The following is a 57,671-nucleotide window of genomic DNA, read 5'->3' as shown; positions in this document are numbered from 1 at the left end:
TTCGCTAAAACCTCCTGGAGCATCACCAAACGAAGCCAACATACCTTCAAAAAAACCTGAATCTTCTTGTGTGTATGGTGGTTCACCATCTTCAGAAACACTTGGTGTTGGCACTAATAGCTTATTAAATTCTGCAAATACGCCAACTTTATTATAACTATCTAATATAAAATCAAAACCACCACCAATTCTTAAATTTGTTGGAATAAAGTTTTCATTATCATCATTTGTGTATGACACTTTTGGTCCTATATTTGAAATATTAAAACCAGCTCTCCAAACACCATTAAAATCTCCGTAATTAGCTTCATCAGATTCAAAATATCCTGAAATATCAACAGCAAATGTATTTACCGCAGATAAATCTGTATCTCCAGACTTAATACCTAAATCTGAACGTATGTAACGAAGTGTTACACCCATACTGTAGGTTTCACTTAACTTCATAGAGTATGAACCATCTAATGAAAATTCATTTAAATTTTCAGTTCCTTGATCTCCACCAAAATCATCTGTTAATTGAATTTCTCCTAAATTAAAATATTTAAGGCTTGCTGCCCATGCGCTTCTATCATCTATTCTATTGGCAAAACTTACACCTCCTAAAAATACATCATCGGTTAATTCTCTTAACCAAGGAGTGTACATAACACCAATTGTAAACTGATATGGATGAAATGCATATTTAGCGGCATTGTAATGTTGAGAAAACGAATCTGGCGCTGTTGCCACACCAATATCACCCATTCCACCTGCTCTGGCATCTGGCGCTATTAATAAAAATGGAGCTGCTGTTGTAATTGGGTTTGAGTCGTCTTGTGCTTGAACTTTTACAAAAGAAACTAAAACTACTAAAATTGCTAGAAATATTTTTTTCATCCTTGTTTTTTTAACTTCACAAATATCTTAAATTATTACTGAAGTATTACTAATTTTTCTACTTTTTCTGCTGTTGAATTTGTATTCAACGATTTTACCTTTAACTTATAAATATAGGTTCCTTTCCCTATTTTTGAACCAAAATCATCTAAACCATCCCAAGTAATTGTTCGTGATAAATTTCCTTCTGATTGTACCGTTTGGTTTATTGTTTTAACCAACTTACCTGAAACAGTAAAAATTTGAACTCTAACTTGCAATAATTCATTTGGTTTATTGTGATTAAACCAAAATTCAGTATAGTTTATAAAAGGGTTTGGATAATTTAAAACATTACTTAATTCTAGATTTCCATCACCTACAACAAAAAATGTTAACGTTGCTTCAGATAAATTATTGTATGAATCCCATGCTTTTAATGTAATTGTGTGTAATCCTGGCTCTAAATCGCTTAATTGATAAGATGCTTTACCTTTTGTAAAATCATCTAACTCGGTTTGGTAATAATCATTTAAAATAATTGGATTGGATTGGTCTCCATCAATTATTGCAACAATATCATGATCTACCGCTGTAATGGATGTATTTATTCCACTTTCATCTTCCAATACCGCAATAAATAAAGGAGATTGATTTGTAGTACCACCTTCAACAAAGGTTAAATCATTCATGTATAATTGTACTGTTGGACCTTTTGAATCTTCGGGTGCATTTTCATTTATTCCACCAACAACTATATCTAAATTATAACCCGATCTATCTTCAATTGTATTGTTTGCATACATACTTAATCTACCATTTCCATATTCAATTTTTAAATCTCTTGGTGTAAAAAATTCGAATTCAAACATACCATTTTCTACTGTAGCTCTTCCATTAAATATTTTACTTCCATTTACATCATAATCCATAAAAATCCCATGATTATCATTATCTAATGTAGTTTTTACGAATCCTTTATCAAAAAATGTTGCAGAAATTTCACCGTTAAAATTATTTAAAAGTTGATTGTTTATATCTAAAACCTCTCCTTGCATTTTTACTAGAGACAACCCTTTAATTGTATCTAACTCTTGATTTACGTCAATATCGTTTAATTTTGTAATAGAAATTTTAGGATTTGGCACTGCTAAATGCATTGCTGGGTCTCCAAAATAGTAAATAAAGTAACGTTGAGAATTTGAAAAATTATTTTTCACTTCTAATAAAGATTCAGCAATGGAATAATTTTCGTTATTATATTCTAATAAATACTTTACCAATTCTCTATTTACAGATTGCCCAAAACTAATGTAAACTTCTCTTGCTGTTGTAATTAATGAAGCTGCTCCTCCATTTTCATTCCACAATACGTATTCACCTGCGGTATCTCTTATAGGATTATCGAATTTCGAAAATTCACAAGTAACTGTAATAAATAATGGTAGCTTTTCAAAGTTATTCCAACTTTGAATATCAGAAACTTCAAGAATACGTTCTGTAGCCCAACCATCTTCACCTCCATGTCCAAAATAATTTACCATTAACGTACCTGTTTCAATTTGATTTGTAAGGTCTGTATTTACATCTGGATATCTAGTTCCTCCAACTGATGATTCTTGGGTATAAGAATCCATGTATATTTTTTTAATATTAAAAAGTGGCTTGTTTGCTGTTATATCATCTGCAATAATTTCCATTCCTGTTTGAATAGCTTCATCATTCCCATTAGGTATTACGTTATCTAAATCATCCGCAACTAACGTAAGGTTAGTTCTCCATTGTCCAAATGTAGCTTCACTATAATAATTTAAAATTTTATCAATAATTTTTTCAGCTTCATTAACAGTTGTAATTGGAATTCTACCTATTGAAAAATCTTGTTTCTCAAAGGAAGATAATAAACCTTCGTTTTCATCCATCATTCCATAATAATCATCAGTTACATATGAAGTTGCTAGATTAAAACTATTATATGCTTCAAACACTGGTACAATATTATTGTTGCCAGTTATTCTATCTTTATAATCATAAGATGCATCTCCTAGCAAACACACATACTTAATCTGATTTGTTGTTGAATTTAGGTATAAGTGACGTAAAAAATCTCTTATTGCCGTTATATCTTTAGAGCCTGAAGAAAATTCATTATAAATTTCATTTAAATCTATAACCTTTGAAATTAATCCATTTTCTGCGTGATAATCAGCTAATCTTTGACCTTGAGTCATTAAATAATCTTGAGTTATTACCAAATAGTCTATATTATTTAAACTATGTAAATTTTGATTTTCAATTCTAGTAGATTCTATTTTTTTTGGCGTATAAAAATCATTTTCATTTAAAACAATAAATTCTTTTAAAGAGCCTCCAACACTTTTAAAGTTAAAAGTATTTGAAGTAGAATTATTAGTTTCAACAGTTGGATTTATAAAATCTGTTACATTCCAAACTTCATAAATTTGATCTGAATTTACTATTGAGTATTCAATAATATCTGCACTAGATGTTACCTCTAAATTTCTAAAAGTAAACTGATTCCCTTCAGCAATTAAATTTTTAACACCTAATATTTCTATATAATCCAAATATGCATTGGCAGACGGATTTCCATTGTTATTAAACGAAACTTCAACATTTACATCTGAATTTGTCAAAGCAATTTCTCCACTACCATCTACCGCATAGGCGTCGGTTAAACCGGAATAAGCTGGGTAGTTTATAGTAAATAAATCTTGACCCGAAACTTTAATACTCATTGACGATGATAAACTAGAAGCTACAACACCCCTAACTCTTACCAATACATTTTCCGCTGTATCTAAATTTGAAAATGGAATTGAAAAATTTTGAGTGTTTTCTATAATAAAAGATTCTCCAAACCATTGCTGACCAGTTGTAAACAAATTAACTTCATCTTTTTCATAAAAAACATAATCATGATATTTTGTTATTTCAGAAACAGAAGCGTCTGTTATTTCAGGAGAATTTTCAATTCTTTTTCCTTCTGAATTACCAACAGTTACAAAATAATAAGCCTCGTCTGAAAAAATATTATAATTGTGCTTATAATTAAATAGATTTTCGCCATCTCCATTCCAACTATGTGGACCTTGTGCATAAAACAAAATATAATCTCCACTATCAAAACTCCCATCATCTTCACCAATTACTTTTATTGCGTTTTCTTGCAATCCATCGTACCTAAATTCGTTATTAGCAAAAGGAAGCATAGCTCCACCATTTCCATAAATTTGTATGTTTTTAGGGTTTACATTACTTATGTCAATTCCTAAACTTTGTAAAAAACTTCTATCCAATTTAAAAATTCCAGTAGTATCAATAGCAAATTTAAACCATTCTCCAGAGCTTAAAACCGAGTTTTTAACACTACTTTGCTTTAAATATTTTGAAGCTTTTATACTTGATGAAAGAGTATATGTTAAATTAAAAGAAATAACTCTTTTGTAACTTTCACCTTCCTTAATTATTGGAATACATTCTATATTTCCAAAGCTTTTACCTCTTTGCTTTACAACTCTAAAATCTACACTAAAATTTGATGAAATTGACGAGGATTGTTTTAAATATACATTTATAGGCGTAAAATTTTCATACTTTACATTTGAAACAACAAAATTTCTAACATCTAAATTATCTTCAATTTTCCAAGACTGAATGTATTGAGGAATTAAATCATCATTCAAAAAATTATTTTCAACAACAGAAGTTACTATTGAATTGTTATCTTTAATTGTATAACTAGTATTGTTTTTCCAATTTAACTCAAAATGTTTACTAGTTGATTGTTGAGCAACAACACCAATTGTATGTAACAAAACAATTATAAAAAGGGTAATTTTATTTAATTCCATTGAAACTATAACGTTGTATTTTAATAGTTATTTTTAATATAATACAACATTACATATAATAAAGCATAAAAACAATCGTTAGTAAAAAACATAATTATAAATTTTTCTTGCAAAAAAATTAAATTAATGTAAATTGCGAAACATTAAAACCCTTATAAGCTTATAATGAAAATGAAAAAAATTAACAGCGTTACTAAATTAGGTTTATTAGCTATACTTATGGTATCTCTAGTAAGTTGCCATAATAGATCCTACCGTAACAATTCATCATTAACTGGCTGGAATTCGAAAGATAAATCTGCTGCCGGGTTTTCTTCAAACACAAATTATAAAGGTCAAGAAACACCTCCTGGCATGGTTTTGATTGAAGGTGGTACTTTTACAATGGGCCATGTACAAGATGATGTTTTATTTGATTGGAATACTACTCCAGTAAAACAACAAGTTCGTTCGTTCTATTTAGATGAATCCGAAGTTACTAATTCTGAATACTTATTTTATTTAGAGTACATGGAAAAAGTTTTTCCAACTAGTAACGTAAACTATAAAGATATTTATCAATCCGCTGTGCCTGACACTTTAGTTTGGAGAGATGTTTTAGGATTTAATGAATTATTAACTGAAAACTATCTTCGTCATCCAGCATATGCTGATTATCCAGTTGTTGGTGTTAGTTGGGTTCAAGCCAACCAATATTGTAAATGGAGAACTGAAATGGTAAACTCAAAAATTTTAAGAGATAGAGGTATTTTAAAAGATTTATTTAGTTTAGATTCAGTTGAAGTTATGGGTCAAAATAGATTTGATACAGATGCTTATTTAGCAAATCCAGCAAATTTATTTGAAGGAGATTCTACTATATACGCAAAAGGACTTCCAAGCAATGTTGCTCGTAAAAAAGGAGAAGCTAGACCCGAAAGAGGTGCTTTTACTGGAAGACATGCGAAAGTATCTGATGGACTACTTTCACCTAAATTTAGATTACCTACTGAAGCAGAATGGGAATATGCTGCCAAAGCTAACGTAGAAAATAGAGAATACAATAATATAAGAGGAAGAAAAAAATATGCCTGGGATGGTAAATATACTAGAAACAAATCTAGAAGAACTAAAGGCGATCAATTAGCTAACTTTAAGCAAGGTAAAGGTGATTATAGCGGTATTGCTGGATGGAGTAATGATGGAGCAGATATTACTATTGCTGTAAAACAATACGATCCAAATGCTTTTGGTTTGTATGATATGTCAGGAAATGTTGCTGAATGGGTTGCAGATGTTTATAGACCAATTATAGATAATGATGCTAATGACTTTAACTACTTTAGAGGAAATATTTTTACTAAAAAAATGATAGATGCTGAAGGAAAAGTTGTTATTGTTGATGATTTTTCAGTTGAATATGACACTCTAGATAACGGTAAATTAATACCTAAAGCATTACCTGGAAGTATTAAATACATTCCAATTACAAAACGTGATGCTTACATGCGTAATAATTATGAAAAAGCATATAATGTTGATTCAAATGATGGTGATTTAGCTTCTACTAAACTATTTGACAAAGAAGAAGATGAATTAGAAACAAAACCTAGAATGTATAATTCACCTGTGAGACCAAGAACAATTGGTGAAAGTGGTTTATTAATGCAAGAATATGATTCTGAACACAGAACTACACTTGTAAGCGATAAAACTAGAGTTTACAAAGGTGGATCATGGAAAGATAGAGAATATTGGTTAGATCCTGCACAACGTAGATATTTACCTGAATATATGGCTACAAACTATATTGGTTTCCGTTGCGCAACTACAAAATTAGGACCTATGACTTATAAACGTAGAAAACCAACTACTACAAAAGTTAGATACTAAAAAAATAATTTTATTATATATTGAAACCTCACTTTTTAGTGAGGTTTTTTTTTATATTTAAACTATGAATATTGAACAAATATATAAGCTTTATTCTCAAAGCTATTTAGTTGATACAGACACCAGGAACATTAGAAAAGGAAGTTTGTTTTTTGCTTTAAAAGGTGAAAACTTTAATGGAAATAAATTTGCTAAAGACGCTTTAAAAAATGGAGCATCGTACGCTATTATTGATGAAGAACAATTTCAAACTTCAAACAAGTTTATTTTAGTATCCAATGTACTTGAAACACTACAAAAATTAGCAAACTTTCATAGAAATCAATTAAAAATTCCTATTATTTCTTTAACAGGTAGTAACGGTAAAACAACTACAAAAGAATTGATTAACGCTGTTCTTTCAAAAAAATATAAAACTGTTGCCACAAAAGGAAATTTAAATAATCATATTGGAGTTCCATTAACATTGCTATCTATGAATTTATCTACTGAAATTGGAATAGTTGAAATGGGTGCAAATCATTTAAAAGAAATTGAATTATTAAGCTCTATTGCAGAACCAAATTTTGGATATATTACTAATTTTGGAAAAGCACATTTAGAAGGTTTTGGAGGTGTTGAAGGTGTAATTAAAGGGAAGTCTGAAATGTATAATTTTCTTCGAAAAACAAACGGAAAAGCATTTATAAATAGTGATGATGAATTACAACTAAAACAAAGTGAAGGAATTGAATCTATCAAATTTAATTCAGAAGATATTGAGTTTTTAGAAGTTAATCCCTTTGTAAAAATTCAGTATAAAAACCAAACAATTCAGAGTCAATTAATAGGTAGTTATAATTTTAATAACATTGCTGCGGCAATTACAATTGGAAACTACTTTAATGTTTCATTGGAAGCTATTAAAAAAGCTATTGAAAACTATATTCCTACTAATAATCGTTCTCAAATAATAGAAAAAAATTCAAACCAAATTCTTTTAGATGCTTACAATGCAAATCCAAGTAGCATGAAGGTTGCCCTAGAAAACTTTAATCAATTAAATAGCGGCTCTAAAATTGTGTTTTTAGGCGATATGTTTGAATTAGGAGAAACTAGCATACATGAACATCTAAAAATAGCTGAATTAGCAAGTTCATTTAATTTTAATAAAGTGTATTTAATAGGAAAAGCATTTTCTACAACTAATGTAAAAAATGCCTTTATCTATAATTCTTTTGAATCTTTTAAAAATTCAACAGATTGTAAGACTATTTCTAATTCCACAATTCTAATTAAAGGTTCTAGAGGAATGGCATTAGAACGAATTTTAGAGTTATTCTAAATTCATTAACTCTCTATGATGCTCAATTAATCCATCTATTGGACGGCGAACTATATTTCCAAGGTCTACCAAATAATATTTGGCAACATCTTCAATAATATCACGAGCAAAATAGGCTATAGAACCTACAAAATGTACTGGAACAGTTTTTGACTCCTTATAAGGTAAAATTCTATTTTTAAAGAAATCTTTCATACCTTTATGTAACACTTTATTAAAATATAGTGTTCTTTCGTTTTTCAACATAAATTCAGCAAAACTTGCCAAATAAGTATTTGGGTTTTCTTCTTTATAAATATGCCTTTTAATAGTATCAGCGTCCACATTAAATTGTTCTTCGAACATTTTTGCTATTTTTTTTGGCATTTTTTTGTAGTAATAATCTCTTATTAATTTTTTACCAAAATAATTACCACTTGCTTCATCCATTAAAATATAACCTAATGAAGGAATACGGACATCTACATTTTCACCATCAAAATAGCAAGAATTAGATCCTGTACCTAATATGCAAACCATTCCTGGTTTGTTTGTTACAGCATAGGCTGCCGCAAAAGTATCTTCTTTTACAACAACTTTAGCATTCATAAAAAAAGATTCGAATATTGATTTTAACAATGCTGTTGGTTTTGGAGTTCCACAACCAGCTCCATAGAAATAAACTTCAGTAACCTTATCCTTTATTTTTTGAAAGTCTTCATTTTCATAAACTCTTTCATTTAATAAATCTACTGGAAAAACTGCTGGATTTAAACCTCCAGTTCTGGTTTTTAGAACTACTTCACCTTTTAAGTCTAGTAAAATCCAATCGGCTTTTGTTGAGCCACCGTCTGCTATTAAAATCATTTTTTAGATATGTTTTTATACTAATTTAACCTTGAATATACTTAAAAAAAGTACAAATTCAAGGTTAAATTTATAACAAATTATTTAATAATAAATTATTTTACTTCACTAATGTAAGTAGCTAAATCAACTAATTTAGTTGAGTAACCAAATTCATTATCATACCAAGAAATAATTTTAAAGAAGTTATCACTTAAAGCAATACTTGCTTCAGCATCAAATACTGAAGTTCTTGGTTCAGATACAAAATCTTGAGAAACTACAGCTTCTTCTGTATAACCTAATACACCAGCCATTTCATTTTCAGAAGCTTCTTTAATTGCAGCTTTTACATCATCAAAAGATGCACCTGTTTTAGTTCTAACAGTTAAATCAACTACAGATACATCTGGAGTTGGTACTCTAAATGCCATACCTGTTAATTTTCCGTTTAATTCAGGAATAACTTTTCCTACTGCTTTTGCAGCTCCAGTTGATGAAGGAATAATGTTAGCAATAGCACTTCTACCACCTCTCCAGTCTTTTCTTGAAGGACCATCAACAGTTAATTGAGTTGCAGTTGTTGCGTGAACAGTTGTCATTAACCCTTCTAAAATTCCAAATTTATCGTTAATAACTTTAGCTATAGGAGCTAAACAGTTAGTAGTACAAGATGCATTAGATACAATAGTATCGTTAGCTGTAATATTTTTATGGTTTACACCCATTACAAACATTGGCGCATCAGCTGAAGGTGCAGATATTGCAACTTTTTTAGCTCCTGCTTTAATGTGTTTTCCAGCTCCTTCTAAATTAGTAAAGATACCTGTACAATCTAAAACTATTTCAGCACCAACAGCATCCCATTTTAAATCTTCTGGATTACGTTCTGCAGTAATTCTAATTTCTTTTCCGTTTACTACTAAATTTCCATTTGCTACTTCTACAGTACCATCAAATTTTCCGTGAACTGAATCGTATTTTAATAAATAAGCTAAATGCTCTACATCTAATAGATCGTTAATTCCTACTACTTCTACATTTGGTCTTGCAGCTGCTACTCTAAAAGCAATTCTACCAATTCTACCAAATCCGTTAATTCCAATTTTAATTGTTGACATTTTAATCGTTTTAATTAATTATAAATAATATTTACACTGAAGTAATTTCAGCTACTTTTAGTAATTCTTTGTTAATATCGTGGTTCATTTTAATGGCTTTATTTAAACCAACTGTTGACACCTGATTATTTGTTATTCCAACCATAACACCTGTTGATCTATCAAGTAGAGCTTCAACTGCAGCTACTCCTAATCTACTTGCTAATACTCTGTCAGAACAACTTGGTGAACCTCCACGTTGCATATGCCCTAAAACTGATACTCTAATATCATAAAAAGGATATTTTTCTTTAATATGATCAGCTAATTCAAATACATTTTTACCTATTTTGTCTCCTTCAGAAACAACAACTATACTTGAAGATTTTCCTTTTTCTCTACTTATGGTTAAAGATTCTTCTAATCTATCTAAACCTAAATCTTTTTCAGGAATTAAAATTTCCTCAGCACCTGCTCCAATTCCTGTATTTAAAGCTATAAAACCAGCATCTCTTCCCATAACTTCTATAAAAAATAGTCTGTTATGTGAACTCGCAGTGTCTCTAATTTTATCAATTACTTCAACTACTGTATTTAATGCGGTATCATATCCAATAGTTCTATCAGTACCATAAATATCATTATCAATTGTTCCTGGTATTCCAACAACTGGAAAATTAAACTCTTGAATAAATTTTAAAGCACCTGTAAAAGTTCCATCACCTCCAATAACCACTAAAGCTCCAATACCTTCTTTTACTAATTGATTATAGGCTTTTTCTCTACCTTCTTCGGTTTTGAACTCCTCTGAACGAGCGGATTTTAATATAGTTCCTCCTTTGTTAATTATATTACTAACCTCTCTAGCCGCTAAAGGTTTAAAATCTCCTTCTATCATTCCTTGGTATCCTCTATATATACCAATACAATCCATCCTGTAGTATGTACATGCTCTAACTACTGCACGTATTGCTGCATTCATTCCTGGAGCATCTCCTCCAGATGTTAATACAGCTATCTTTTTAATTGGTTCATTCATTGTTAAAAATTAGATTTCAAAGGTACTTTTAATGCGGTTTTTTTCCTACACATGAGACTTTTATTCACTAAAACGATTTCGATAAGAACCATCAAATTTAGTTAAAAAAAAGCTTACTTAAAAAACTAGTTTTCAATATTTTAAAATAAAAGCTAGAAAATTGAATAATTGGTGAATTATGCAAAAAAACTTAACAAAATGTTAATATAAATTCAACACATTTAAAATTGCTTAATCTTGTTTTAAAACACAAAAAAACTCCATTACGAAAATGGAGTTTTTTTTAATTATAATTAATCAAAAAAATTATTGAAGTTTAAATATAAACGATGTCAACGTATCTAATTTTATATTTACTTCTCCAATTCCATTTTTAACATTTAAAGTCACTTTTTGCTTCTGATACAATTGATCTAACATTGTATATCTTCCATCTTTTAAATTCCATTTTTCAATTATTTTTGAAGGAATTTTTAAATCTAAATCATAATTTACTAAATCATCAAAATTAGAAATTATTAACAATTTTTCTTTATCACTCCAACGTACAAACGAAAATATTTTACGCGTATAGTTGTCTAATTTTCGCCTGTTATAGTGATGAATTTCAGCATATTCACCCATTAATGCTTCACTTTTTATTGTAAAGTTTAATAAACGCTTATAAAAATCGCGTAAATCTTTTTCTTCTGAAGTAGATTTTCCACCATCAAATTTACCTTCATTCATCCAACGTTGATGAGTTGGCACACCAATGTAATCGAAAATTGAAGTACGTGTTGGAGAACCAAATCCAGCATTCTCTGCTCCAGGCTCACCAACTTCTTGCCCAAAATAAATCATAGTAGGCGAAGTACTAATTGTTGCTGAAACTACCATGGCTGGCTTCCCTTTTTCTGCTAAACCCGCAAAATCTGGACTTGCAATACGTTGCTCATCGTGGTTTTCAAGAAAATGCAACATATTATGCTCAATATCTGCTTTATAGTCTTGGATTCCAGTTATATGATCTGTCCAACCGTGACCTTGCATAATATTTTTAATAGTATCATATAAAGCTACTTTATCGTATAAATAGTCCATTTTACCATTGTGGATATAACTTCTATACATATCTGGATTGTACACTTCTGCCAATAAAAAAGCATCAGGATTTACCATTTTTATAGCTGAATTCATATAACTCCAAAACTCTACAGGAACCATTTCTGCCATATCATAACGGAAACCATCAACACCTTTTGCTGTCCAATACAGCGCAATATCTTTAAATTTCACCCAAGAACTTGGTACAGTTTTATCTTTCCAAAATTCAAAATGAGCTTTGTAATTCTCTTTGTCAAATCCTTCAGGTAATTCATTAAAATCTTTTCTTCCATCAGGGCTAACACCGTAGTTTATTTTTACAGTTTCGTACCAATCGTTTACATCTGGACGTGATGCACGAGATCCATTCCCTGTCCATTTTGCAGGATTTTCATTAAATTTCCCATTTGCTAAAGGATGATTTTCTCCTCCTAAAGGCAAATAACCATCTCTCCATTCTGGTACCTGAAAAGCTTCTCCAGGATTGTAATAAAAGTTATTATTAACGTCGTATTGTTTTGTTTTATCATCACTTTTTCCAAAAGGTTCAGCGCCTTTTGGAGTTGATTTCCCTTCATAATTACGCGCTACATGATTTGGAACAATATCTATAATCACCTTCATTCCTGTTTTATGAGTACGTTCAATCAACGCTTCAAACTCTTCTAATCTATTTTCAACATTTACTGCCAAATCAGGATTCACATTGTAATAATCTTTAACGGCATACGGCGAACCTGCTCTACCTTTTACAATATCTGGATCATCATTTGAAATTCCAAACTTGGTATAATCTCTTATTACATCGTGATGTGGAACTCCTGTATACCAAACATATGTTACGCCTAAATCCTTTATTTCTTGAAGTGCTTTTTCTGTAAAATCGTTGAATTTTCCAACACCGTTTTCTTCAATAGTTCCCCACGGCTTATTTGTAGTATTTGTATTTCCAAACAGACGTGTAAACACTTGATAAACGACTTCCTTATGAGCTTTTTTATCTTTCATCTTCTTTTTATCTTCTTTATTCTCCTTATTGCAAGCTGCTAAAATAACAATTAACGTAACAATTACACTTAAATATTTTATTTTCATAATGTTAAATTTTAATCAAACTAATTGCAAAACCTCCACCTGCTGCCAAATGAAATTTTTCTTTTGACTTATTTGTGATTTCAATAGTTCTAATAGTTAAATCGGTTGGATTATTATTCCAATGTGCGTTTTTTCCATCTTCATAAATAGTTGCTTTATATAAAACTTCTTCATCTAAAAAGCTGAAATCAATTTCTAAATCTCTTGCATTTTCATCCGTAATTCCTCCAACAAACCAATTTTCTGAAGTTCTTTCTTTACGAGCAATAGTTACAAAATCTCCTATTTCACCATTTAAAACTTCTGTTTGTTGCCAATCTACACCAACATCTTTAATAAACTGAAGTGCTGGATTTCCTTCGTAATGCTCTACCAAATCTGCTGCCATTTGAACAGGACTATAAATCACCACATACAAAGCTAATTGCTGTGTTATGGTTGTATTTACCTGATTATCTTTTTTATACTTATTGAATTTAATATTGAAAATTCCCGGCGTATAATCTATTGGACCAGCCAACATTCTAGTAAATGCAATAATTGGTAAATGCTCTGGCGGATTTCCACCATCGCTAGACCACGCATTAAATTCTTGCCCTCTTAATCCTTCGCGTGAAATGGTGTTAGGATATGTTCTTCGTAATCCTGTTGCTTTAATTGGTTCGTGTGCATTAATAGCGACTTGATATTTAGCAGCTTTAATAACTGCATTGTTGTATTGATTCACCATATACTGACCGTGATGAAATTCTCCCTTCGGAATAATTTTACCAACATAACCCGTTTTTACAGCGTGAATTCCTAGACTTTGCATTAATGCATATGCAGTATCTTGCTGTTTTTCATAAGTTTGCGTGGCCGCAGAAGTCTCGTGATGCATAATAATATCAACACCTTTTTCTTTTCCGTAACGTACAACTTCTTGCAAATTATAATCTGGATATGGAGTTACAAAATCAAACACACCTTCTCTATCTTCAAAACCAATCCAATGTTCCCAACCAGTATTCCAACCTTCAACCAAAACACCTCTAATATTATTTTTTGCTGAAAAATCTATAAATCGTTTAGCGTTTTCAGTTGTTGCTCCGTGTTTTCCGTGAGCCTTTCCTGTATCTTTCCATTCACCATCAATTTCTTCCATTCCATAATCCCAAGAAGATTTACCTAAATGCATTTCCCACCAAATACCAGTATATTTTGTTGGTTTAAACCACGAAACATCACCTAATTTATTTGGCTCGTTTAAATTTAAAATCAATTTTGAAGCGATTAAATCTTTGGCTTCTTCTGCAATTTGAATGGTTCGCCAAGGCGTATTAAAAGGAACGTTTTGCTTTACTTTATACGAATGATTTTTTGAACCAACCAATGTGCTTTTCATTTTAAAAGTTGTAAGTTCAACCTCTAATGTCATTCCTGAATAATCAACTAAACTAGCTTCGTGAAAACTTAAATGCAAACCATTTTCTGTTTTCATTGTTACAGGCGTATTTACAGCATTGTTAGGGATTGAAGTTTGCGCTAAATTCTCGTGCCCAGATAATTTTAAAGCATCTATTTCACTAAACTTTGTGGTATTGTATAAATGCTCGTAAATATCCCAATCACCTGGAATCCACCATACTTTATGATCTCCAGTTAAATTGAATTCGGTATTTTCTTCAGTAATTAATACTTCTTTTAAGTTATCTTGTTCTGGAAATTCATATCTAAATCCAACTCCATCATTAAAAACTCTAAAAACAATGTTTAATTTTCTTTTTAATGCAGATGTTTCTTGAAGTTCAACTTTTAACTCATTGTAATTGTTAACAACATCAATTTGTTCTCCCCAAGACATTTTCCAAGTTTCATTAAAACTAGAACTTGTTGCTTTTATTAGTTGAAAATCACCAGATAATGCTGCTGTATTTTCTAGATCAAAGCCTAATTTTGAAGTTTTTATTACTTGGTTATTTTTATGAGTGATTTTATACGTTGGCTCACCTTTTTCATTCAACTCAAAATTGATTTGAATGTTTTCGTCAGGAGAAACAACTTCTGTTTTATTTTCGGATGCCGAATTACAAGCAACCAAAAAACTTATTAAAACAACTAAAAAACTTTTTAATATTTTCATTTTTTGAAATCTAATTTTTTATCGTCAACCTGAACTTGATTTAGGTTCTCATAATGTTTGACTCTAGTAAAATGAGATTCTGAATCAAGTTCAGAATGACGAAATTCTTTTTATTAAATTACTTTTCTTCTAGTAATACAATTGAAAATGGTGAATCAATTACAACTTTTCCACTTTTAACTATCCCTGTTTTTCCTGAATAAGCATCTTTTAAAGCAGTTCCTTCAGGAAATAGTTCTCCTACATTTATTTCTTTTTCTCCTTCAATTAAATCTAAACCAACTATAACCGCATCTTTAAAATTCTCTTTGATATAGGTTCTTTGAAAAACATAAGGAGCTTCAGAAATCATTTTATGAACTCCTGCTCCAACACTTGGATGATTACTTCTAAACTGTCCTAATTTTTGCCAATGCGTTAAAATTTCTTGAGTTTTTGGATTGTTTTCAATGTCATTCCAATTCATTAATGAACGAAGATTTGCATCTCCATTTGCATCTTCAACAATTAAAGGTCTGGCAGATTCATCTCCGTAATAAATTTGTGAAGCTCCAGGGCACAATAATAATTTAGTTGCTGACTCAAAAGGTTTTGTACGCTCTTTATCAAAAGGTTGGCCATCATCGTGTGAACTCACATAATTTAATACTCCAAATCCTTTTAATTCATTATTTAATATTGAAGAATATCTTGAGAACAATTCTTCATAGCTACTTTGAGCAGCATTCCATTTAAATTCAAAATTAATTTGACTTGAAAATTTACCATCAAAATAATTCACTTTTTTATCTCCAAAATCAAAATATTTCCCTCCTGAAATTCCATAGTTATATATTTCTCCTACTAGAAAAAAGTTGTTATCATCAATTACCTTATCTGGATTGTTCTTTTTAAATTCAGCAAAGGCAGCATCGCAAACCGATTTAAAATCTCCCCAAACATTTGCTTCTGTATGTTTAACGGTATCAGCTCTGTAACCATCAATTCCAAATTCAGTAATATAATCTGAAAGCCATTTCATTATATAATATTTTGGAGCTTTTGGATAACCCGTTTTAGCAAAAAATGCATCTAACTCCTTTAACTCTTGCTCATAACGCCCTTCAGCTTTCCATTTTTCAACTAGCTGTTTTGGTAATTCTACGTTTTCTTCACTTTCTGTTTTTATATCTGGCAAATTCTTAACCAAGGTGCAAGTTACTGTAGATTCAAAATCTTGATAATTACATTGTGGACCTGTTCTAACCCAATTTTTTGGATAAACTGAATCTTTATCTGTTACTGGTCCAGTATGATTTATAACCGCATCTAACACAATTCTAATACCATTTTTATGCGCCACCGCAACCAATTTTTTTAAATCTTCTTTGGTTCCAAAATTTAGATCTAAAGATGTCCAATCTTTGGTCCAATATCCGTGAAAACCATACGAAAGTCCTGTTCCTTCATCAACCGCTCCGTGAATTTGCTCCACAATTGGTGTCATCCAAATTGCATTAACACCTAAATTGGTAAAATAACCTTCTTCAATTTTTTTAATAACACCTTTTAAATCTCCACCTTTAAAACCTCTCAATTTTGCAGCGTTGTCTTTTCTATCAAAACTTAAATCGTTTAAAGTATCGCCATTATTAAAACGGTCGGTTAACATAAAATAAATGTTTGCATTTTCCCAAATAAATGGCACATCGGGTTTTACTGGCTCCATAGCTTTTACTTGTTTTTCTTTACAACTTGTTAGCGCTATTAAAATTATTAAAAGTAAACTGAATTTTTGCATTGATTAAATTTTTATTTTTAGTTCTATTTCTTTTGAAGTATCCCAAATTACAGGAATATTCAATGTTTTATTTTCTGAATTATAGTTGAAGTTCTTCAAACAATTTTTCTCCAACTTCACTTTTTTGGGAAGTCTTTTTATATTATGAATTATTAAATTAATTTGCTTTGTTGATGTTTGAAATTTCGCTCCAACTTCAGCTTCAAAATCAATTTCAAGCCAACGTTTTTCTTTTTCGGCTTCAAATTTTAAAATTTCATACATTCCTTTTTCAAAAGCCATTCTTGTTACACCATCATCATTGTATAACTTGTAATTAGTTTCTGAAACAGTTTCATCAAAATAAAAGTGTAAATCGAACTTTTTTAAATTATATGTTGAAGTATTTTGTATTGGTTGAATCATTGGAATAAACGAACCTCCACGAACATAGGTTGGAATATTTTCTTCTCTTAACTGAATAGTATTTGTTTGTCCACCTTCAATTTTTTCATTTGTATAAAAATCAAACCAATTTGAACCTTTAGGAAACACAACTTCTTGCTCTTTTATTCCTGCAGAAACAACAGGACTTACCAAAAATGAATTTCCCCATAAATAGGTTTTATCTACTTCAATTAAACTTTTATCTTCAAAAAATAATGGGCGCATTAATAAACTTCCATTCTGGCTATTTTTAAAAGCTAAATTATAATTATAAGGCAATAGACTGTAACGTAATTCAATAGATTTTTTAGCTAAAACTTTTGTTTTTTGTTCTCTAAAAATTGGTTCCGAAGGAACTTCTTCTTGTGCGTGTGGACGATAAATTGGCTGAAAAACACCGTATTGCAACCAACGTGTATACAACTCGTTATCTAAATTTGCTCCAGCAAATCCACCCAAATCGGAATGCATATATGCCAAGCCTTGCATTCCCATTTGTAATGAGATTTCCATTTGAGGCTTAAGTCCGCCCCAAGTTCTATTTACATCACCCGACCAAGGAATCATTCCATAACGTTGCGCTCCAGAATAACCTGCACGCATTAAAATAAACGGACGCTCATTTGGAAATTCTTTTTCGTAACCTTTGGCAATTAATTTTGCCCATTCGCTACCGTAAATATTGTGTACTTCATCGGCAGTTCCTGTTGCGTGTATTAAATCTGATGGATGCACTTCTGGCTCGCCTAAATCTCCCCACCAACCTTCTACTCCATAACTTTTTAAGTCTTTATAAATATTCCAAAACCATTTATTTCCTTCAGGTTTAAAAATGTCTATAATCCCAGTATTTCCAAAGTAAAAATCGTACGTATAAGGTTTTCCATCTTTTGTTTTTCCAAGAATATCTTCTTTCACAGCTTCGTCCCAACGGTTTGATGTTGTTAATACAAACGGCTCGGTAATTAAAATGGTTTTTACGCCTTTTTCTTTTAAATCAGCAACCATTTTTTTAGGGTTTGGAAACGAATCTCTATCAAATTTTAGATTTCCCATAGTTCCTTTAATATCTTTTCCAAACCAATATAAATCTAAAATAATAGCATCAACCGGAATTTTTTCTTCCTGAAATTTATCAATAGTTTTAATAGTTTCTTTTTGAGAATGATACCCAAATCTACTTGAAAAATTACCCAAAGCCCAACGTGGAATTAATGGCTGAAAACCTGTTAAACTCACATAATTTTCAACAACTTCTTTCCAATCGTCTCCAGCAATAATTTGATACGTTTTTCGACCTGAAATAATTTCGTAAGTAAGTGAATTATCTCCTTTACTATCCAAATCTAAATAGCCAACTGGAGCATTATCAAAATGAATAGCGTACATTTTTGAAGAATAAACCACCGGAATGGTAAAGTTCATTAATTCAGAATGCGTTTCGTAACCATAATGCGCTCTGTTGTATAAAGGTAATCGGTTTCCTCTTCGGTTCATTCCTAAAGCTCTTGCGCCACCACCATACAATACTTCATCTTGCGTTAAATTAAACTCTATACGTTCGGTTTCTTCAGTAACAATATTGCCTTTTACCAAATCCATTGGTTCGTGTTCAGCTTTATAATATCCTTTTTTTTCAGAAATTAAAAAATTGTCTTCGTAGTAATATGAAATTTGAAATGGAGAATGGTTGATTTTTACTGAAATATCTTTCATTTTTATTTCAGTCATTCCAGAAGTTTTAACAATTTCCATTTCTACAGCCTCTGTATTTAAAACAACTGCGTAAGAATTTGGATTGAATGTTGCACCATTTGGAATAAACGAAGTTTCTATAATTTCGTTTCCATAAGGTTGAAAACGATACAAACCATCGCTTGTTTTTACTTCAACGTACGATTCAAATTTTGTTACCTTTTCAAACTTTCTATTTGCATTTTGTGCATAGAAAATTGTGGTGGAAAGAAAAAAAAGGAATATAAAAAATTTTATAGATTTCATTTAGACTTGTTTTATACGTCAACCTGAACTCGTTTCAGGTTCTCATCATAAGATTCTGAAACAAGTTCAGAATGACGAGTTTATAAATTATTTTTTCAATAAAAACTCTACTGGAATTTGAAAACGTTGATTCCAAGAATTTTCTGAATGATCGTGACCTTCAAATTTTAAATTTCTTGAATTTTTTTCATCATATCCTTTAGATTTCAATATTTCATCAACTCTATGTTGGTATGGCAAGTAGAACTTATCTAAAGTTCTTGTACCATAGTCAAAATAGATTTTGTGTGTTTTTGGCGATGGTAAATTTTGTTCTAAATAACTAAAAAATGTTTCAGGAATTGGGTTGTTTTCAAAAGGAACAAAACCAATCCAATGTGTTGACAAACAAGCAGCTCCACCAAATACTTCAGGGTACTCGCAAATAGCATACATAGAAATTAATCCGCCCATACTTGAACCCGAAACAAACGTGTTTTCTACATCTGTTTTTACTGAAAAATTAGCATCAATTACAGGTTTTACTTCTTCAACAATAAATTTTAAATAGTTATCTGAATCCATTTTGTTACTCGCCAAATACTTATTTTGAGTTTTTGCATAACTAGCTACAGAATCTTTAATTTTTTGCGGAATTGCTTCAAATGGTTTTTGTGGATAATAATCTGAATGACGAATATCTGCGTGATTCCAAATTGCAACAACAATGGTGTTTTTTATTTTTCCTTCAGCAATTAAACCTCCAACTATTTCATCTACTTTCCATTCTTGTTTGTTCCAAGTAGTTTCAGCATCAAACAACATTTGACCATCGTGCATATACAAAACTGCATATTTTTCATTTTCTGAATAATCTTCTGGTAACCAAACATCAACGGTTCTTGGGCGCACATATTTTGACGGAAAAGTATCTATTCTTTTAATTGTTCCTGAAGTTAATTTTCCTTTATAGTCTGTAAACTTTATTTTAACTACTTCTTTTTGAAGTTCTTTTTTTGTTGCTTCCGCACAAGAAAATGTTATGACTAATAAGAGAAGAATTGCTATATTTCTCATTGTTAATTGTTTACGAATTCCTAACAGCGTAGGAATAACGATTACCTGAACTTATTTTGAGTCCTAATAATATTTAGGTACCAGTAAGGTGTGATTCTGAAACAAGTTCAGAATGTCGTCTCATCACACTATAATTTTGTAGTTAAAATTGTAATTCCTTTTTCTTTTAAACTTAAAGTGTTTTCCCAATTAAATATTGAATCTGAAATAATATTTTTCACATCTTTTCCTTGTAATCCGACCTCTTTAAATCTAGATAAATCTAAAACTACTTCACCTTCATTTTTATTTAAAATTATGGTAACAATTTCATTGTTTTTAATTCTGAATAAAACATAAACACCATTTTGAGGTCCAAAATGAACAGTTTCTCCATTATGAATTGCTTCGCTATTTTTTCTATAATTTAATATTTTTTTTAAGAAAGATTGCATCTCTTTTTGGTCTGCACTTAATTCTTCTCCTGTAAAAGCATTTACTGTATCTTCATTCCAACCTCCAGGAAAATCGGTTCTAATTAAACCATGATCTCCCGGTTTTGCTGAATCATTCATTAAAATTTCAGTTCCATAATAAATTTGAACTACACGTGGTAATGCCAACATATAACCTAAAGCCATTTTAGTATTTACTACATTTTCATTTAGCTGTGTATAAATACGGCTCATATCATGATTATCTGGGAAAATTAAAATATCGTTTGGGTTTGGATAATAAAAATCGTTAGCCAAACCTTGATACATTTTAACTAAACCAGTATCCCAAGACTCTTCTTCATTTAAAGCATCTACAATATTTCGTTGCATTGGAAAATCCATAGTAGACGTTAAATTAGATTCGTATCCATCTTTATTTTTTGCTCCTGTTTGCCAATAACCAACTAATAATGGGTTTAAGCTCCACTCCTCGCCTACAATACTAAAATTAGGGTATTCTTGCATAATGGCTTTTGCCCATTTGCTCATAAAATGTTTATCGGAATATGGGTACGTATCTTGACGAATTCCACCTAAATCTAATGTTTCTACCCACCAAATACTATTTTGAATTAAATAAGTTGCTAACAAGCTATTATTTTGATTTAAATCGGGCATTGATTTTACAAACCAACCTTCATTCATTATTTTTGAATCAGCTTTTGAAGCGTATAAATCTTGATTAACTGTTCGTCTGTGATTGGTTGTTATAACGTTACCATTTTTAAAATCTTCTTGATAATTTATCCAATTATTTGCAGGTAAATCATTCATCCACCAATGTTCACTTCCAATATGGTTCACCACCTGATCCATAATTAATTTGATACCTTTTTCTTTTGCTTTTGAAGAAAGGTTTATATAATCTTCTAAAGTTCCAAAACGTGGATCTACTTCATAAAAATCAGTCATTGCGTAACCATGATATGAGCTTTCATCCATATCGTTAATTAACAAAGGTGATGGCCAAATTGCCGTAAACCCCATTTCTTCAATATAATTTAAATGATTTGTAATCCCTTGGATATCTCCACCATGACGTGCATAATCATTATTTCTATCAATTCCTTGCTCGTTTAATCCAATTTCTTCATCGTTTGAAGTTGTTCCATTTGCAAAACGATCGGGTGTAATTAAATACATTACATCACTACTATTAAATCCTTCTCTATTTTCTGATGAAGGAATTCGCTGTTTTAAATCATATTCAATAGAAAAATTAGTCTTATTATTATTTGAGAAACTAATATTAAACTGCCCAACAACTGCTTTTTCAAGGTTTAAGCTTAAAAAAAGGTAATTGCTATTTTCTGTTTTTTTTATTTCAAGTAACTCAACTGACGAATTATTAATTGAAGGTGTGTATTGAGCTATATTTTCTCCATAAATCATCAATTCTAATTGATTATTATTCATACCAACCCACCAATACGGAGGTTCTATTTTATGTATATTTTGACCGCTCATATTTACAATTATGAATAAAAATACTATATAGAAACTAATTTTTTTCATTGGAACTATATTTTAAAAATAATTCCTGTAAAAAAATAAAAATACTATTTTTTTACAGGAATAGCTTTGTTAAAGTATTATTAATTGATTTGCCGGAATTAAAACCTCTTTTTTATCAACAAACATTTTTATTTCTTTATCAGATTCATTTATAAATTTACATTCGTTTTGACTTTTGTAAACTTTTATAATACTGCCTCTAAAATTAATTGTAAATGAATACGATTTCCATTCTTTTGGTATTTGAGGATTGAATGATAATAGACCGTTTTCCCAAACACGCATTCCTCCAAAACCTTGAACAACTGACATCCAAGTTCCTGCCATACTTGTAATGTGACAACCTTCGTGAACCTCGTGATTGTAATCATCTAAATCTAAACGAGCTGTACGTAAATATTGCTCGTAGGCTTTTGGCATTCTGTCTATAGATGCTGCCAAAATAGAATGTACACATGGTGATAAAGATGATTCGTGAACAGTTAAAGGTTCGTAAAAATCGAAATGACGTTCTACTTCTTCTTTTGAAAATCTGTCTTCAAATAAATACATACCTTGTAAAACATCCGCTTGTTTAATATAACAAGAACGTAAAATTCGATCCCATGACCATTTTTGATTGATAGGACGTTGAGATTTATCTAGCTTTTCAACTGGAATAATTTCTTTGTCTAAAAAACCGTCTTGTTGTAAAAATACTTGTTTTTCTTTATTAAAAGGAAAATACATATTATCTGCAACCTTCAACCAATTGTATGTTTCTTCAATAGTTAAATTTGTTTTATCTAAAATTCTATCAAAATCTTCTGTAAAATTATGTTGAACTTTATTTAAACAATCTACCGTATACTCAATACACCACTTTGCTAAATAGTTAGTGTAAAAGTTATTGTTTATATTGTTTTCATATTCATTTGGACCAGTAACTCCTAATATTACAAATTGCTTTTTAGCATCTGACCAATTGGCGCGTTGATGCCAAAAACGAGCAATAGCAATCATTACTTCTAAACCATTTGTTACTACATAATCAAAATCTTGTGTAAAATTTACATAGTTATAAATTCCATAAACCATGGCTCCATTTCTATGAATTTCTTCAAAGGTAATCTCCCATTCGTTATGGCATTCTTCACCATTCATTGTAACCATTGGGTATAGTGCTGCTCCGTTTTTAAAACCTAATTTTTCAGCATTTTCAATAGCTTTGTTTAATTGATTGTAACGGTATAATAGCAGGTTTTTAGCTACGCTGGCATCTTTAGTTGCCATATAAAATGGTATACAATATGCCTCGGTATCCCAATACGTACTTCCGCCATATTTCTCTCCAGTAAACCCTTTTGGACCAATGTTTAAACGAGCATCGGTTCCCATATACGTTTGGTTTAATTGAAAAATATTAAAACGTATTCCTTGTTGTGCTTCTATATCTCCTTCAATTACAATATCAGCAGTTTTCCAAATTTTTTGCCAAGATTTAATTTGAAAATCTAATAATTTTTCAAACCCTAATTCTTTAGCATTTTGAACATTTGATAGTGAAGCACTATTTAATTCTTCTATTTTATAATTTAATGAAGTTGTATAACTACCAAATTTAAAAATAGTAGTAACATCGCCTTCTTTAACATCAACAGCATACGAGTAGGTTAATTTTTTATCTTCTACAATTGTTTGTTGAACTGGAAAAATTTCTTCATTATTTAAGGTTAATGCAATTTGCATTGCAGTACTTACATGAAACTCTGTTTTTAGTGTTTTTGAAAGAATACATCCACTATTTTCACCTTCTACTACTTCTAGTATTTCCCAAAAGAATTCATCGTAATTGGTGTCTTCATTCATAATACCAGCATCCACATATGGTGAAAAAGTAATTTCACCTGAAAAATTGATTGCTTTTATTTTATACTCTATGGCTCCAACTTCATTAAACTCAATACTTATAAAGCGTTTTGCAAAAACTTCAATTTTATTTCCATTAGGTAGTTCGGCATTAAAAGAACGACTTAACCAGCCTTCTTTCATATTTAATTCACGCTTAAAATCTGAAATTTTACACGTATTTAAATCAAATATTACTTCATTAATTTTAATATGAATACCAATCCAGTTTGGAGCATTTAGCACTTTTGCAAAATACTCTGGATACCCATTTTTCCACCATCCAACTCTTGTTTTATCTGGGTAATAAATACCTCCAATATAACTTCCTTGGAAAGTTTTTCCTGAATAATCTTCTTCAAAATTGGCGCGTTGCCCTAAAGCTCCATTACCAATACTAAACAAACTTTCTGACGCTTCAACATTTTCGGCATCAAAGTCGTTTTCTATAATAGACCACTCATTTGGTACTATATAATTCTTGTTCATTCTCTAGTTTATTAGTTGGTTTAAAAAATCAGGCGTAAATCCTGTCATATCATTAAAAACAAAATCAGCTTGACCTAATACTTCTTGTTCACCAATTCCAACACAAGTCATATTTGCTGCTTTTGCTGCTTCAACACCTGCAATAGCATCTTCTACTACTACACAATTTTCGGCGTTCATTTCTAGTTTTTTAGCTCCAATTAAAAATACTTCTGGGTCTGGTTTAGCTTTTGAAACATCGTTACCATCAACTATTGCTGTAAAACGATTGTATAAACCAACTTTTTCTAAAATTAAAGGTGCATTTTTACTTGCTGAACCTAAAGCATATGTAATTTTATTTTCATCTAAAAAATCTAACAGACCTTTAACACCTGGAAGAATTTCTTCATCAGTCATTTTATTTACATACCCTAGATATTCTTCATTTTTTTTAATTAAGTATTTTTGTTTTTCTTCTTCTGAAATTTCAACTTTACCAATATTCAATAAAATTTCTAAAGATTTTACACGACTAACTCCTTTTAAAAGTTCGTTATGTTCTTCGGTAAATTCAAATCCTAACTGGTTTGCTAAATTTCTCCAAGCTAAAAAATGGTATTTTGCTGTATCCACAATTACACCATCTAAATCAAATATAAATGCTATTTTTTTCATCTGTTTAAGATTTTTTAAATTTCTGAATTTTCAAAAAAATTAAATACATTCAGAAATTAATATAAATTTTCATCATTCGATTGAATTAATTTAGAATGATGAAAATTTATTATTAGTTCATTTTTAATTATTTGTAATTACTTTATCATCAACATCTTTTACTCTTACAACTAATAGTGCTGCAATTATTAATGAAGCTCCACTAACTACCAGTGCATAAATTGGATTTCCACCATAAAGGTATTTAACCATTGGCCCACCAATTAAAGCGTTTAATATTTGAGGAAGTACTATAAAAAAGTTAAAAATCCCCATATAAACACCCATTTTTCTTGCTGGTATTGAACCTGCTAAAATTGCGTATGGCATGGCTAAAATACTTGCCCATGCAATTCCAATTCCAAACATTGATAAAAACAACCAATTTTCATTTGGCACAAAATAAATTGAAATTAAACCCAAACCTCCACAAATTAATGAAAAAGCATGTGTTTTTTTTCTTCCTATTTTTTTTGCAATTGCAGGTAAAAAAAAGGCATAAATAGCTGAAATACCATTATACACCCCAAATAAAATTCCAACCCAGTCACCTGCATTTTGGTATTCGGCGCCATGATCTTCTAAACCAAGTCCATAAATATGATGTGCAATTGCTGGTGTGGTAAATACCCACATACCAAATAATCCAAACCAAGAGAAAAATTGAACAGAACTTAATTGTTTCATTGTTAAAGGCATTTTCTTAAAATCAGAAAATATATTTAACAAACTAGACTCTTCTTCTTCAGGTTCTTCATGAGCATTTATTAATGCCATTTCTTCTGGAGTATACTCTTTAGTAGTAACTACTGTAACAACAATACTTATAACTAAAACAGCAGCGCCAATAATAAATGATAGTAATAAACTTAATGGCACTTCACCTTCTGAAACATTGTTTGAAACTCCAAACCAATTAGTTATTACATAAGGCAACCATGAACCAATTACTGCTCCAATACCAATTAAAATAGTTTGAACACTAAAACCTAATGTGCGTTGATCAGAAGGTAAAATATCTGCTACTAAAGCTCTAAAAGGCTCCATTGCAACATTAAACGATGCATCCATAATCATTAACATTCCAGCACCAACCCATAAAGCAGGCAAAAATGCAGTAAACATATCAGCATTAGGCATTAATATTAAACCTACCGATGCTAATAGTGCACCTGTTAAAAAATAGGGTCTTCTTCTTCCAAGCCTTGTCCATGTTTTATCACTATAATAGCCTATAATTGGTTGAACAATTAAACCTGTTAAAGGAGCAACAATCCAAAACCATGATAATTCATGTACATCAGCACCAAAAATTTGTAGTATTCTACTAGCATTTGCATTTTGCAGCGCAAAACCCATTTGAATTCCTAAGAACCCGAAACTCATGTTCCAAATTTCCCAGAAACCTAGTTTCCGTTTTTCCATTCCGTAAATATTAAATAATATAAAAACATTAAAGGTTAAATTACCTTTAATTAAATTGTGAAGTGTGAAGTAAATATAGTACTGTAAAATTGCTTTTACTCAACAAATATATAAATTATTTTCTAAATAATTCAAGCTTTTAAAATGTTCAATAGTTGAATTTTCTACAAAATTCAGTACTCTAACCTTTGAGTATATTGAAAATAAAATTTAAATTTTTAACTAATTATGTTTATTTTGAGTTTTTTTCTATTCTAAAATTGTAGATTCTCTAATTTTTAATGTTGGAGAAATAACCTCCTTAATATATTTTGAAGGTGCTTTGTGCTCAATTCTATTTATTAATAATTCAGCTGCTTGCTGTCCCATTAAAAATCCATGTTGCTCTACAGATGTTAATGAAGGAGTTGTAAATTCTGAAATTAAACCACTTGTAAAACCAATTACGGCAATATCATCTGGCAATACATAACCATGTTCTTGAGCTATTTTCATAGCAATTGCTGCGTAAATTTCATTAACTGCTAGTATTGCGTCTGGTTTTTCATCTTGTTGAAAAATCTGCTCTATTTGCTCGTATAAATCCTTACTATCATTTATTTTAAAAACTAAATCTTCGTTAACATCAATTCCACAATCTTGCATCGCTTTTCTAAATCCAATTTTTCTTAATGCCCCAACTGATATAAAATCTTCAGTAGTTAACAATGCTATTTTTCGCCTTCCAATTTCAATTAAATGTTTTGCGGCTTTATACGCTCCTGCAATATCATCAATAATAACTTGATCACATTCTAATGAGTCAGTTCCCCTATCAAACAGTACTAAAGGAAAACCATCTTTAGTTAAAGCTTTAAAGTGATTATAATCTCCTTTTTTTTGAGTTTCTCTAGCAACAGAAACTATTAATCCATCTACGCTTCCATTAGTTAGTAAACTTAAATTTGTCACTTCCTTTTCATATGATTCATTTGATAAACAAACCATTACATTATATCCTTTTTCATTTGCTCTCACTTCAATACCATCAATAACCGTAGAGAAAAAATGATGAACAATTTCTGGGATTACAACTCCAATAACCGATGTTTTTTGATTTCGTAATTGTAAAGCTAAACTATTGGGTTTATAATTATAATAATCTGCAAATGCCTTAATTTTTTCACGCAACTCTTCACCTATTTCATTACTGTTTTTAAGAGCTTTAGAAACAGTTGATATTGATACTTCAAATTCTTTTGCAATTGTTTTTAACGTGATTTTTGGCCTCATATAAATTACTAAACTATTTAATATTATCTATTCTATACAAATATAAGTTTTCCTAAAACATATGCATGTGATATTCTTAAAAAGATTCATTTTTTTAAATGTATTAATTACGTTTAAACAAAAAAAACATTAAAATATTTAAAATTATGTAAAAAAAACAAAAACTTCACTACAACGTTAGAGTGAAAAAGTTATAAACACGAAAACGTTATAGTAACCTAAAAAAGAACTCATATTATTGTTAAATTATTGTTAAGTCCTTACATTTATACTGTGAAATGTAAAGTTTTTTAGTACAAAACTTAAAATTAAACCTTAATTATTAATTAACTTAAAATAGATGAAAAATTTTAGAATTTTTTTGTTTAGTGTCTTATTTCTGTTTCCTTTAGCAATTTTTGCACAACAAACTGTAAAAGGTAAAGTAACAGAAGCAACCAGTAGCGATGGCTTACCTGGTGTAGACATTTTAATTAAAGGGACTACTAGAGGTGCCTCCACTGACTTTGACGGGAATTATGTTCTTGAAAACGTTAAAACAGGAGATATTTTAGTAGTGTCTTACTTGGGATTTAAAACTCAAGAAATAACTGTGAACTCAACTACTATTAACATTATGTTAGTAGAAGATACTGAATCTCTTGACGAGGTTATAGTAATTGGTTATGGTACCACAACTATTAAAGATGCAACTGGTGCTGTTTCTGCAATTACTGAAGATGATTTTAACCAAGGTAATATAGTCTCACCTGCTAGTTTAATTACTGGACGAGTTGCTGGTGTAAATGTAACTACTGATGGTACTCCAGGAGGTGGATCTGCTATTAGAATTAGAGGTGGAGCTTCTTTAGGAGCTTCAAATGACCCTTTAATTGTAATTGACGGATTACCAATTTCTAACTCTACTGCTGGTGGATCTAGATCAATTCTAGCTTCTTTAAATCCAAATGATATTGAATCTTTTTCAGTTTTAAAAGATGCATCTTCAACTGCTATTTATGGTTCTAGAGCATCAAATGGTGTAATTATAATCACTACAAAAAAAGGAAAACAAAGTTTTCAGGCTGAATACAATGTAAAAGTTGGTTACCAAACATTAGCTAATAAAATAGATGTTTTTTCTGCTGATGAATTTAGAGACATTATAACTTCAAGAATTGATGGTGGCCAAACTGGAATTAGCGTTGATCAATTAGGTACTGCTAATACAGATTGGCAAGATGAAATTTATCAAGAGAATATTACAATTGACCAAAATGTATCTGTAAATGGAATGCTTTATAATAAAGTTCCTACAAGGTTATCTATTGGGCATACAAAACAACCTGGTTTGCGTAAAACTTCAAAATTTGAAAGAGTTTCTTCTTCTTTAGCAATGAATCCAAAATTTTTCGATGACCATTTAAAAGTAAACTTAAATGCAAATTTAAATTTTGAATATAACAGATTTGCTGATGGTGTTGAAGGTGCTGCTTTAACTATGGACCCAACGCAACCAATATATGACTCTTCTTCTCCATTTGGTGGATTTTTTGAGTATTGGTATACAGATAGCGCAGGTTACGCTCAAACAATGAATGCTCCAAGAAACCCAGTTGCCAGTTTATTACAACGTGAAAACAAAAGTAATGTTAAACGTTTTTATGGTAATGTAGAACTTGATTATAAATTTCATTTTTTACCTGAATTAAGAGCTGTTGTTAACCTTGGTTATGATGAAATTGATGGTGGAGGTTACAATAAACTAGATGTAAATAGTGCTAACGGTCAACAACCTGAAGGTACCGATTTTTTAGGTGATTATTCAGAATATACAAGCTACAAAAAAAATAGTTTAGTAGACGCTTATCTAGTTTACAATAAAGAATTAGAAAACATTAACGTTGAAGTTACAGGTGGTTATTCATATCAAAAATTTGAAGCCGAAGATTATACTACTAATAGTTTAATAGATCCAGATGATGCTGAAGCTGATTACACTACTTATGCAGATGTTGTTTTAATAGGTTTCTTTGGAAGAACAAACTTATCGTTCTTTGACAAGTATTTATTAACTTTATCATATAGACGTGATGGAACTTCTAGATTTAGTAAAGATAACCGCTGGGGTAATTTCCCTGCAGCTGCTTTTGCTTGGCAAATTGGTGATGAAGATTTCTTAAAAGACTCTGAAACTATTTCAAAACTTAAATTACGTTTAGGTTGGGGTGTTACAGGTCAACAAGATATAGATGCAGCTTATGCTTATTTAGGAAGATATGTTACTGGAACATCAGTTTCTCAATACATTTTTGGAAACTCAACTTACCCTATTGCAAATCCTCAATCTATTTTTGAAGATATAAAATGGGAAGAAACTACAACCTATAATGTAGGTTTAGATTATGGTTTATTTGATAATCGAATTTATGGTTCATTAGAATTTTACCTTAAAGAATCTAAAGATTTATTATCTGAAGTATCTGTTGCCGATGGTTCTAACTTTAGTAATGTTGGTTGGCAAAATATTGGTAACTTCACTTCAAAAGGTATTGAATTTGCTATTGGATCAGATATTATAAAAAAAGAAGACCTTAATGTAAACGTAAATTACAATGTTACTTTTAATCAAACCGAAATTGATGAACTAGCAGCTGGTCAAGATATTGATACTGGTGGTATTGATGGTGGTACAGGTTCAAGCGTACAAGTTCACAGAGAAGGATTTGCTCCTTATTCATTTTTAGTTTATAAACAATTATACACTACTGCAGGAGATCCAATTGAAGGTGCTTATGTTGATCTTAATCAAGATGGAGTTATAAATACAGATGATAGATATATCTACAAAAAGCCAACAGCTGATATTACAATGGGATTCCAAACCAATGTAAATTACAAAGCTTTTGATTTAGCTTTTAACTTAAGAGCAAGTATCGGAAACTATATGTATAACAACGTAAACTCATCTAGAGCTCAATACAATTTATTACAAGCAACTGAAGCTTTAGGAAATATGCCAACATCAGTATTAGAAAGTAACTTTAATGAAACAAGTGAAGTTTTATTATCTGATTATTATGTAGAAAATGCTTCATTCTTAAAAATGGATAATGTAACACTTGGTTACACATTTAAACAAGCTAATGAAGATTCTGCTAAAATTCGTGTATGGACTGGTGTACAAAATGTATTTACAATTACAAACTACTCTGGGTTAGATCCAGAAGTTTTTGGAGGAATTGATAATACTATTTACCCAAGACCTAGAACATTTTTATTAGGTGCTAACTTTAATTTTTAATTAATAACAGATGAAAACAATTAATTTATATAAATTATTTTTAATTTTAGGTGTTATCGTATTCACTGTAAGTTGTACAGATGATTTAGATGTAATACCTCAAGATGACGATGAATTTTTATCAGAAGAATTTTATGCTCAACCTACTGCTTACAAACAAGCATTAGCTGGTATCTATGGTAACCTTTCATTAACAGGAACTGACGGTTCTGGATCATCAAACCTTGAAGGAATTGATGCTGGAACAAGTCAATACGCTAGAACACTTTGGTATTTACAAGATTTAGCTGCTGATGAGCCAATTTGGTCTTATGAAAATGACGAAGGTGGAGCTGTAAAAGCTATTCAACGTAATACATGGTCTTCAACTAACTCAATTTTATTAGGATTCTTTAGTAGAGCAATGTTCTCTGTTGCTTTAACAAACGAATATTTACGCCAAACTACACCTGAAATGTTAGAAGCTCGTGGTCACACAGCTGCTGTTGGAGGTGATATTGATGCTTATAGAGCAGAAGCAAGATTGTTAAGAGCAATGGCTTATTATCACTTAATGGACTTATTTGGAAAAGCTGCTTTTGTAACTGAAAATGATCCTGTTGGGACCTACCAAGGACCAGAATACAACAGAGAACAACTATTTAGTTATATTGAATCAGAATTAATAGCAATTGAAAGTGATTTAGTAGACGCAAGAAGTAATGAATACGGAAGAGCTGATAAAGCTGTAGCTTGGATGATTTTAGCAAAAATGTATCTAAATGCAGAGGTATATATAAATCAAGATAAAAATACTGAATGTATTACATATTGCAATAAAATTTTATCTTCAGGATATTCATTAGCAAGCGATTACGAATTAAACTTTTTAGCTGATAATGATTCAAACGAAGCTGCCCAAAATGAAATTATTTTTGGATTAGTAAATGATGGTGTAGTTACTCAAAATTACGGAGCTACCACAGTAATTATTAATGGTGAAGTTGGTAGTTTAGAAAGTAATGCTGCTGATCTTGGCGCAGAAGGTTGGGGTGGAGCTTTAAGAGTTAGAAAGCAATTTGCTCAAAGATTCTTAAACGGAGATGTTCCAACTACCGATCAAAGAAATACATTACTTACAGAAGGAAGAGAAATTGAAATAACTGATGTAGCAGACAGAGATTCTGGTTATATTATTACAAAATTTAAAAATGTAACTTCAACTGGTTCTGCAGGTTCAGACCCAACCTTTGTAGATACTGATTTTCCTATGTTTAGATTAGCTGATGTTAACCTAATGTATGCTGAAGCTGTTGTTAGAGGTGGATCTGGTGGAACTATAGCTGAAGCTGTAGATTATATCAACGATTTAAGAGATAGAGCAAATTCAACTCAAATTTCTGAAGGAAACTTAACTTTAGACTTCATAATTGATGAAAGATCAAGAGAATTATATTGGGAAGGACACCGTAGACAAGATTTAGTTAGATTCGGTTTATTTTCTGGAGGAAATTACAATTGGGTTTGGAAAGGTGGAAGTGCTAATGGTATTGCAATAGGAAGCCATATGGATATTTATCCTATTCCTGCAAATAACATGACAGCAAACCCTAATTTAACTCAAAATCCAGGGTACTAATATTTAAAAGATTTACAAAATGAAAAAAATATTAAAATATATATTCTTATCATTATTCACAATTACAATAGTAGCTTGCGATAATGAAGATCAAGAACTATTAGTTGTTTCAACCCAAGGAAGTGGACAAATTACGGCTCCTAGTACAGGTACAGCTTATGTACTTAACCCTTTGGAAGAACAAACTAATCCAATTTTTACTTTAACTTGGGATTCAGCAGATTACGGAAACCCAACAGAAATTGATTATAGTATTGAATTTGCGAAAGCAGGAACAGATTTTGCTGATCCTTACGTAGCTGGAGAAACTACAAATAATTTAATAACTTGGAACATTTTAGAATTTAATGGTGCAGTTGTTACAGCTGGTTTATCTCCATTTATTGAAGGTGAATTAGAAATTAGAGTTGTTTCTACAGTAGGTGCAACAGGAGTTGAAACACAAACTTCAGAACCAATTTCGGTATTTGTAACACCTTTTACAACAGATCTTCCAACAATAGCTGTTCCGGGTAACCACCAAGGTTGGGATCCTGCTACTGCTCCTTTACTAGCTTCTTCAGCATTTGGAGAAACTGATTATGAAGGATACGTTTGGTTAGATGGTGAATATAAATTTATCGCTCCTGATCAAACAGGAAGTTTTTTCTGGGGAAATACAGATTGGGGAGATGATGGTACTTTTTCTGGTAAACTTATAGATGAAGATGGTGAAGCTAATGCTAATGCTACTGTTGCAGGTTATTACTTTGTCCAAGCAAACACTACAGATTTAACTTATGCTACAACTGCAGTTAGCTGGGGAATTATTGGTGAAGCAACTCCTACAGGTTGGGATGCAGATACTGATTTAGTTTATGATTCTGAAACAAGAATACTTTCTGTTGATATAGATTTAGCACCTGGAGGTTTCAAATTCAGAGGAAATAACGAATGGGGAGCTTTTGATTTAGGAACCGTGAATGATGATGGAAATTTAGTTAGTGGTGGAGATTTAACTTTCGAAGGTGCTTCAGGAAATTATCATGTTGTGTTAGATTTAAGTAATCCTAGAGAATACACTTATAGTATTACTGCTAATTAATAATTAACTTTTAAAATGATGAAATATTTAAATAAAATAATAATTCTTTTAGCAATCACATTCGGATTTATTTCGTGTGATAAAAATGAGAATTTCGAAATATTGCCAGCTCAAGAAAGTTTTCAAATAGTTGCGCCATCTAGTGGTTCAGTTTTAGTCTTAAACGATGAAAACCCAGCAAACATTGCTTTGTTTTTATCTTGGGAAACTTTAAGTGGAGCTTCAGGACCTTATACTGTAGAAATGGATTTAGAAGATACATTTTCATCCTCTATTACCCTTGGTAGTTCAGATGAAAAATCGTTCTCACTAACAGTCGAAGAATTTAACCAGTTTCTATTAGATGCCGGTATTAAAGTTTTTGCAGAAATGCCTATTTACATTCGTGTTTCTTCAAGTACTGAAACAACAGAATATATTAGTTTAGTAGTTACAACTTTCCCTAGTAGTAACCCTATAATAACTAGTCCAGACAGTACTTTTGAAGTAATACTATCTGATATTACACCAGATGATACAGCAATAACAACTGAATGGACAGATGCTGATTTTGATGAAAGCAGTACTGTTTCTGTAACTTATGAGATTGAAGTTGCTGAAGCAGGAACAAGTTTTGCTTCCACTCAATCATTAGGTACTACTGAAGATTATTCTTTAGAAACTACTCATTCAGCATTAAATGAAGCTGCTTTAGCTTTGGGTATTACTGTTGGTGAAGTTGGAGAATTAGACTTAAGAGTAAAAGCTAGTTTTGAAACAGCTGCAGGAACTTCAGAAAGATTTTCTGAATTAATTACAATTTCTGTTACTCCTTATGAAACTGCACTTCCAGAAACATTATACATTGTTGGAGCTGGTGCTCCTGATGCTGGTTGGGGATGGACTTCACCTGTGGAACTAACACTTTTAGGTACAACGTATTCTGGAAATGTAAACCTACAAAGTACTGCTGATGCTAATAACTTTAGATTCTTTACTGAATTTGAAAACTGGGATTCAGGGCAAAACTACCCTTATTATGAAGTAAGAGGGTATACAATTGATACTAATTTAGTTAATGCTGAAGATGGTGATAATAACTTTGCTTTTATAGGAACAGATGGTGAATATTTTTTAAGCATTGATACTGAAAATAAAGTAATTACTTTAGGACCTCCAATGGTTGGACCAAATTGTGAATTTGATCAATTATGGTTAGTAGGTGCTGGTGTACCTGACGCTGGTTGGGGATGGGATTCTCCTGTTCAACTGCCATGTACTGGTACAGGTATATATGCCGGAAATGTAAACCTACAAAGTACAGCTGACGCAAATAACTTCAGATTTTTCACTGTTGAAAATGATTGGGGTTCTGGTCAAAACTACCCATATTATGTTGCTGAAGGCTATACTATAGATGCTAATTTTGAAGATGCTGCAGATGGTGATAATAATTTTGCTTTTATAGGTACAACAGGTAATTATTATTTATCAGTTGATACTATTAATAAAGTAATTACATTAGGACCTCCACAAACATCATGTGAATTTGATCAACTATATTTAGTTGGTGCAGGTGTACCTGATGCTGGTTGGGGTTGGGATTCTCCTGTTCAATTACCTTGTACTGGAGCAGGTGTATATTCAGGCTCTGTAAATCTTACCAATGATGCATTTAGATTTTTTACTGTTGAAAATGATTGGGGTTCTGGTCAAAACTACCCTTATTATATTGCTGAAGGTTACACTATAGATGCTAGTTTTGAAGATGCTGCAGATGGTGACAATAATTTTAAATTTATTGGTACACCAGGAACATACACATTAACACTTGACACTGTTAATAAAGTTATAACACTAGAATAATTAAAATTATGTAAAATAGGGTAATGCATATGCATTACCCTATTTTTAATTCAAACAATAAATATGAAACAAATTTTACTTTTTTTTTCCTTTTTATTTCCTTTTGCTTTAATTGCACAAACACAAACTGTAGATTTTAATATAAATCCAACTTCATTTGATGAAGATGAAGAAATTACTATTACAGTTTCAAATGTTGATCCTACAGCTTGGGATAATGTTACTGACCCAGATAACCTTTATCTTTGGGCTTGGTATTATGATTCAAACGGAGACCAGGTGAGTACTTACACTGGAAATGGAGATTGGGACAATTCTAATGAATCTCATAAACTTACAAACAATGGAGATGGAACTTATAGTTACACTCTAACTCCTACTACATTTTTTGGAGACACTGGTATTTCCCAATTAGGTATATTAGTTAAAGCTAAAGATGGAACTGGAGATCAAAAATCACAAGACTTTTTATATTATGTTGGAAAAGTTACACTTATTATAACAGCTCCAACTTCAAATCCAACAGTTGTTGCTAGCGGAGGAGATTTAACTATTAGTGCTTATATGCAGTCTGGAGGCTCACAAGTAGTTGGAAGTTTTGAAGTTTTTTTTAACAATGTATCTGTAGCCTCTGGTTCAGGATACCCAACTTACGGTACAACTCTTACAAATATTACTGAAGCTGGAACTGTAAGAATTGAAGGAAGCCCCTTTAGTTCTTCCGATATTGGTGAAAATTCTTTCGAAGTTTCATTAGAACCAACAGTAACTACAGAAGAAATGCCTGCTGGTTTAGAAGATGGTATTAACTACAATGAAAGTGACCCAACAAAAGCAACACTAGTAATAGATGCACCTAATAAAGATTTTATTTATGTGGCTGGAAGTTTCAATAATTGGACTGAAAGCTCATCTTATTTAATGAAAAAAAATACAACTGGAACTAAATTTTGGTTAGAACTTACCGGATTAACTTCTGGAGAAATATATACCTATCAATATTGGGTATATGCTTTAAATCCAGTTGCAGATTCACCTCAATTAGTAAAAACTGCGGATCCATACTCTACTTTAGTTTTATCTCCTTTTGATGATCCTTGGATTTCAGAAAATACTTTTCCAGATTTAACTACAACTTATGCATATCCAGATGGTCAAGAACGTGAAGTAACTGTACTTCAAACAAATCAATCTGACTATAATTGGCAAGTAACCGATTTCACAGGACCTACTGAAGAAGATTTAATAGTATATGAAATATTAATTCGTGATTTTGATGCTGATAGAAACTTCCAAGATTTAATCGATAAAATTGACTATTTCAAAAACTTAAATGTTAATGCTATAGAATTAATGCCAATAATGGAATTTGAAGGAAATGAAAGTTGGGGTTACAATACCTCTTTTCATTTAGCTTTAGATAAATTTTATGGAACACCTGATAAATTTAAAGAACTAGTAGATACTTTTCATCAAAATGATATTGCAGTTATTTTAGATGTTGCTTTAAACCACGCTTTTGGAAGAAATCCAATGGTACGCATGTGGATGGATGATCCTGACGCCGATGGTTGGGGTGATCCAAGTAGTGAAAATCCGTATTTTAATGAAGTTGCAACACATAGTTACAGCGTAGGTTCAGATTTTAACCACCAAAGTGCATATACACAATATTATGTAGAACGTGTTGTAAAACATTGGATCGAAGAGTATAATATTGATGGTTTTAGATGGGATTTAACAAAAGGATTTACACAAGATTGTACTTCTGGAGATGATTCATGTACAAATTCATACCAACAAGATAGAGTCGATATTTTAAAACAATATGCTGATTATTCTTGGTCTATTGATCCAGATCACTACGTTATTTTTGAACATTTGGGTACCAATGCTGAAGAACAAGAATGGGCTAACTATAGATTAGATGAAGGAAAAGGTGTTATGATGTGGGGAAAAATGACAAGTGAATACAATGAACTTTCAATGGGATATACTTCTGACATAAGTGGAATGGGTTATGAAAACAGAGGGTTTACTGGAAAACGATTAATGGGTTATGCTGAAAGCCATGACGAAGAAAGGTTAATGTATAAAAACTTGCAATACGGTAACACTACAAATTCTTCACACAATGTTACAGAATTAAATACAGCATTGTCTAGAATGTCTGCAATTGGAGCTGTTTCATTAACTATCCCAGGTCCAAAAATGATATGGCATTTTGGAGAATTAGGCATGGAAAATTCAATTTATACTTGCTCTGATGGTTCTGTAAATACTGAAGATGATGCAATAGATGGAAATTGTAAGTTAGATACTAAACCTCAACCTCAATGGGACAATGATTGGTTAAGCGATACTAACCGTTCACAAATATATAATGATTGGGCTAGAATTAATGAATTAAAAATTAGTGAAGATGTTTTTGAAGGAAGCTACTCTATAAATTCTGGAAATTTAACACCTAAAATTTATATTTGGGATGATGCTATTGCAAGTACAGAGCTTAAAAATGTAGTTGTTTTAGCAAACTTTGATGTAACCTCACAAGATGTTACTCCTAATTTTCCATATACAGGAACTTGGTATGATTTAATGGATGAAACAGGCGCTACATCAATAAATGTTACTAATACAACTAATCCAATTACTATAGCTGCCGGACAGTTTAAAATTTATGGAAATCAAACTTCAACTTTAAGTGTTGATGATATTATTCTCGATAAAAACTTTATAAAATTATACCCAAATCCAACAGCAAATTCTTTTAGATTAACAAAATCTACTGAACTAGTTGAAGTTTTTGATGTTATGGGTAAACTTATAAAATCATTTAATGGTGATTTCACAGAAAACGATTCATTTAACATTTCAGAATTATCAAAAGCTATATATTTTGTAAAAATTTATACTGCTGAAGGAATTGGTGTTAAACGAATTATTAAAAATTAATTATTTATACAATCCTCTAATTTATAATTTCATTTATTAGAGGATTTTTAACATTTTAAAATCAAAAAATATGAAAACAAAACTACTTTTATTAATTACTTTATTTATTGTTACATCTGCTTTTTCCCAATGGGGACACAGATACACTACTGAACAACCAAACCAAAACATAACTGCAACAACTGCAGATTTATTTACAGTTTCTGTTGAATGGGGAGAAGGAGATTGGACTAGCTCAAGTTTTGGATATGGAACAACTACTGATGGTTCTGATTGGACTTGGACAAATTTAGATTGGTTTGAAGACGGTACAGATAGTAATAAAAGATGTAAAACAGATATTACAATTAATACAATTGGTGATTATTATTACGCATATCGATTTATAAAAGATGGTAATACCACTTACCAGCATGGGTCTGCTGATTGGTCTCCTAACGTTAGTACATTAAGTGCTATAAGTACAATTACTGTTACTCTAGATCCAGCATTAGGTATTGAAAATTACTCAAAAAATTCAGTCTCACTTAATGTTGTAAATAAAACAATAAAACTTAATGGTTTAAACAATGGAGAAAAATTTGAAATTACAGTTTATGACTTTTCTGGGAAAAAAATTAAATCTTTTGATCAAAATTCATCTCTAGATTTAAATAGTATTTCAACAGGGCTTTATATTTTAAATTTCAAATCTGATAATAATAGTATATCTAAAAAAATTATTATAAAATAAACTATATCCAATTATTATAAAAAAGTCAACTATATAGTTGGCTTTTTTTATGTGAAATTTTTGAAAAATAAATGTAGAACTTAACTTTGAAGAGCTTACAAATAGTTTGTATATTGCAATCTAATTATTTGAAATAAACATTAACAATATACCAAATGAAAAATAAATTACTTTTACTAGCTGTTTTAGTAAGCTTATGGTCTTGCGGCGGCGGTGGCGGAGATGATCCAACACCTACTCCAACACCAACAGAAAATAGTGCTCCTTCTCAACCAAGCTTATCCAATCCTACTGATGGAAAGCTTTGTATAGATAATAGTGTTAATTTTAATTGGAGTGCAGCAACTGATGAAGATGGTGATGCTATTACATATTTGTTAGAAGTTGCTACAAACAATACTTTTACTCAAAACAAGCAAACTTTCCCTAGTTTAACTTCTACATCAAAATCAGTTACACTTGATAAAGGAACTGCTTATTATTGGAGAGTTAAAGCAACAGATTCTAATAATTTAAGTGGAAATTATTCTTCTATTTTTGATTTTTATACTGAAGGAGAAGGTGTTGTAAATTATTTACCTTTTTCACCAAGTTTAGTTAGTCCAGAATTAAACAGTTTTGTTCAAACTGCCACAGCAACTTTAGAGTGGGATTCAAGCGATGTAGATAACGACCCTTTAACATATACTATTTATTTTGAAGATGTAAACCCACCAACAGCTATGGTTTCTGAAAATCAAACAGGAAAAACATTTACCACGGCTACATTAACAGGAAGTACAACATATTATTGGAAAGTTGAAGTTAGTGATGGTAATGGAGGTACAACTATAGGTCAAGTTTGGAATTTTATAGCAGATTAAAAACTTTTATATTAAAAAAATATATTAAGCCAACTAAATTTTAGTTGGCTTATTTTTTTGTAAAAACTTTTTAAACTCTATCCAATAAAATTCATTACCATTAGATGATTCCCATAAACTTTTGGATCCATGAATACCTTTAACTTTTGGTTTGTAATGCATAACAAATTTATTATTAATTAAAGATACTAATTGTTCAACTTGTAAGATTTCTTTTTTGGAAGAAGTCACAAATATTGGTTTTGACATATTCTTTATTTCATCTTTCAAATTAACACCTTCTAAATATTCTCTTGGGCTAAATGCCGCTATTGCTTTAATTTTTGAATTAGTATTACCAATTAAAAGCGCTAAAGAAGCCGAATAAGAGCTTCCAACCAAAATTATAGGTTTTCCACCATTTAGTTTATAAACATAATCAATAGCAGCCTCTATATCTATTTTAGCAGACATATAGTTAGTTGCTAATTTACTTTCAGTAGCTTTTTTAGCTGTTTCATTAATAATACCATTTACTTTATTTCCAGATCGTTGATCTATTGCAACACATGAAAATCCTAAATAATTTATTTTTTTTGCAGTTTCAATATACTCACCTCTACTATACCCAGCCTGATGACATAATAAAACTGTAGGTTTTTTATCATTTACTTCGTAAATATCTGCTGTTATTAGTAAACTATCTTTAGAATAAAATATAGTTTTTACAACATAAATATTAGGAATAGAATCTTGTTTCACAACTTTATCTCTAACATTGCTAAACTTCTTTTTATGTGGTTTTGAACAAGAAACTCCAACTATTAAAAAAACTAAAAGTAAATATTTCATATAATAATAATAATAATAATAATAGATTTATAACTGATACTCTAACTTTTATAGACTCTAACATCACGTTGTGGAAACGGAATTGTTATAGCATGCTCTCTAAATAATCTATCTATTTCAAAATGTAAATCACTTTTTGGCTCTATAACTTGAAAACTATCTTTTATTGAAAATACTAATTTAAACTGAAGAGCGCTATCTCCAAATTCATCAAAAAACACTTTAGGTTCAGGTTTTTTTAAAATGCCTTTAGTTGTATTAGCAGCTTTAATTAATAAACTTTTTACTAATTGAACATCACTCCCATAAGCAACTCCTACATAAATAAACTCACGTGTAACATTTCCATTTTGAGTATAATTATATAATGTATTGGTTAAATATAAATGGTTTGGAATTACCAAAACTTTATTTTCAATAGTTACAGCTTTTGTAGTTCTTAAGCTTATTTTAGTAACCTTTCCAACCTTTCCTTCTATTTCTATTATATCATCTACATGTAATGATTGGTCAAACAAAATAAAAATACCACTAATTACATCTTGAAAAAAAGTTTGTAAAGCTAACCCAACACCTAACAATAAAGCTGCAGCACTTGTAATAATTGCAGTTACTTTTACTCCATTATAATTTAATATAACTAGTAATAAAATTAAGTACGTTAAATATTTTAAATAGGTAAATATAGTTGCAAACTTATACTTATCCTCTTCAGGTAATTTTCTTGTAGCAATTTTTTTTACAGTTTTTAAAAAAATATTTGCCAAGAAAAGTATTACTAATGTAAACAATATAGTTTTTACAGAAAATGAAATGCTATCATTTAAATAAAAAGTATAATTTAATGTTTCTTTTAGTGTATTCATTAAAGAGAATTTCTATTGTTACTTAATTATAAGTTATTTCTATCTATGTAAAAATAGTTCATTTTTAATAAAACTTCTTAAACAGACTCGTTATAATAATTAAACAATTTTATTTTTAAATGTTTAATTACTCAAAAAAGATAAATATAATGCAAAAAAAACCACCTCACTTTTGGGGTTGAGGTGGAAAATTGCTATGAAAAAGATGTAGATCGTTAAATCTACAGCACAAATGTAACTAAAGTATCATACTTAAAATATGACAACTATCAGTTAAATAAAAAAAATACTTAATTAGAAGTAGCTAACCGTATTTTTTTCAACAATTCTAAAGAATTTGGATTTATAACTCCTTAAAAAGTTTGCAGAAATGTATTTGTAAATATAAATGGACTAATAGATTAAATTAATGAAGGAGATAAACTAAGCGATATAGATGAAAATTCAAAACGATTGTACACAGTAATAAATTACTTCTAACTTTTTTAAAAGCCTATCGAATTCAATATACTTTTTTTGATGAAATTTAAGCATAAAAAAATCCTACTATTTCTAGTAGGATTTACTTTGGTGGGCAATGAGGGATTCGAACCCCCGACCCCCTCGGTGTAAACGAGGTGCTCTGAACCAACTGAGCTAATTGCCCGAAGCGGATGCAAATATATAACGACTTTTTTATTATACAAAGCTTTTAAAAACTTTATTTAATAAAAAAATCCTACTATTTCTAGTAGGATTTACTTGGTGGGCAATGAGGGATTCGAACCCCCGACCCCCTCGGTGTAAACGAGGTGCTCTGAACCAACTGAGCTAATTGCCCGAAGCGGATGCAAATATATAACGACTTTTTTTATTACACAAAGCTTTTTTAATGAAAAAATGTTTTTTTTATTTATAGAAAAGATAACTTATCAAATATCAACAAACTACAGTATATTTAAATAACTTCGGCTACAACAAAGGTGCTTCCTCCTACAAATATTAAATCGTTTGAAGTAGCAATTTCTTTGGCTGAATTTACTGCTAATTCTACTGAATTGTAACAGTTACCATTTAAATTAAAATGAAGTGCTTTATTTTTTAATATTTCAGCACTTAAGCCTCTCGGTATATTTGGCTTACAGAAATAATAAGTTGCAGCCTTTGGAAACATTGGCAAAATAGTGTCTAAATCTTTATCATTAACAACTCCAAGCACAATATGTAAATTTTCATATTTTTCATTTTTAAGTTGTTTAATAACATAGGTTAAACCTTCCGTATTATGCCCTGTGTCACAAACAACTTTTGGCTTTTTTTGTAGTATTTGCCATCTTCCCAACAGCTTTGTATTTGTAACTACATTTAATAAACCTTTTTCTAGTACATTATTGGAAATTGAATATCCAATTGAATTTAATACTTCTATGGTTTTAACAGCTGTTTTTACATTGTTTAATTGATAATATCCTAATAAATCGGTTTTATATAATGTTTCAACTTCTTTTGAAGCAATGTATAGTTTTGTTTTATTCTTTTCTGAAATTTCTTTAAAAACTGAAAATGTTTCTTCTTGAAATTCGCCAATTACAACTGGAATATTATTTTTTATAATTCCTGCTTTTTCAAATGCTATTTCTGGTAGTGTTTCGCCTAAAAACTGCGTATGATCCAAGCCAATATTAGTTATAACAGAAACTTCTGGTGTAATAATATTTGTTGAATCTAGCCTTCCTCCTAATCCAACTTCAATAATAGCTATATCTACTTTATATTTTTCAAAACAATTGAATGCCAAACCTACAGTCATTTCAAAAAATGATAATTGATGTTGTTCAAAAAAAGATGAATTCTGTTCAATAAAAGTTATAACATCCTTTTCTGAAATAACTTCACCATTAATTTTAATTCGTTCTCTAAAATCTTTTAAATGAGGTGATGTATATAAGCCAACGTTAAAACCTGCTTCTTGTAAAATGGAAGCTAACATGTGACTTGTAGATCCTTTTCCGTTAGTTCCAGCAACATGAATACTTTTAAACTTTTTTTCAGGAAAATTTAAGTGTTTTGAAAGTGCTAAACTATTGGTTAAATCTTTTTTAAATGCTGTTTTACCTTGCCTTTGATACATTGGCAATTGTGTAAACATCCAATCAATGGTTTGTTGGTAGTTCATTAATTATTGAGATAATGAGAAACGATATTTTATAGTTCCTATTTGTTTTGAAGGCGCTTTTGAGTCTGCTTGCCATCTTGTTTTTAAAGCTGCTGCCTTTGCTTGAGACAATAAACATTGTGCTGTATTTGTAGAGCCTTTTGCACCTGGCTTGGCATTAATTACGTTTCCACTTCTATCTACTTCAATTTCAACTACAACAAGACCTTCTTCATTACATTCATAACCTGGTTTTGGTCTACTTAACGGTTTTCTATTACCTAATTGGTAATCTCCTCCGTTTCCACTTCCTCCATTTCCATAATAACCATTTGCATTTGGATCACCTGTAATTTTACCTTTATCGCCCGGAACATTATCATTTCCTTCTCCTCCAGTTGCATTTCCTTCAGAATTACTTACTCCACCTATTAAGGCGTCTAGTTTCTTTTTTTTAGCTTGTTCTTCAGCTTTTTGTTTTGCAATTGCATCTTGTTTTTCTTTTTCAATTCTTTCTTTCTCTAATTGTGCTTTTTTTGCAATTGCATCTGCTTTTCGCTTTGCTTCTTGTTCTTTTTTTATTGCTATTGCTTCTTCAGTATCTTGAGTTACAACATCTTCAGACTTTGAAGTTTCTTCTTCGGTAACTTTAGACTCACTAATTTCCTGAATTTCTTCTTGTTGCTCTTCAATAACTTGTTCTTGGGAAGCTGATTTTAAAGGTTCAGTAGGTTGAATATCTCCCTTACCTACATTTGAAGTTCCAAAATTTACAGCAATACCATATTCTTCTGGTGGATCTAAATATTTTAGTCCCACAAAAAATATCCCAACTATTAACAGACTCATTAATACACCTGTAATTGCCGCAGATTTTCTTTTATTTTTAGTATCTAAAAAATTTGCCATTTAATTTATTTTGGTCTTACAGCTAAAATTACTTTAAACCTATTTCTATTAGCTATATCCATAACTTTTACGGCATTTTCAATTGGAACACCTTCTTCGGCACGTAAAACTATGGTTGGACTTTCCTTATCAGCTAATAAAGCTAACAAATCTTGTTCCAAACTATTTTCATTTACTTTTTTATTGTCTATATAGTATACTAGTTTTTTAGTGATACTTACTGAAACTGATTTTCGGTTTTCGGTTTTTCCACTTGCTTTTGGTAATAATATATCTAAAGCACTTGTGGTAACCAGTGTTGAAGTAATCATAAAAAAGATTAATAGCAAAAAAACAATATCTGTCATAGACGACATATTGAAGTTTGGATTTACTTTATTTCTACCTCGAATATTCATTAAATAGGTTCGTTTAGTAAGTCTAAAAATTCTACTGATTTTGCTTCCATTTCATACACAACTTTATTAGTTCTAACTACTAAATGATTGTATTGAATGTATGAAATAATTCCAACAATTAACCCCGCAACAGTAGTTGTCATTGCAGTATACAACCCATCAGAAAGCATTTTAATATCTATTTGTCCACCAGCATTTGCTATTTCATGAATGGCTAAAATCATTCCTATAACTGTTCCCAAAAAACCAATCATAGGAGCGGCACCAGCAATTGTTGCTAAAACTGGAACATTTTTTTCTAATTTATAAATTTCTAAACGTCCAGCATTTTCAATAGCTGTATTAATATCTTCCAAAGGTTTTCCAATTCTTGAAATTCCTTTTTCAACTAATCTTGCGGCTGGAGAATTTGCTTGTGCACAAAGTACTTTAGCTGAATCAATTTTTCCACTTGAAACATGGTCTTTAATCTGATTCATAAAATTTTTGTCAGTTTTGGATGCAGCTTTTATAGTGAATAACCTTTCAAAATAAATATATAAAGCTACCGCTAATAAAACAACAAGTATAGCTATAATAACCTGACCTCCAATACCTCCATCCATTATTAATTGATAGATAGATAGTGTTTTTTCTTCTGATATTGTTTCCTCTAAAACTTCAGCAGTTTCTTGAAGTGTACTTAACATATATTAAAATTTTATGATTGTTTAACGAAAAAAAGCATTAAAAATTGTTTTCTAGATATAAAAAAACCAAGAGCATAACTCTTGGTTTTTTATAATAGTTTATGTTTATTAAAATATAGCTGTCAATCCTAAAAAAGTTGCGGCTCCAACTACAAACCCTATTGCTGCTAACCATGAAATCTTTTTAAAATACCAGAAAAAATCTATTTTTTCCATACCCATTGCAACAACACCTGCTGCTGAACCAATAATTAACATACTTCCACCTGTTCCTGCAGAGAAAGCTATAAAATGCCATATATGACTATCAATAGGTTCTTGGAACATTCCCATACTTGCAGCTACTAAAGGTACATTATCAACAACAGCTGAACCAACACCTAATAACATAATTACAATATCTGTATTTGGAATAATTGTTTTTAAAGATTCTGCTCCAATAAATAACATTCCTAATGATTCTAATGATGCAACAGCCATTAAAATTCCAAAGAAAAATAATACACTAGGTAATTCTATTTTTGATAAAGATTGGTGAACTGGGCTATGATGACCTTGTTTATCATCACCTTCTTGTTCTACAGCATGTGAAATACTGAATTTTGATCTACTGTAAATTTCAGCAAAAACACAGACAACTGATAACGAAAGCATCATCCCTACGTATGGTGGTAAATGAGTTATAGTTTTAAATATTGGAACAAAAATAATTCCACTTAACCCAAGGTAAAGCATTGTTGGCCCATATTTGTTTTGAGTTGTAGAATCTTCTTCTTCAGTTTTTTCAAGTTCACCTTTAAATGGTTTCATAAACGAAGCTATAAATGTTGGTACAACCATACATAATAATGATGGTATTATTAAGTACTCAATTAATTTAGCTGTTGTAACTTTTTTACCAATCCAAAGCATTGTAGTAGTAACATCACCAATTGGAGACCATGCTCCACCTGCATTTGCAGCAATAATTATTAAACCTGCAAACCATAAACGTGTATTTTTATCTCCAATTATTTTTTGAAGAATTGTAATTAAAACAATTGTTGCAGTTAAATTATCTATAATAGCTGATAAAATAAAAGCTAGAAAAGCAAAAATCCATAGTAACTTCTTTTTACTTTTTGTTTTAATATAATTTTTAAACGTTGCAAAACCATCAAAATAATCTATAATCTCAACAATAGTCATGGCGCCTAATAAGAAAAATAGTATTTCAGCAGTTTTTCCTAAATGATGTAATAATGTTTCTTCTAATAAATGATGTTTTTCACTAATTGAAAAACTCGAAAAACCTTCAACTAATTTGTGTCCTGCAGAATCAAACCAGTTTGGAAAAGTTTCAATACCAAATGCAACTAAAGCCCAAAGCACTGCCATCATGGCTAGAGCAGGGATTAATTTGTCTATTTTTAGATTGTGTTCTAATGTAATTGCTAAATATCCTAAAATGAATATTATAATAATAAGTGTTTCCATAATTAAGTGTAAAAGCTATTGCTAACTATTATTAATTTCTATTATTAATTATTTTTTCTGTTTTTAAATTAAAAACGGAACAAATATAGTAAGTTTAATGTAACTTAATGTAAATTTTTCCTGAAGAATGATCTTTTGTCGCTCCTGTTACACTTTGTAAACAATTCACTTCATTATTTAGCTTTAAAACACCTAAAAAAGCAAAAATTAACGCTTCCTTAAAATCAACCAAACTTTTTTCAGGAATCACTAACACACACATTGTTTTACTTTTAATTAAATCTATTAAGAATAAATTATAAGCTCCACCTCCTGTTACTAACATTTTTTTTGTAGAAGTATTTTCTAATTGTTCTACAATTTTTTGAGCTATATGCTCTACAAATGTTCTTAAAATATCTTTAATTGAAAGTTTGTAACTATCAATTAATGGAATAATTGTGGTCTCAACAAACTCAAAACCCAATGATTTTGGAATAGGCATTTTATAAAAATTTAGATTATTTAAATCGTTTAATAAATCTATATTTATACTACCTGTTTTGGCAATTTCACCCTTATTATCATAATTAAAACCTAATTGTTTTACATAATAATTCAATACAATGTTAACTGGACAAATATCAAAAGCTATTCTTTGTTTTTCTTGTTCAAAAGAGATATTAGAAAATCCACCTAAATTTAAACAATAATCATATTCAGAAAACAACAACTTATCACCAATTGGAACAAGCGGTGCACCTTGCCCTCCTAATTCAACATCTTGAGTTCTAAAATCACAAACAACTTTTAGGTTTGTAGCTTTACTTAACTGTTCACCATCACCAATTTGTAAGGTATACCCTTCATCTGGTTTATGAAAAATAGTATGTCCATGAGAAGCTATAAAATCAATGTTTTTTAACGAATATTTTTTAATAAAGCTATTTATAGTTTCACCTAAATAAACCCCATACTCAACATTTAATTTCGAAATTTCTGCTTTAGATAAATAAAAAGCATTTCGCAATTTATCTTCCCATTCTAATGAATAAGAAATAGTTTCAGAATTTAAAATTTTATATGAATACGTTTTGTTTTCTTTAATAAATGAAGTAAATACTAAATCAATTCCATCTAACGAAGTTCCTGACATTAAACCAATTACATTCCAATTTTGTTTCATATATTTATAAGTGCTACTGTATTACATAATTACTAAAAATTTATCTAAAAAAGCTTACATTTGAGAAAATAAAAACACCTAAAAAAATTATAATTATGGATTTTAACTTAACCGAAGAGCATATAATGATTCGTGATGCTGCTCGAGATTTTGCACGGAATGAATTGCTTCCTGGAGTTATTGATCGTGATGAAAAGCAAGAATTTCCAACCAAACAAATTAAACAAATGGGAGAACTTGGTTTTCTTGGAATGATGGTTGACCCAAAATACGGCGGAAGTGGTTTAGATACAGTTTCTTATGTATTAGCTATGGAAGAAATTTCAAAAATAGATGCTTCTGCATCTGTGGTTATGAGTGTAAACAACTCTTTAGTTTGCTGGGGATTAGAAACCTATGGAACTGAAGAACAAAAACAAAAATATTTAGTTCCTTTAGCTAAAGGAGAAATTATTGGGGCGTTTTGTTTAAGCGAACCCGAAGCTGGTTCTGATGCTACTTCACAAAAAACTACTGCACTTGATAAAGGTGATTATTATTTGTTAAATGGTACCAAAAACTGGATTACAAATGGAAATAATGCGAGTGTTTATTTAGTTATTGCTCAAACCGATATTGAAAAAGGTCATAGAGGAATTAATGCTCTTATTGTAGAAAAAGAAATGGAAGGTTTCCAAGTTGGACCGAAAGAAAATAAATTGGGTATTCGTGGTTCCGATACACACTCTTTAATGTTTACAGATGTTAAAGTTCCAAAAGAAAATAGAATTGGAGAAAACGGATTTGGATTTAAATTTGCAATGAAAACATTAGCTGGAGGTAGAATAGGTATTGCGTCACAAGCATTAGGAATTGCTGCCGGAGCTTATGAATTAGCACTTCAATACTCAAAAGAACGTAAAGCTTTTGGTAAAGAAATAAGTAAACATCAAGCAATTGCATTTAAATTGGCTGATATGGCTACTCAAATTGAAGCCGCACGATTACTATGCATGAAAGCTGCTAAAGATAAAGATGAACATAAAAATTACGATTTAAGTGGTGCAATGGCAAAATTATATGCTGCAGAAATGGCTATGCAAGTTACAGTAGAGGCTGTTCAAATACATGGAGGCTATGGTTTTGTGAAAGAATACCACGTTGAACGTTTAATGCGAGACGCTAAAATTACACAGATTTACGAAGGAACTTCTGAAATTCAAAAAATAGTAATTTCAAGAAGTGTTTTACAAGATTAAACCTTAAATACCTTACATAACCTAAAGCCAGCATAGCATTGTTGGCTTTTTTTATACTTCATATATTCCAATAACCTATTATAGATTAAATTTTTCTTAAAAATTAATTGATTTAATTAATGAATGAATGTTTATTCATATATTTGCTCATTATTTTAAATAAACCTTATGGCTCGTAAAATAGATGAGGAAAAACTGATTAGAATTAAAGCTGCAACAATGAAAACTATTGTTGAAAAAGGTATAGAAGGAGCAACAATTGCTATGATTGCAAAAAATGCAAATGTTAGTGGCGGCTACTTATATAGATTATACAGAGGTAAACAAGCTTTAATTGACGAATTGTATTTTGATAAAGTAAATTCTCTTAATAACGAGCTAGAGTTTTTAATAGAATTAAATCCTACAACTATTGCTCCTATTTTAAAAGCATTTATACAAAATAGAATTGTATACGCGCTTAACGAACCAGTAGCTTCCAAGTTTTTTTACCAATTGCTTCATAACGTTAATTTTAAAATACCTTCCAAGTTAAAAAAGAAAAGTATTTTAGTAATGGAACAATTAAATGCTATTGGTCAAAAATCAGGAGAAATTAGTATGGATATTGAGATATTACAACTTCATTTCCATGTTTTAGTGTACGTTGTAGATTACATTCATTTTAAAAGAACAAACTTTCTAGGAATAGAAAATACTACTAATAATGATGTTAACTATTTAACCAATAACATTTTAAATATTTTAAAAAAAGATAATTAATAATGTCTACTATTTTAAAAATGGTTTTAAAACCAACAGTTCAAATTACCACTTTATTTCTTTTACTGCTTTCAAATATTGTAAATGCGCAAGAATTAACATTAAAAGAAGCATACCAATTAATGCTTTTAAATAATGGTAATTTAAATGCTTCACAGCAAGAAGTTAATGCAAAAAAAGAAGAACAAAAAGCTGTAAAAGGCTTGCGCTATCCATCAGTAAGTGTTTCTGGTACGTATGCACATTTAGAAAAAGATATAAGCTTTGATTTGAATGATGAACGAAACATGGCTAGTGGATTATTAGGCATTTCGGATCCCTCAATATTAGGTGATTGGAATTTTACAGTACTTGAAAAAAATTTAGGTTTAGCTTCTGCCGATATTGATTGGCCAATATTTGCTGGTGGCAAAATTAATGCAGCCAACAAAGCTGCTGGAATAAAGTACCAGTTATCAGAAAATGAACATAAAATTCAAGAAAATACGCTTACCATTAAACTTATAGATTATTACTACAAATTAAAACTAGCTAAACAAGCAGAAAACTTACGCAAAAAAGTTTTTGAAACTATTCAAATACATAGCAATCATGCAACAAAGTTATTTGAAAATGGAATTATTCCTGAAGTTGAAACTTTAAACGCTAAAGTTGCCTTATCAAATGCAAAAAGAGAATTAGAAGCTTCAAAAAAAGATGTTTCATTAGCAACAACAGCTATTAAAAATTTAATTGGTGGTAAAGAGTTTAGTTCTGCTTCTACAGAGTTCCAAATTCCTTCTATTAAAACATCTTTAAAAGAATTTCAAACTGAAATGATTCAGAAAAATGAACAACTTAAATTTTTAGAAAAAAACCAAGAATTGGCAAAAATTGGAGTAAAAGTAGAAACTAGTGAATACTTTCCTAAAATTGCTTTATTTGGTAAACATACCCTATGGAAAGATAACTTATCTACCGTAGATGTAAAATGGTTAGTAGGAGTTGGTGCCTCATGGGAACTATTTAATGGTTTTGAAAGAGAACATAAAATTAAAGCTGCAAAGCACAAAGTTGAACAAGTTAAACAACTAGAAAAACAGGCTGTATTAAACCTAAAAACATATACAGAAAAATTGTATAGCGAATTAGAAAAACAACAAGACCAATACAATAGCTTGGATAACGACGAAATTTTAGCTCAAAAATTAAAGTTTATGCGTACTAGAGCTTTTGAAGAAGGTACGGGAACATCATTAGAAGTTATTGATGCTACTTTAAAACTAACACAAATAAAGTTATATAAAATAAAAGCGCTTTACCAATACAATAAAACCTATGGAGAATTAATGGTAAGCTTAAATAATACAGAAAATTTCTTGAACAAAATTTAATATTAAAATGAAAAATTCAAAAGTTATAAAATCAGCCATAAGTATAATTGTTATTGCAATTTTAGTGTTAACAAGTATTTGGTTTATTAGTAAACCAAAAACAATTATTTTACAAGGTAGAATTGAAGCAAAAGAAATTTATCTATCATCAAAATTACCAACTCGCTTAAAATCTATTGAAGTAAAAGAAGGTGCAAGTGTAAAAAAAGGTCAACTACTGGCAACATTAGAAAGTCCTGAAATTGATGCTAAAGAGTTACAAGCAATTGCAGCAAAAGATGCAGCCAACGCACAAAAAAATAAAGCTAAAAATGGAGCTAGAAAAGAAGAAATTTTAGCCTACAAAAGCATTTATGAAAAAGCAACTGCAGGAGCTAATGTAATGCTAAAATCTTACGAAAGAATTGAAAATTTATTTAAAGATGGTGTTGTTTCAGCTCAAAAAAGAGATGAAGTTTTTGCAAAAAAAGAAGCGGCCTTAAACGATCAAAAAGCAGCTTACAATACATATCAAATTGCTTTAAAAGGCGCTAGAACTGAAGATATTGATGCAGCTAGTGCTTTAGTTAGAAGAGCTGAAGGTGCATTAACAGAATTAGAAAGTTATAAAAACGAACGTTATATTAAAAGTCCTATAGATGCAGAAGTATTAAACTTTTTACCTGAAGAAGGTGAATTAATTGGTACTGGTTATCCTGTAGCTCATTTAGTAGACCTATCAAACTCCTACGCTATTGTTAATGTTAAAGAAACAAACCTATTTAATTTTAAAAAAGGTTCAGAATTTAAAGCAACAATACCTGCATTAGAAAATAAAGAAATTACTTTTAAAATTTATTATGTAGCTGCACTTGGTGATTATGCTACTTGGAACGCTACTAAATCTACTGGAGATTTTGATGTTAGAACTTTTGAAATAAAAGCATCTCCTATTGAAAAAGAAACAGAATTAAGACCTGGAATGAGTATCCTAATTGATTATTCTCAATTCAACAACTAAAAATGAAATCGTTTCTACATATTGCAAAAAGAGAATTTGGTTTGTTATTTCATAACAAATCCATGTTTATTTTTGCAGTAATATTACCTTTTGTCTCTATGCTTTTTTTTCACACCTTACTAAATAATGGTGTAGCAAGAGATTTACCAATTGCTGTAATAGATTTAGATAATTCATCTATTTCAAGAAATATTATCAGTCAATTAGATGCAACTCCAGAAATAATGGTTAGCTATAAGCCAACTTCTCAATTAGAAGGTGAGGCATTAATAAAAGAATTAAAAGTGTACGGATTGGTAACCATCCCAAAAAAATTAGGAGAAAATTTAAACCAAGGAAAACAAGTGTCCATTATTAATCAATTTAATGGAAACCTATTATTACCATCAGGATTAGAAAATAAAGCCTTTAAAAAAGCAATAGGTACTGTATCTGCAGGAATTAATATACAAAAACAATTAAAACAAGGAGTTAACTTAAATCAAGCAAAGGCAAATTATCAGCCAATAAATTCAAATAATCATGTATTATCAAATCCATATACTAATTATTCGTATTATTTAAATTCAGGTTTTTTAACCTTGTTTTTTCAAATATTTGTCATTCTTACTACCATTTATTGCTTTGGTATAGATTTAAAATTCAATAAAGGTGAGAAACTATACAATATAGGAAAAGGAAATATTACCACTATAATTCTTGGTAAAATAGTACCATATACATTATGGTTTCTTCTAGTTGGACTTGTAATGTATTTTACTATGTTTATAATTGGAGATTTTCCTTTAAACGGAAATAAAACAGTAGTACTTTTAGCTTTATTTTTATTAATTACAGCTTCACAGGCTTTTGCTATTCTATTTTTAGCTATAAGTAGTAGTTTTAGAGAGGCACTAACATTTGGATCAGGGTTTGCAGCAATAGGTTTATCATTTTCAGGAATTACATTTCCAATATTTGGAATGCCAAAAATATTACAATTAATGAGTCAACTATTTCCTTACACCCACTTTTTTGACTTATTTTTAGATCAAACCCAAAGAGGAATACCTGTTTTTTATTCCTTCAATTCAATTGTGTTTCTTGTGGTGTTAACTATACTCCCAATTCTAATTTCATTTAGAAAACTAACAAGATTATTAAAAAAAGGATCTTTTCTTCAACGTATTTAATAATGAAAAACCTATATAAAATATATCATAGAGCAAAAGTTTCTTTCAGAAATACATTTTTTACAGAATGGAATGCTATTAAATCTGATAAAGCAGTTATCAGTACTTTTTTTTCTGTTGCCTTTGTAATTCTTTTCGTATATACTTATATATATTCTAAAGAAGTTGTTACAGAAGTTCCAATTGCTGTAGTTAATCAAGATCAATCAAAAGCTAGTCGAGATTATATTTCTATGTTAGATGCTTCAGACGGAATTAAAACTATTTCTACTTTTACAGATTTACAACAAGCAAAAACAGCTTATTATTCAAAAAAAGTAATGGGTGTTCTAATCTTACCTAAAAATTTTGGAAAAGATATCCGAAGATCTAGACAAACAACCATTACAACATTTTCAGATGCTTCAAACATGATTTTTTATAAAAAAGTATTAGTAGATGTTTCTGTAGCTACTGGCTTTTATAATGCTGGTATTGTTATTAAAAAAGATATGGCAAAAGGAACTCCTATCTCTTTTGCTAAACAAAATTACAGTCCAATACAATCTATTTCTACAAGTTTATTTAATACATCTTCTGGATATGCAACATACATGGTTCCTATGCTAACTGCATTAATTATTCAATTAGTTTTATTAATGGGAATCGGAATTATTAATGGATCACGTAAAGAAGACAAAACAGTTCATTCTAACTTCCCAAGACTTTTACATAAAGGTGGAACAATACCAGTTTTATTAGCTAAAGCAAGTTTATATTCATTATTATTTGCTGTTATTCTACCAATACAATTAGGTTTAATATTTACCTTATTTTCTATTCCAATAAGGTCTAGTCTTTTACATGTATACTTATTTGCATTACCCTACTTAACTTCAGTTATATTTTTAGGTATTGCCATAAGTTCATTATTTCATAGAAGAGAAGAATCTATAGTATTTCTAGTCCTTTTTTCAATCCCATCTTTAATGTTAAGTGGTTTATCTTTTCCTATGGAAAGTTTTTCAGTATTTTATCAAAATTTAGCAAAACTACTTCCATCAACTTCAGGAATGAATGGCTTTGTTAAATTAACTCAAATGGAAGCCTCTTTTAATGAAGTTTTAACTGAATGGAATCATTTATGGATACTTACTTTACTATACTTTAGTTTAGCAGTAATAACATTAAAAATTAGAGCTCATAGAGAACGATTAAAAACAGTTATAGTAGAAAAAAATAATTAATAGAAAATATTAAACTTTTTTAATTACATAAGTCACAATTCCCCAAACAATAAATTCATTTTCATCAGTAATTTTTATTGGTTTATATTTAGAATTTTCAGGCATTAAATACAAACAATTATCACCTAATTTAATACGTTTAACAGTAAAATCGCCATCAATCATACAAACAGCAACTCTTCCATCTCTAGATTCAATACTTCTATCAATTACTAACAAATCACCATCTTCTATATTTGCATCAATCATCGAGTTCCCTCTAACGCGTGCATAAAAAGTAGCATCTTCATTAGTAATTAACTCTTTATCTAAACTAATTCTTAACTCCTGAAAATCTTCCGCTGGAGATGGAAACCCAGCATGAATATCCTCATTAATTATTGGTCGTTTTATGTTTTTTAATGCTTTTACTCTAAATATTTCTAACTTTTTATCTTTCATTCTATTCTGAACAATTAACTTCCATAATTTGATTTAAATCTGTAGTATACTTTGGTGATAAATGAGCTTGCTTCATTTTCCAAGTTTTAAAATCTTGATTCGCAATTTTTAGTTTAGGTGTTTGATATTTAGCATTTAAGCTATCCATTACTTTCATTATTGATTTATGTTTAGGATTTTCGTCGTTAAATAATGAAAATTGATGAACTTGCTCTGGTTGAATTCCCATAACAACTACACCAGACTTTTTATAATTATATCCTTTTTTAAATAACTTTTGTAAACCAATAATTGCATACTTACAAATAATTATACTAGAATTGGTTGAATAAGGTAAAGCTATAACAGTTCCAACACTTCTCCTATCATCTGCATATAAACTTGTTTTTAAAAAAACATATAAAAACTTAGCTTCTGAATTTTGCTTTCGTAATTTTTCTGAACAAGCATTAGCAAAAGTAGCAACACGCTCTTTTATTGAATCATAATCTTTTAAAGCATATTCAAACGTACGCGTAGTAGCAATATTTTTTTTAGGTTGAATTTTCTCAAAACCAATAGTTGGATCTCCTGCCAAATCTTTTTTTAAACGAAGACCAACAACAGAAAACTGCTTTCGCACAAATTCATCAGGTAATTGCACAAAATCATAAGCTTTTCTAATATTATATTCAAGAAGCTTTTTTGAAAACCTTCTGCCTATTCCCCACACACTTTCAATAGCTGTCCACTTTAAAGCTTTTTCTAATTTAACATTAGTATCTATAACACAAATTCCATTAAATTTTTTAAAACCCTTTTTAGCAATTTTATTAGCCACTTTTGCTAATGATTTTGTTGGAGCAACTCCAATACTAACAGAGACCCCAACCCATTTTTCAATTGTTTCCTTAATTTCTGTAGTATACTTAATTAAATCTTGTTGTTTAATATGATCAACCTTAAAAAAAGCTTCATCAATAGAATAAACTTCAACACTTGGTGAAAACTGACATATAATATTCATTACACGTGAACTTAAATCTCCGTACAATGAGTAATTTGAAGAGCAAACATGAATACCATATCTCTCAAAATCTTTTTCAAATTTATAAGCTTCCGCACCCATAGGTATAAAAGACTTTGCTTCACTACTACGCGCTATAACACAACCATCATTATTCGATAAAACAACAATCGGTTTATCTTTTAATGAAGGATTAAAAACACGTTCACAAGAAGCGTAAAAACTATTACAATCTAAAATAGCATACATGCTATAAAATTATAAAGAAATATAAAGTAAGATAATTTTAAATAAAAAAGTAGTTAACAATCTAAATAATCTCTTTAACATTAAATTAAATTTATTCAAATCTAATCTAGATTTAAATGTAATTATATATAGATAA

General features: G+C 30.1%; 40 protein-coding genes and 2 tRNA genes (1 of these 42 running past the window's edge). 15 read left to right on the top strand and 27 right to left on the bottom strand.

The features are described from left to right. Together porV and porU are read right to left on the bottom strand one after the other, a co-directional pair. Window positions 1-879, bottom strand: partial view of a type IX secretion system outer membrane channel protein PorV gene (porV, locus tag R3X25_RS14895; protein ID WP_317675765.1) — the 5' portion only. 258 nt of this gene lie to the left of the window's left edge; only the first 879 of its 1,137 coding nucleotides appear in the window; its start codon is at window positions 877-879; its stop codon lies off the left edge, out of view. Between the two features lie 35 nt (window positions 880-914). Further along, window positions 915-4,733, bottom strand: a complete 3,819-nt coding sequence (gene porU, locus R3X25_RS14890) for a type IX secretion system sortase PorU (protein ID WP_317675764.1) — start codon at window positions 4,731-4,733, stop codon at window positions 915-917. A gap of 171 nt (window positions 4,734-4,904) precedes the next feature. On the opposite strand from porU, the gene gldJ reads away from it, so the two are divergent. Beyond that, window positions 4,905-6,605, top strand: a complete 1,701-nt coding sequence (gene gldJ, locus R3X25_RS14885; protein ID WP_317675763.1) for a gliding motility lipoprotein GldJ — start codon at window positions 4,905-4,907, stop codon at window positions 6,603-6,605. A gap of 64 nt (window positions 6,606-6,669) precedes the next feature. Next, window positions 6,670-7,929: a UDP-N-acetylmuramoyl-tripeptide--D-alanyl-D-alanine ligase gene (locus R3X25_RS14880; RefSeq protein WP_317675762.1), complete on the top strand. Its 1,260-nt coding sequence runs from the start codon at window positions 6,670-6,672 to the stop codon at window positions 7,927-7,929. On the opposite strand, the gene R3X25_RS14875 is transcribed toward R3X25_RS14880, so the two are convergent. The 13 genes from R3X25_RS14875 to R3X25_RS14815 all read right to left on the bottom strand — a co-directional run bounded on the left by R3X25_RS14875 (window position 7,921) and on the right by R3X25_RS14815 (window position 28,219). Continuing rightward, window positions 7,921-8,775, bottom strand: a complete 855-nt coding sequence (locus R3X25_RS14875) for an N-acetylglucosamine kinase (RefSeq protein WP_317675760.1) — start codon at window positions 8,773-8,775, stop codon at window positions 7,921-7,923. The genes R3X25_RS14880 and R3X25_RS14875 overlap by 9 nt on opposite strands. 95 nt (window positions 8,776-8,870) lie before the next feature. Further along, window positions 8,871-9,875, bottom strand: a complete 1,005-nt coding sequence (gene gap, locus R3X25_RS14870) for a type I glyceraldehyde-3-phosphate dehydrogenase (protein WP_317675759.1) — start codon at window positions 9,873-9,875, stop codon at window positions 8,871-8,873. A gap of 31 nt (window positions 9,876-9,906) precedes the next feature. After that, window positions 9,907-10,893 carry a 6-phosphofructokinase gene (gene pfkA / locus R3X25_RS14865; protein ID WP_317675758.1) on the bottom strand — a complete coding sequence of 329 codons (987 nt, stop codon included), beginning with the start codon at window positions 10,891-10,893 and terminating at the stop codon, window positions 9,907-9,909. Window positions 10,894-11,199: 306 nt separating this feature from the next. Then, window positions 11,200-13,074: an alpha-amylase family protein gene (locus R3X25_RS14860; protein ID WP_317675757.1), complete on the bottom strand. Its 1,875-nt coding sequence runs from the start codon at window positions 13,072-13,074 to the stop codon at window positions 11,200-11,202. A 4-nt stretch (window positions 13,075-13,078) separates the two neighbouring features. After that, on the bottom strand, window positions 13,079-15,196 hold the full coding sequence (locus R3X25_RS14855; RefSeq protein WP_317675756.1) for a glycoside hydrolase family 97 protein: 2,118 nt from the start codon (window positions 15,194-15,196) through the stop codon (window positions 13,079-13,081). Between the two features lie 118 nt (window positions 15,197-15,314). Next, window positions 15,315-16,976 (bottom strand): alpha-amylase family glycosyl hydrolase, encoded by a 1,662-nt coding sequence (locus tag R3X25_RS14850; RefSeq protein WP_317675755.1) that lies wholly within the window; start codon window positions 16,974-16,976, stop codon window positions 15,315-15,317. Between the two features lie 3 nt (window positions 16,977-16,979). Continuing rightward, complete coding sequence (locus R3X25_RS14845; RefSeq protein WP_317675754.1) at window positions 16,980-19,403, bottom strand: TIM-barrel domain-containing protein; 2,424 nt, start codon at window positions 19,401-19,403, stop codon at window positions 16,980-16,982. Window positions 19,404-19,490: 87 nt separating this feature from the next. After that, window positions 19,491-20,459: an alpha/beta hydrolase gene (locus R3X25_RS14840; RefSeq protein WP_317675753.1), complete on the bottom strand. Its 969-nt coding sequence runs from the start codon at window positions 20,457-20,459 to the stop codon at window positions 19,491-19,493. Window positions 20,460-20,587: 128 nt separating this feature from the next. After that, a complete protein-coding gene (locus R3X25_RS14835) occupies window positions 20,588-22,450 on the bottom strand; it encodes a glycoside hydrolase family 13 protein (RefSeq protein WP_317675752.1) in 1,863 nt (620 codons plus the stop codon). Between the two features lie 69 nt (window positions 22,451-22,519). Beyond that, window positions 22,520-24,826 carry a family 65 glycosyl hydrolase domain-containing protein gene (locus tag R3X25_RS14830; protein ID WP_317675751.1) on the bottom strand — a complete coding sequence of 769 codons (2,307 nt, stop codon included), beginning with the start codon at window positions 24,824-24,826 and terminating at the stop codon, window positions 22,520-22,522. Between the two features lie 3 nt (window positions 24,827-24,829). Then, complete coding sequence (gene pgmB / locus R3X25_RS14825; RefSeq protein WP_317675750.1) at window positions 24,830-25,483, bottom strand: beta-phosphoglucomutase; 654 nt, start codon at window positions 25,481-25,483, stop codon at window positions 24,830-24,832. Between the two features lie 123 nt (window positions 25,484-25,606). After that, window positions 25,607-26,947, bottom strand: coding sequence for an MFS transporter (locus tag R3X25_RS14820; protein ID WP_317675749.1), 1,341 nt, complete (start codon window positions 26,945-26,947; stop codon window positions 25,607-25,609). Between the two features lie 249 nt (window positions 26,948-27,196). After that, entirely contained in the window at window positions 27,197-28,219 is a 1,023-nt protein-coding gene (locus tag R3X25_RS14815; RefSeq protein WP_317675748.1) for a LacI family DNA-binding transcriptional regulator, read from the bottom strand. Window positions 28,220-28,559: 340 nt separating this feature from the next. Between R3X25_RS14815 and R3X25_RS14810 the strand changes: the two genes are divergently transcribed. From R3X25_RS14810 to R3X25_RS14780, 7 genes are all read left to right on the top strand, one after another. Continuing rightward, a complete protein-coding gene (locus R3X25_RS14810) occupies window positions 28,560-31,502 on the top strand; it encodes a SusC/RagA family TonB-linked outer membrane protein (protein WP_317675747.1) in 2,943 nt (980 codons plus the stop codon). A 10-nt stretch (window positions 31,503-31,512) separates the two neighbouring features. Next, a complete protein-coding gene (locus R3X25_RS14805; protein ID WP_317675746.1) occupies window positions 31,513-33,120 on the top strand; it encodes a RagB/SusD family nutrient uptake outer membrane protein in 1,608 nt (535 codons plus the stop codon). Between the two features lie 19 nt (window positions 33,121-33,139). Beyond that, the gene (locus R3X25_RS14800; RefSeq protein ID WP_317675745.1) at window positions 33,140-34,204 is read left to right on the top strand and encodes a SusE domain-containing protein; all 1,065 of its coding nucleotides are present in this window, start codon (window positions 33,140-33,142) and stop codon (window positions 34,202-34,204) included. 15 nt (window positions 34,205-34,219) lie between these two features. Then, window positions 34,220-36,049, top strand: coding sequence for a SusE domain-containing protein (locus tag R3X25_RS14795; RefSeq protein ID WP_317675744.1), 1,830 nt, complete (start codon window positions 34,220-34,222; stop codon window positions 36,047-36,049). A 63-nt stretch (window positions 36,050-36,112) separates the two neighbouring features. After that, entirely contained in the window at window positions 36,113-39,004 is a 2,892-nt protein-coding gene (locus R3X25_RS14790) for an alpha-amylase family glycosyl hydrolase (RefSeq protein ID WP_317675743.1), read from the top strand. 70 nt (window positions 39,005-39,074) lie between these two features. Continuing rightward, entirely contained in the window at window positions 39,075-39,737 is a 663-nt protein-coding gene (locus R3X25_RS14785; protein ID WP_317675742.1) for a T9SS type A sorting domain-containing protein, read from the top strand. A gap of 155 nt (window positions 39,738-39,892) precedes the next feature. Then, entirely contained in the window at window positions 39,893-40,600 is a 708-nt protein-coding gene (locus R3X25_RS14780; protein ID WP_317675741.1) for a hypothetical protein, read from the top strand. Window positions 40,601-40,633: 33 nt separating this feature from the next. On the opposite strand, the gene R3X25_RS14775 is transcribed toward R3X25_RS14780, so the two are convergent. The 10 genes from R3X25_RS14775 to R3X25_RS14730 all read right to left on the bottom strand — a co-directional run bounded on the left by R3X25_RS14775 (window position 40,634) and on the right by R3X25_RS14730 (window position 49,068). Then, a complete protein-coding gene (locus tag R3X25_RS14775; protein WP_317675740.1) occupies window positions 40,634-41,431 on the bottom strand; it encodes a hypothetical protein in 798 nt (265 codons plus the stop codon). 41 nt (window positions 41,432-41,472) lie between these two features. Then, window positions 41,473-42,297, bottom strand: a complete 825-nt coding sequence (locus tag R3X25_RS14770; protein WP_317675739.1) for a mechanosensitive ion channel family protein — start codon at window positions 42,295-42,297, stop codon at window positions 41,473-41,475. A 568-nt stretch (window positions 42,298-42,865) separates the two neighbouring features. Then, window positions 42,866-42,943, bottom strand: a tRNA-Val gene (locus R3X25_RS14765). Window positions 42,944-43,039: 96 nt separating this feature from the next. Continuing rightward, a tRNA-Val gene (locus tag R3X25_RS14760) sits at window positions 43,040-43,117 on the bottom strand. Between the two features lie 117 nt (window positions 43,118-43,234). Further along, a complete protein-coding gene (locus R3X25_RS14755; protein ID WP_317675738.1) occupies window positions 43,235-44,452 on the bottom strand; it encodes a folylpolyglutamate synthase/dihydrofolate synthase family protein in 1,218 nt (405 codons plus the stop codon). A 3-nt stretch (window positions 44,453-44,455) separates the two neighbouring features. Continuing rightward, window positions 44,456-45,340: an energy transducer TonB gene (locus R3X25_RS14750; RefSeq protein WP_317675737.1), complete on the bottom strand. Its 885-nt coding sequence runs from the start codon at window positions 45,338-45,340 to the stop codon at window positions 44,456-44,458. Window positions 45,341-45,345: 5 nt separating this feature from the next. Continuing rightward, entirely contained in the window at window positions 45,346-45,738 is a 393-nt protein-coding gene (locus R3X25_RS14745; RefSeq protein WP_317675736.1) for a biopolymer transporter ExbD, read from the bottom strand. Then, window positions 45,738-46,427, bottom strand: a complete 690-nt coding sequence (locus tag R3X25_RS14740; protein WP_317675735.1) for a MotA/TolQ/ExbB proton channel family protein — start codon at window positions 46,425-46,427, stop codon at window positions 45,738-45,740. The genes R3X25_RS14745 and R3X25_RS14740 overlap by 1 nt, the downstream gene beginning before the upstream one ends. Window positions 46,428-46,535: 108 nt before the next feature. After that, window positions 46,536-47,903: a sodium:proton antiporter NhaD gene (gene nhaD / locus R3X25_RS14735; RefSeq protein ID WP_317675734.1), complete on the bottom strand. Its 1,368-nt coding sequence runs from the start codon at window positions 47,901-47,903 to the stop codon at window positions 46,536-46,538. A 94-nt stretch (window positions 47,904-47,997) separates the two neighbouring features. Beyond that, entirely contained in the window at window positions 47,998-49,068 is a 1,071-nt protein-coding gene (locus R3X25_RS14730; protein WP_317675733.1) for an anhydro-N-acetylmuramic acid kinase, read from the bottom strand. 95 nt (window positions 49,069-49,163) lie between these two features. Here R3X25_RS14730 and R3X25_RS14725 point away from each other — a divergent pair, with 95 nt between their 5' ends. From R3X25_RS14725 to R3X25_RS14700, 6 genes are all read left to right on the top strand, one after another. Beyond that, on the top strand, window positions 49,164-50,306 hold the full coding sequence (locus R3X25_RS14725; RefSeq protein ID WP_317675732.1) for an acyl-CoA dehydrogenase: 1,143 nt from the start codon (window positions 49,164-49,166) through the stop codon (window positions 50,304-50,306). Between the two features lie 168 nt (window positions 50,307-50,474). Further along, complete coding sequence (locus tag R3X25_RS14720; protein ID WP_317675731.1) at window positions 50,475-51,068, top strand: TetR/AcrR family transcriptional regulator; 594 nt, start codon at window positions 50,475-50,477, stop codon at window positions 51,066-51,068. Window positions 51,069-51,070: 2 nt separating this feature from the next. Beyond that, entirely contained in the window at window positions 51,071-52,441 is a 1,371-nt protein-coding gene (locus R3X25_RS14715; protein WP_317675730.1) for a TolC family protein, read from the top strand. A gap of 7 nt (window positions 52,442-52,448) precedes the next feature. Further along, window positions 52,449-53,441: an HlyD family secretion protein gene (locus R3X25_RS14710; protein ID WP_317675729.1), complete on the top strand. Its 993-nt coding sequence runs from the start codon at window positions 52,449-52,451 to the stop codon at window positions 53,439-53,441. Between the two features lie 2 nt (window positions 53,442-53,443). After that, window positions 53,444-54,613, top strand: a complete 1,170-nt coding sequence (locus tag R3X25_RS14705; RefSeq protein ID WP_317675728.1) for an ABC transporter permease — start codon at window positions 53,444-53,446, stop codon at window positions 54,611-54,613. Between the two features lie 2 nt (window positions 54,614-54,615). Continuing rightward, complete coding sequence (locus R3X25_RS14700; protein WP_317675727.1) at window positions 54,616-55,839, top strand: ABC transporter permease; 1,224 nt, start codon at window positions 54,616-54,618, stop codon at window positions 55,837-55,839. A 9-nt stretch (window positions 55,840-55,848) separates the two neighbouring features. Here R3X25_RS14700 and R3X25_RS14695 read toward each other — a convergent pair whose 3' ends face one another. Together R3X25_RS14695 and R3X25_RS14690 are read right to left on the bottom strand one after the other, a co-directional pair. Next, a complete protein-coding gene (locus tag R3X25_RS14695; protein WP_317675726.1) occupies window positions 55,849-56,280 on the bottom strand; it encodes a translesion error-prone DNA polymerase V autoproteolytic subunit in 432 nt (143 codons plus the stop codon). Between the two features lies 1 nt (window position 56,281). Beyond that, a complete protein-coding gene (locus R3X25_RS14690; protein ID WP_317675725.1) occupies window positions 56,282-57,535 on the bottom strand; it encodes a Y-family DNA polymerase in 1,254 nt (417 codons plus the stop codon). Window positions 57,536-57,671: the final 136 nt, after the last annotated feature.

The organism is Lutibacter sp. TH_r2, assembly GCF_033101135.1.
In the GTDB taxonomy this organism is placed as follows: domain Bacteria; phylum Bacteroidota; class Bacteroidia; order Flavobacteriales; family Flavobacteriaceae; genus Lutibacter.
The sequence above is the reverse complement of the archived record's forward strand: the minus strand, read 5'-3'. Positions and strand labels throughout refer to the sequence as shown.

Excerpts from the sequence above, each read along its gene's own strand:
- R3X25_RS14785 (WP_317675742.1), top strand. The coding sequence starts at position 39,075 with ATGAAAACAAAACTACTTTTATTAATTACTTTATTTATTGTTACATCT.
- R3X25_RS14705 (WP_317675728.1), top strand. The coding sequence starts at position 53,444 with ATGAAATCGTTTCTACATATTGCAAAAAGAGAATTTGGTTTGTTATTT.
- R3X25_RS14730 (WP_317675733.1), bottom strand. The coding sequence starts at position 49,068 with ATGAAACAAAATTGGAATGTAATTGGTTTAATGTCAGGAACTTCGTTA.
- R3X25_RS14835 (WP_317675752.1), bottom strand. The coding sequence starts at position 22,450 with ATGAAAAAAATTAGTTTCTATATAGTATTTTTATTCATAATTGTAAAT.
- R3X25_RS14830 (WP_317675751.1), bottom strand. The coding sequence starts at position 24,826 with ATGAACAAGAATTATATAGTACCAAATGAGTGGTCTATTATAGAAAAC.
- R3X25_RS14815 (WP_317675748.1), bottom strand. The coding sequence starts at position 28,219 with ATGAGGCCAAAAATCACGTTAAAAACAATTGCAAAAGAATTTGAAGTA.
- R3X25_RS14755 (WP_317675738.1), bottom strand. The coding sequence starts at position 44,452 with ATGAACTACCAACAAACCATTGATTGGATGTTTACACAATTGCCAATG.
- R3X25_RS14745 (WP_317675736.1), bottom strand. The coding sequence starts at position 45,738 with ATGAATATTCGAGGTAGAAATAAAGTAAATCCAAACTTCAATATGTCG.
- R3X25_RS14850 (WP_317675755.1), bottom strand. The coding sequence starts at position 16,976 with ATGCAAAAATTCAGTTTACTTTTAATAATTTTAATAGCGCTAACAAGT.
- R3X25_RS14840 (WP_317675753.1), bottom strand. The coding sequence starts at position 20,459 with ATGAGAAATATAGCAATTCTTCTCTTATTAGTCATAACATTTTCTTGT.
- R3X25_RS14805 (WP_317675746.1), top strand. The coding sequence starts at position 31,513 with ATGAAAACAATTAATTTATATAAATTATTTTTAATTTTAGGTGTTATC.
- R3X25_RS14690 (WP_317675725.1), bottom strand. The coding sequence starts at position 57,535 with ATGTATGCTATTTTAGATTGTAATAGTTTTTACGCTTCTTGTGAACGT.
- R3X25_RS14770 (WP_317675739.1), bottom strand. The coding sequence starts at position 42,297 with ATGAATACACTAAAAGAAACATTAAATTATACTTTTTATTTAAATGAT.
- R3X25_RS14810 (WP_317675747.1), top strand. The coding sequence starts at position 28,560 with ATGAAAAATTTTAGAATTTTTTTGTTTAGTGTCTTATTTCTGTTTCCT.
- gldJ (WP_317675763.1), top strand. The coding sequence starts at position 4,905 with ATGAAAAAAATTAACAGCGTTACTAAATTAGGTTTATTAGCTATACTT.
- R3X25_RS14880 (WP_317675762.1), top strand. The coding sequence starts at position 6,670 with ATGAATATTGAACAAATATATAAGCTTTATTCTCAAAGCTATTTAGTT.
- porU (WP_317675764.1), bottom strand. The coding sequence starts at position 4,733 with ATGGAATTAAATAAAATTACCCTTTTTATAATTGTTTTGTTACATACA.
- R3X25_RS14860 (WP_317675757.1), bottom strand. The coding sequence starts at position 13,074 with ATGAAAATAAAATATTTAAGTGTAATTGTTACGTTAATTGTTATTTTA.
- pfkA (WP_317675758.1), bottom strand. The coding sequence starts at position 10,893 with ATGAATGAACCAATTAAAAAGATAGCTGTATTAACATCTGGAGGAGAT.
- R3X25_RS14845 (WP_317675754.1), bottom strand. The coding sequence starts at position 19,403 with ATGAAATCTATAAAATTTTTTATATTCCTTTTTTTTCTTTCCACCACA.
- R3X25_RS14795 (WP_317675744.1), top strand. The coding sequence starts at position 34,220 with ATGATGAAATATTTAAATAAAATAATAATTCTTTTAGCAATCACATTC.
- pgmB (WP_317675750.1), bottom strand. The coding sequence starts at position 25,483 with ATGAAAAAAATAGCATTTATATTTGATTTAGATGGTGTAATTGTGGAT.
- R3X25_RS14875 (WP_317675760.1), bottom strand. The coding sequence starts at position 8,775 with ATGATTTTAATAGCAGACGGTGGCTCAACAAAAGCCGATTGGATTTTA.
- R3X25_RS14780 (WP_317675741.1), top strand. The coding sequence starts at position 39,893 with ATGAAAAATAAATTACTTTTACTAGCTGTTTTAGTAAGCTTATGGTCT.
- R3X25_RS14720 (WP_317675731.1), top strand. The coding sequence starts at position 50,475 with ATGGCTCGTAAAATAGATGAGGAAAAACTGATTAGAATTAAAGCTGCA.
- gap (WP_317675759.1), bottom strand. The coding sequence starts at position 9,875 with ATGTCAACAATTAAAATTGGAATTAACGGATTTGGTAGAATTGGTAGA.
- R3X25_RS14710 (WP_317675729.1), top strand. The coding sequence starts at position 52,449 with ATGAAAAATTCAAAAGTTATAAAATCAGCCATAAGTATAATTGTTATT.
- R3X25_RS14715 (WP_317675730.1), top strand. The coding sequence starts at position 51,071 with ATGTCTACTATTTTAAAAATGGTTTTAAAACCAACAGTTCAAATTACC.
- R3X25_RS14740 (WP_317675735.1), bottom strand. The coding sequence starts at position 46,427 with ATGTTAAGTACACTTCAAGAAACTGCTGAAGTTTTAGAGGAAACAATA.
- R3X25_RS14700 (WP_317675727.1), top strand. The coding sequence starts at position 54,616 with ATGAAAAACCTATATAAAATATATCATAGAGCAAAAGTTTCTTTCAGA.
- R3X25_RS14820 (WP_317675749.1), bottom strand. The coding sequence starts at position 26,947 with ATGGAAAAACGGAAACTAGGTTTCTGGGAAATTTGGAACATGAGTTTC.
- R3X25_RS14855 (WP_317675756.1), bottom strand. The coding sequence starts at position 15,196 with ATGAAAATATTAAAAAGTTTTTTAGTTGTTTTAATAAGTTTTTTGGTT.
- R3X25_RS14775 (WP_317675740.1), bottom strand. The coding sequence starts at position 41,431 with ATGAAATATTTACTTTTAGTTTTTTTAATAGTTGGAGTTTCTTGTTCA.
- R3X25_RS14800 (WP_317675745.1), top strand. The coding sequence starts at position 33,140 with ATGAAAAAAATATTAAAATATATATTCTTATCATTATTCACAATTACA.
- R3X25_RS14725 (WP_317675732.1), top strand. The coding sequence starts at position 49,164 with ATGGATTTTAACTTAACCGAAGAGCATATAATGATTCGTGATGCTGCT.
- R3X25_RS14750 (WP_317675737.1), bottom strand. The coding sequence starts at position 45,340 with ATGGCAAATTTTTTAGATACTAAAAATAAAAGAAAATCTGCGGCAATT.
- nhaD (WP_317675734.1), bottom strand. The coding sequence starts at position 47,903 with ATGGAAACACTTATTATTATAATATTCATTTTAGGATATTTAGCAATT.
- R3X25_RS14695 (WP_317675726.1), bottom strand. The coding sequence starts at position 56,280 with ATGAAAGATAAAAAGTTAGAAATATTTAGAGTAAAAGCATTAAAAAAC.
- R3X25_RS14790 (WP_317675743.1), top strand. The coding sequence starts at position 36,113 with ATGAAACAAATTTTACTTTTTTTTTCCTTTTTATTTCCTTTTGCTTTA.